Annotated in this window: 51 protein-coding genes (2 of these 51 running past the window's edge); 23 read left to right on the top strand and 28 right to left on the bottom strand. The window is 37.2% G+C overall.

Annotated features, from left to right (window positions below):
• The 4 genes from CHB68_RS01015 to CHB68_RS01000 all read left to right on the top strand — a co-directional run.
• On the top strand, positions 1-157 hold the 3' portion of the coding sequence (locus tag CHB68_RS01015) for a hypothetical protein (RefSeq protein WP_089258698.1). It extends 722 nt beyond the left edge of the window; the window shows 157 of its 879 coding nt (coding positions 723-879); the start codon falls outside the window, past its left edge; its stop codon occupies positions 155-157.
• A gap of 180 nt (positions 158-337) precedes the next feature.
• On the top strand, positions 338-2,122 hold the full coding sequence (locus tag CHB68_RS01010; RefSeq protein WP_089258696.1) for a chloride channel protein: 1,785 nt from the start codon (positions 338-340) through the stop codon (positions 2,120-2,122).
• A 29-nt stretch (positions 2,123-2,151) separates the two neighbouring features.
• Positions 2,152-2,421 carry a hypothetical protein gene (locus CHB68_RS01005; RefSeq protein ID WP_317043794.1) on the top strand — a complete coding sequence of 90 codons (270 nt, stop codon included), beginning with the start codon at positions 2,152-2,154 and terminating at the stop codon, positions 2,419-2,421.
• Between the two features lie 70 nt (positions 2,422-2,491).
• Complete coding sequence (locus tag CHB68_RS01000; RefSeq protein ID WP_089258693.1) at positions 2,492-2,683, top strand: cold-shock protein; 192 nt, start codon at positions 2,492-2,494, stop codon at positions 2,681-2,683.
• A gap of 63 nt (positions 2,684-2,746) precedes the next feature.
• Here the strand turns inward: CHB68_RS01000 and CHB68_RS00995 are convergent, their stop codons facing one another.
• Positions 2,747-3,190, bottom strand: a complete 444-nt coding sequence (locus tag CHB68_RS00995) for a nucleoside deaminase (RefSeq protein WP_089258691.1) — start codon at positions 3,188-3,190, stop codon at positions 2,747-2,749.
• Positions 3,191-3,255: 65 nt separating this feature from the next.
• Here CHB68_RS00995 and CHB68_RS00990 point away from each other — a divergent pair, with 65 nt between their 5' ends.
• Together CHB68_RS00990 and CHB68_RS00985 are read left to right on the top strand one after the other, a co-directional pair.
• On the top strand, positions 3,256-5,022 hold the full coding sequence (locus tag CHB68_RS00990; protein WP_089258689.1) for a 1-deoxy-D-xylulose-5-phosphate synthase: 1,767 nt from the start codon (positions 3,256-3,258) through the stop codon (positions 5,020-5,022).
• The gene (locus CHB68_RS00985; RefSeq protein WP_089258687.1) at positions 5,019-6,146 is read left to right on the top strand and encodes a DUF3078 domain-containing protein; all 1,128 of its coding nucleotides are present in this window, start codon (positions 5,019-5,021) and stop codon (positions 6,144-6,146) included. Before CHB68_RS00990 ends, CHB68_RS00985 begins: the two co-directional genes overlap by 4 nt.
• Here the strand turns inward: CHB68_RS00985 and dgt are convergent.
• Positions 6,143-7,486, bottom strand: coding sequence for a dGTP triphosphohydrolase (dgt, locus tag CHB68_RS00980; RefSeq protein ID WP_089258685.1), 1,344 nt, complete (start codon positions 7,484-7,486; stop codon positions 6,143-6,145). The two genes, CHB68_RS00985 and dgt, sit on opposite strands and share 4 nt — an antisense overlap.
• 178 nt (positions 7,487-7,664) lie before the next feature.
• Between dgt and CHB68_RS00975 the strand changes: the two genes are divergently transcribed.
• The 4 genes from CHB68_RS00975 to CHB68_RS00960 all read left to right on the top strand — a co-directional run bounded on the left by CHB68_RS00975 (position 7,665) and on the right by CHB68_RS00960 (position 12,636).
• Entirely contained in the window at positions 7,665-8,021 is a 357-nt protein-coding gene (locus CHB68_RS00975; RefSeq protein ID WP_089258683.1) for a carboxypeptidase-like regulatory domain-containing protein, read from the top strand.
• A gap of 269 nt (positions 8,022-8,290) precedes the next feature.
• On the top strand, positions 8,291-9,493 hold the full coding sequence (locus CHB68_RS00970; protein WP_089258681.1) for a porin: 1,203 nt from the start codon (positions 8,291-8,293) through the stop codon (positions 9,491-9,493).
• A gap of 74 nt (positions 9,494-9,567) precedes the next feature.
• Positions 9,568-11,868 (top strand): inorganic phosphate transporter, encoded by a 2,301-nt coding sequence (locus tag CHB68_RS00965; RefSeq protein WP_089258679.1) that lies wholly within the window; start codon positions 9,568-9,570, stop codon positions 11,866-11,868.
• Positions 11,869-11,919: 51 nt separating this feature from the next.
• Positions 11,920-12,636 carry a DUF6503 family protein gene (locus CHB68_RS00960; protein WP_317043793.1) on the top strand — a complete coding sequence of 239 codons (717 nt, stop codon included), beginning with the start codon at positions 11,920-11,922 and terminating at the stop codon, positions 12,634-12,636.
• Between the two features lie 2 nt (positions 12,637-12,638).
• On the opposite strand, the gene nadD is transcribed toward CHB68_RS00960, so the two are convergent.
• From nadD to CHB68_RS00930, 6 genes are all read right to left on the bottom strand, one after another.
• On the bottom strand, positions 12,639-13,223 hold the full coding sequence (gene nadD / locus CHB68_RS00955; RefSeq protein ID WP_089258675.1) for a nicotinate (nicotinamide) nucleotide adenylyltransferase: 585 nt from the start codon (positions 13,221-13,223) through the stop codon (positions 12,639-12,641).
• Between the two features lie 10 nt (positions 13,224-13,233).
• Entirely contained in the window at positions 13,234-13,809 is a 576-nt protein-coding gene (gmk, locus tag CHB68_RS00950) for a guanylate kinase (protein ID WP_089258673.1), read from the bottom strand.
• Positions 13,810-14,667, bottom strand: coding sequence for a YicC/YloC family endoribonuclease (locus CHB68_RS00945; protein ID WP_089258671.1), 858 nt, complete (start codon positions 14,665-14,667; stop codon positions 13,810-13,812). It abuts the gene before it with no gap.
• 127 nt (positions 14,668-14,794) lie between these two features.
• Positions 14,795-15,622, bottom strand: a complete 828-nt coding sequence (locus CHB68_RS00940) for a 3-keto-disaccharide hydrolase (protein WP_089258669.1) — start codon at positions 15,620-15,622, stop codon at positions 14,795-14,797.
• 15 nt (positions 15,623-15,637) lie between these two features.
• Positions 15,638-16,375: a 3-keto-disaccharide hydrolase gene (locus CHB68_RS00935; protein WP_089258667.1), complete on the bottom strand. Its 738-nt coding sequence runs from the start codon at positions 16,373-16,375 to the stop codon at positions 15,638-15,640.
• Between the two features lie 12 nt (positions 16,376-16,387).
• Positions 16,388-17,440, bottom strand: a complete 1,053-nt coding sequence (locus CHB68_RS00930; protein WP_089258665.1) for a sugar phosphate isomerase/epimerase family protein — start codon at positions 17,438-17,440, stop codon at positions 16,388-16,390.
• Positions 17,441-17,600: 160 nt separating this feature from the next.
• Here CHB68_RS00930 and CHB68_RS00925 point away from each other — a divergent pair, with 160 nt between their 5' ends.
• Positions 17,601-19,307, top strand: a complete 1,707-nt coding sequence (locus CHB68_RS00925) for a GMC oxidoreductase (RefSeq protein ID WP_089258663.1) — start codon at positions 17,601-17,603, stop codon at positions 19,305-19,307.
• A 60-nt stretch (positions 19,308-19,367) separates the two neighbouring features.
• Positions 19,368-19,826 (top strand): ASCH domain-containing protein, encoded by a 459-nt coding sequence (locus CHB68_RS00920; RefSeq protein ID WP_089258661.1) that lies wholly within the window; start codon positions 19,368-19,370, stop codon positions 19,824-19,826.
• A gap of 48 nt (positions 19,827-19,874) precedes the next feature.
• Here the strand turns inward: CHB68_RS00920 and CHB68_RS00915 are convergent, their stop codons facing one another.
• The 4 genes from CHB68_RS00915 to CHB68_RS00900 all read right to left on the bottom strand — a co-directional run bounded on the left by CHB68_RS00915 (position 19,875) and on the right by CHB68_RS00900 (position 23,832).
• Entirely contained in the window at positions 19,875-21,014 is a 1,140-nt protein-coding gene (locus tag CHB68_RS00915) for a Gfo/Idh/MocA family protein (protein ID WP_089258659.1), read from the bottom strand.
• Positions 21,015-21,148: 134 nt separating this feature from the next.
• Complete coding sequence (locus tag CHB68_RS00910) at positions 21,149-22,378, bottom strand: nucleoside permease (RefSeq protein WP_089258657.1); 1,230 nt, start codon at positions 22,376-22,378, stop codon at positions 21,149-21,151.
• Entirely contained in the window at positions 22,379-22,822 is a 444-nt protein-coding gene (locus CHB68_RS00905) for a DinB family protein (protein ID WP_089258655.1), read from the bottom strand. It abuts the gene before it with no gap.
• Between the two features lie 17 nt (positions 22,823-22,839).
• Complete coding sequence (locus tag CHB68_RS00900) at positions 22,840-23,832, bottom strand: sugar phosphate isomerase/epimerase family protein (protein WP_089259730.1); 993 nt, start codon at positions 23,830-23,832, stop codon at positions 22,840-22,842.
• Positions 23,833-24,005: 173 nt separating this feature from the next.
• On the opposite strand from CHB68_RS00900, the gene CHB68_RS00895 reads away from it, so the two are divergent.
• The 3 genes from CHB68_RS00895 (at position 24,006) to CHB68_RS00885 (ending at position 27,364) form a co-directional block, all read left to right on the top strand.
• Positions 24,006-25,718: a GMC oxidoreductase gene (locus CHB68_RS00895; RefSeq protein WP_089258653.1), complete on the top strand. Its 1,713-nt coding sequence runs from the start codon at positions 24,006-24,008 to the stop codon at positions 25,716-25,718.
• Positions 25,718-26,365 carry a gluconate 2-dehydrogenase subunit 3 family protein gene (locus CHB68_RS00890; protein WP_089258651.1) on the top strand — a complete coding sequence of 216 codons (648 nt, stop codon included), beginning with the start codon at positions 25,718-25,720 and terminating at the stop codon, positions 26,363-26,365. Before CHB68_RS00895 ends, CHB68_RS00890 begins: the two co-directional genes overlap by 1 nt.
• An 81-nt stretch (positions 26,366-26,446) precedes the next feature.
• The gene (locus CHB68_RS00885) at positions 26,447-27,364 is read left to right on the top strand and encodes a hydroxypyruvate isomerase family protein (RefSeq protein WP_089258649.1); all 918 of its coding nucleotides are present in this window, start codon (positions 26,447-26,449) and stop codon (positions 27,362-27,364) included.
• 558 nt (positions 27,365-27,922) lie between these two features.
• On the opposite strand, the gene CHB68_RS00880 is transcribed toward CHB68_RS00885, so the two are convergent.
• From CHB68_RS00880 to CHB68_RS00870, 3 genes are all read right to left on the bottom strand, one after another.
• Positions 27,923-30,391, bottom strand: coding sequence for a ribonucleoside-diphosphate reductase subunit alpha (locus CHB68_RS00880; protein ID WP_089258647.1), 2,469 nt, complete (start codon positions 30,389-30,391; stop codon positions 27,923-27,925).
• Positions 30,392-30,510: 119 nt separating this feature from the next.
• Positions 30,511-31,497, bottom strand: a complete 987-nt coding sequence (locus CHB68_RS00875) for a ribonucleotide-diphosphate reductase subunit beta (RefSeq protein WP_089258645.1) — start codon at positions 31,495-31,497, stop codon at positions 30,511-30,513.
• A 508-nt stretch (positions 31,498-32,005) separates the two neighbouring features.
• Positions 32,006-32,539, bottom strand: a complete 534-nt coding sequence (locus CHB68_RS00870) for a hypothetical protein (RefSeq protein WP_143815147.1) — start codon at positions 32,537-32,539, stop codon at positions 32,006-32,008.
• Between the two features lie 460 nt (positions 32,540-32,999).
• Here CHB68_RS00870 and CHB68_RS00865 point away from each other — a divergent pair, with 460 nt between their 5' ends.
• A complete protein-coding gene (locus CHB68_RS00865; protein ID WP_089258641.1) occupies positions 33,000-33,734 on the top strand; it encodes a LytR/AlgR family response regulator transcription factor in 735 nt (244 codons plus the stop codon).
• A gap of 8 nt (positions 33,735-33,742) precedes the next feature.
• Positions 33,743-35,707 (top strand): tetratricopeptide repeat-containing sensor histidine kinase, encoded by a 1,965-nt coding sequence (locus tag CHB68_RS00860; RefSeq protein WP_089259729.1) that lies wholly within the window; start codon positions 33,743-33,745, stop codon positions 35,705-35,707.
• On the opposite strand, the gene CHB68_RS00855 is transcribed toward CHB68_RS00860, so the two are convergent.
• Positions 35,700-36,269 (bottom strand): DUF3109 family protein, encoded by a 570-nt coding sequence (locus CHB68_RS00855; protein ID WP_089258639.1) that lies wholly within the window; start codon positions 36,267-36,269, stop codon positions 35,700-35,702. The genes CHB68_RS00860 and CHB68_RS00855 overlap by 8 nt on opposite strands.
• A 113-nt stretch (positions 36,270-36,382) precedes the next feature.
• On the opposite strand from CHB68_RS00855, the gene CHB68_RS00850 reads away from it, so the two are divergent.
• Together CHB68_RS00850 and CHB68_RS00845 are read left to right on the top strand one after the other, a co-directional pair.
• Positions 36,383-36,961: a MarC family protein gene (locus CHB68_RS00850; protein WP_089259728.1), complete on the top strand. Its 579-nt coding sequence runs from the start codon at positions 36,383-36,385 to the stop codon at positions 36,959-36,961.
• Between the two features lie 36 nt (positions 36,962-36,997).
• Positions 36,998-37,201 carry a hypothetical protein gene (locus tag CHB68_RS00845; protein ID WP_089258637.1) on the top strand — a complete coding sequence of 68 codons (204 nt, stop codon included), beginning with the start codon at positions 36,998-37,000 and terminating at the stop codon, positions 37,199-37,201.
• Here the strand turns inward: CHB68_RS00845 and CHB68_RS00840 are convergent.
• From CHB68_RS00840 to CHB68_RS00825, 4 genes are all read right to left on the bottom strand, one after another.
• Positions 37,198-38,823 (bottom strand): S41 family peptidase, encoded by a 1,626-nt coding sequence (locus CHB68_RS00840; RefSeq protein WP_089258635.1) that lies wholly within the window; start codon positions 38,821-38,823, stop codon positions 37,198-37,200. The genes CHB68_RS00845 and CHB68_RS00840 overlap by 4 nt on opposite strands.
• A 14-nt stretch (positions 38,824-38,837) precedes the next feature.
• Positions 38,838-39,275, bottom strand: coding sequence for a deoxycytidylate deaminase (locus tag CHB68_RS00835; protein WP_089258633.1), 438 nt, complete (start codon positions 39,273-39,275; stop codon positions 38,838-38,840).
• Between the two features lie 86 nt (positions 39,276-39,361).
• Complete coding sequence (locus CHB68_RS00830; protein WP_089258631.1) at positions 39,362-39,946, bottom strand: HupE/UreJ family protein; 585 nt, start codon at positions 39,944-39,946, stop codon at positions 39,362-39,364.
• 18 nt (positions 39,947-39,964) lie between these two features.
• On the bottom strand, positions 39,965-40,705 hold the full coding sequence (locus CHB68_RS00825) for a TerB family tellurite resistance protein (RefSeq protein ID WP_089258629.1): 741 nt from the start codon (positions 40,703-40,705) through the stop codon (positions 39,965-39,967).
• Between the two features lie 130 nt (positions 40,706-40,835).
• Here CHB68_RS00825 and CHB68_RS00820 point away from each other — a divergent pair, with 130 nt between their 5' ends.
• From CHB68_RS00820 to CHB68_RS00810, 3 genes are all read left to right on the top strand, one after another.
• Positions 40,836-41,246, top strand: coding sequence for a BrxA/BrxB family bacilliredoxin (locus CHB68_RS00820; protein ID WP_089258627.1), 411 nt, complete (start codon positions 40,836-40,838; stop codon positions 41,244-41,246).
• Positions 41,247-41,326: 80 nt separating this feature from the next.
• Positions 41,327-42,064: a lysophospholipid acyltransferase family protein gene (locus tag CHB68_RS00815; RefSeq protein WP_089258625.1), complete on the top strand. Its 738-nt coding sequence runs from the start codon at positions 41,327-41,329 to the stop codon at positions 42,062-42,064.
• On the top strand, positions 42,061-42,732 hold the full coding sequence (locus tag CHB68_RS00810; protein WP_089258623.1) for an HD domain-containing protein: 672 nt from the start codon (positions 42,061-42,063) through the stop codon (positions 42,730-42,732). The genes CHB68_RS00815 and CHB68_RS00810 overlap by 4 nt, the downstream gene beginning before the upstream one ends.
• 85 nt (positions 42,733-42,817) lie before the next feature.
• Here the strand turns inward: CHB68_RS00810 and CHB68_RS00805 are convergent, their stop codons facing one another.
• The 5 genes from CHB68_RS00805 to CHB68_RS00780 all read right to left on the bottom strand — a co-directional run bounded on the left by CHB68_RS00805 (position 42,818) and on the right by CHB68_RS00780 (position 49,603).
• Complete coding sequence (locus tag CHB68_RS00805; RefSeq protein ID WP_089258621.1) at positions 42,818-44,254, bottom strand: glycosyltransferase; 1,437 nt, start codon at positions 44,252-44,254, stop codon at positions 42,818-42,820.
• A gap of 444 nt (positions 44,255-44,698) precedes the next feature.
• Positions 44,699-45,772 carry a PA0069 family radical SAM protein gene (locus CHB68_RS00795; protein WP_089258617.1) on the bottom strand — a complete coding sequence of 358 codons (1,074 nt, stop codon included), beginning with the start codon at positions 45,770-45,772 and terminating at the stop codon, positions 44,699-44,701.
• A gap of 46 nt (positions 45,773-45,818) precedes the next feature.
• Positions 45,819-47,372: a hypothetical protein gene (locus CHB68_RS00790; protein ID WP_089258615.1), complete on the bottom strand. Its 1,554-nt coding sequence runs from the start codon at positions 47,370-47,372 to the stop codon at positions 45,819-45,821.
• Between the two features lie 17 nt (positions 47,373-47,389).
• Entirely contained in the window at positions 47,390-48,172 is a 783-nt protein-coding gene (locus CHB68_RS00785; protein ID WP_089258613.1) for an enoyl-CoA hydratase/isomerase family protein, read from the bottom strand.
• A gap of 18 nt (positions 48,173-48,190) precedes the next feature.
• The gene (locus CHB68_RS00780) at positions 48,191-49,603 is read right to left on the bottom strand and encodes a sensor histidine kinase (protein ID WP_089258611.1); all 1,413 of its coding nucleotides are present in this window, start codon (positions 49,601-49,603) and stop codon (positions 48,191-48,193) included.
• A gap of 326 nt (positions 49,604-49,929) precedes the next feature.
• On the opposite strand from CHB68_RS00780, the gene CHB68_RS00770 reads away from it, so the two are divergent.
• On the top strand, positions 49,930-53,181 hold the full coding sequence (locus tag CHB68_RS00770; protein WP_245838726.1) for a ligand-binding sensor domain-containing protein: 3,252 nt from the start codon (positions 49,930-49,932) through the stop codon (positions 53,179-53,181).
• 38 nt (positions 53,182-53,219) lie between these two features.
• Here the strand turns inward: CHB68_RS00770 and CHB68_RS00765 are convergent, their stop codons facing one another.
• The 3 genes from CHB68_RS00765 to CHB68_RS00755 all read right to left on the bottom strand — a co-directional run.
• Complete coding sequence (locus CHB68_RS00765) at positions 53,220-53,771, bottom strand: CopD family protein (protein WP_089258607.1); 552 nt, start codon at positions 53,769-53,771, stop codon at positions 53,220-53,222.
• Between the two features lie 121 nt (positions 53,772-53,892).
• Positions 53,893-57,018, bottom strand: a complete 3,126-nt coding sequence (locus CHB68_RS00760) for a VPS10 domain-containing protein (protein WP_089258605.1) — start codon at positions 57,016-57,018, stop codon at positions 53,893-53,895.
• 72 nt (positions 57,019-57,090) lie between these two features.
• On the bottom strand, positions 57,091-57,671 hold the 3' end of the coding sequence (locus CHB68_RS00755) for a VPS10 domain-containing protein (protein WP_089258603.1). It continues 2,563 nt past the right edge of the window; the window shows 581 of its 3,144 coding nt (coding positions 2,564-3,144); its start codon lies off the right edge, out of view; it ends in the stop codon at positions 57,091-57,093.

The raw sequence follows: 57,671 nt of genomic DNA, 5'->3' as shown, positions 1-57,671 counted from the left end.
TCACATTTGTGATGCGGAAACAAGTGAAATATATGGTATTACACAGCCCAAAGGTGCTGCAATTCAATTAAATGGTCTAAATATGTCCAAAGCCAATAAAGGATATGTTTCTAAAAAGAATCTTGACCAATATAATGATGTTCTTAATGGTAAGTAAGTAAATCATTAAAATACAAGTAAAATCCTGCCTAGAGCAGGATTTTTTTTGTTTGTACGTTTAACACTTAAACAATAGAAACTTTGTATAAATACACCTTTAAGATTTAGAAGAAATCAAAAACAAAATCATAGCAACTAATTAAATACCTTTGGAGACCATAATCGATTTGGTTTTAGAATGCCCATCCAAAAAAACAAACTTTTAAAACGTATATATAAATGGAGGTATAAACATATCTCACAGAAAACATTTATATATATTCTAAGTGTTGTAGTTGGCCTGTTAGCAGGTTTGGCATCGGTTACCCTAAAAAACATCACCTATTTTATTGAAGCATCCCTTGAAAAAGGAATCATTTTTTCCAGTAACCAATTGTATTTCATACTACCTATTATTGGACTCACATTGGTGTATCTATATGTTAAATATGTGCACAAGGAAAAATTGAATCACGCCGTATCCTCCATTCTTTTTTCTTTGTCCAAAAACAAAGGACTTATAGATGTAAAGCAGGTCTACACCCAACTTATAATAGCTCCTCTTACCGTTGGTTTTGGTGGTTCGGTGGGTTTGTTGGGGCCAGCCGTGGCAACCGGTGCCGCTATAAGCTCCAACCTGGGAAGATTGTTCCATATCAATTCAAAGACAAGGTCCCTATTGATTGCTTGTGCATCTGCAGGAGCTATATCGTCTATTTTTCAATCGCCCATTGCGGCCATCATCTTTGCAGTAGAAGTATTTAGTCTTGATCTTACCATGATATCCATGCTACCACTATTATTGGCATCTATAAGTGGTGTGCTTACCTCCTATTTTTTTATGGGAAATGAAGTGTTGTTCAATTTTACGATCACAGAACCTTTTAAAGTAAAGGATACCCTGTTCTACATTCTATTAGGAGTTGGTACTGCCGTAGCTTCTATCTACTTTACCAAAATGTACTTTGGAATCATTAATTTGTTTAAACCCTTAAAAAGTCCAAAATACCGGCTTTTGGTAGGTGGTCTAACCATTGGTGTAATGCTTTATATGATACCGCCATTGTATGGTGAAGGTTTTGTTTTTATAAACAACTTACTAATTGGTGATCATATTCAGGCTTTGGGTAAAACGCCCTTTGACAATTATATAGATAATATTTGGGTCGTAATAGCCTTGCTTTTTGGCATTACCATTTTTAAAGCCGTAGCCATGACCACAACGTTGGCAGCAGGAGGTGCGGGTGGTATATTCATCCCCACTATGGTAATGGGTAGCGCACTGGGTAATGTTGTGGCAAAATTGATTAATAATTCCGGTTTAGGATTTACCGTTTCCGAAAGTAATTTTACCTTGATAGGTATGGCAGGATTAATTGCCGGGGTACAACATGCTCCACTGACCGCAATTTTCCTAATTGCCGAAATTACAGGTGGCTATGCCCTATTTGTGCCTTTAATGATTACTGCGGCCATCTCTTATATAATTACTAAAAACGCGGTAGATTATACAATATATACCAGGGAATTGGCAGAAAGCGGGGAATTATTGACACATAATAAAGATCAGGCGGTCCTTACGCTAATGGATCTTGATACGGTAATAGAAACCAATTTTAAACATGTATATCCAGAAATGACCTTGGGCCAAATGTTGCACGATTCCGTTGCAAAATCTACAAGGAATATTTTTCCGGTAATAGATGCCAATCACAAATTCCTTGGTATTATTTTGTTGGATGATATACGGGAGTTTATGTTTGATACTAAACTGTATACTACCATCAAGGTTGAAACATTTACTCATAAAGCTCCGGACCAAATAAATTATGGTAAGGATAGTATGCAAACGGTAATGCAGAAATTTCAGGATACCGGTGCATGGAACCTTCCTGTAGTCAATAACGGAATATATATGGGTTTTGTGTCCAAATCTAAATTATTGACCGCCTACAGAAGGGAACTTATTAAGTTTACCAAGTAAGAAATGATAAATAGAAAATTATACCATTAATGATGAAATATATTATAACCGCCGTTGTACTCCTATCCATAGGCCTTATAATTTATGGCTTTAACCTTGAGCCTGAACATGCAGATTTGGCGAACAAATATATTGGGTCCGGAACGTTAGGGCTTTTTTTGATTGCCATGCCCTTATTTTTAATTAAAGAAAGTAAAGGCAAAAAATTTAAGGATTATATGCTGACCGATGAAAATGTACGTAAAATGCAAGGAAAAAAACCTAGAACCACTGATAATCAAGACTCTCCAAAAAAATAATTTTCTTAATTTTTGCTATTCAATTTAAAAAACACTTAAATTAGAGTGTAAATTTCAAAATTGCATTCGTATGACTGGTACTGTAAAATTTTATAATGTTTCTAAAGGATATGGCTTCATAACCAATGATGAAACCGGCAAAGATATTTTTGTTCATGCTACGGCATTGAACGGAACTGAACTTAAGGAAGGAGATAAAGTCAGTTATGAGGAAGAAGAAGGAAGAAAAGGTATTGTCGCAGGCCAAGTTCAAGTACAATAAACATATTCTTTTATACTTAAAATGAACAAACCATGTTTTACATGGTTTTTTTATGGTAAAATGTTACTTTCTTTTTCCGGCAAAGAACCGCTGTAATAACAACGCCGCCTCTTGTTCCATTATACCGCCCTCAATGCTCGTTTTAGGGTGCAGGGTCGTTCCCATGGCCCCACAACCTCGTTGAAGATCTTTGGCAGCATATACGATCCTTCCTATCTGGCTCCAATACAAGGCACCCGCGCACATCTGACAAGGTTCCAATGTAACGTACAATGTACAGTCCTTTAAATATTTGCCTCCTAGAAAATTTGCCGCAGAAGTAATTGCCTGCATTTCTGCATGTGCGGTTACATCGTTCAATTTTTCGGTAAGGTTATGGGATCTTGCAATGATTCTATCTTGTATAACGATGACGGCTCCTACGGGTATTTCTCCGGCATCAAAGGCATAAGTTGCCTCTTGCAACGCTTTTTTCATAAAATAACGATCATCGAACGGTAAAACCATACCAGCAAAAATACAACAGTTTCATTTTTATTAAAGTATTTTTGTAGGTTCATTAGGACCACAAAGTGAAAGCAATTCTAGAACATATAGACTCCCCTAAAGATCTCAGAACCTTAAATCCTGAGGAATTGACTCATTTGGCGTTTGAACTACGGCAATTCATTATAGATATAGTGTCTGCCAAAGAAGGACATTTAGGCGCTAGTCTTGGTGTTGTGGAACTTACCATTGCCTTGCATTACACATTTAATACCCCTACGGACAAATTAATTTGGGATGTGGGTCACCAGGCCTATGGCCATAAGATTCTCACGGGAAGAAAAGCTATTTTTGATACCAATAGACAATTTGGAGGTATTAGTGGATTTCCCAAAATGGAGGAAAGTGAGTATGATGCTTTTGGTACGGGGCATAGCTCTACCTCAATTTCCGCACTTTTGGGCATGGCATTGGCTGCAAGGCTACAGGGCAATTTTACACGCCAGCATATTGCGGTAATCGGAGATGCATCCATTGCCAGCGGCATGGCCTTTGAAGGGTTGAACCATGCGGGGGTGACCAATGCAAATATTTTGGTGGTTTTAAACGATAATGCCATGGGTATAGACCCAAGTGTGGGAGCGTTAAAAAAATACCTTACCAATGTTAAGACCGGAACGGCAAAGGAAGAAAATATATTCGAATGCTTAAACTTTCATTATTCCGGTCCGGTAGACGGCCATAACCTACCCCTATTGATCAGCGAACTGGAGCGATTAAAAAAAATTGAAGGCCCTAAGTTATTGCATGTCATTACCATAAAAGGAAAAGGGCTAAAGAAGGCAGAAGAAAACCAGGTTGTTTACCACGCCCCGGGCAAATTTAACAAACAGACCGGCGAACTTGAAAAAAGTAGCACGAACGCACAACCTCCTAAATTTCAGGATGTGTTTGGCAGGACATTGGTAGAACTAGCACTTAAAAATGATAAAATAGTAGGATTAACACCTGCTATGCCCACAGGGAGTTCTATGAAATTTATGATGGATGCATTGCCTGAACGTGCATATGACGTTGGAATAGCCGAGCAACATGCAGTAACCATTGCGGCCGGTATGGCGGCAGATGGATTAATTCCTTTTTGTAATATATATTCCACATTTTTACAACGTGCCTATGATCAGGTTATCCATGATGTGGCGTTACAAAACCTTCCGGTTATTTTTTGCTTAGATCGGGCAGGTCTAGTAGGTGAGGATGGGCCTACCCATCATGGTGTATATGATATAGCCTATTTAAGGTGTATTCCTCATTTAATGGTATGTTCGCCCTTGAACGAAATTGAACTGCGCAATATCATGTACACGGCGCAACTTGGTTTACATGGACCTATTGCTATTAGATATCCTAGAGGAAGGGGCTCCATAGTAAATTGGCAGCAACCAATGAAAAAAGTGGCCTTAGGCAAGGGTCAACAATTAAGAAAAGGAAACCATATAGCCATTTTGAGCACCGGCCCTATAGGAAATAACGTTATTGAACTCCTAAACGAAATAGATTCCGGATCCAAGATTGCACATTATAATTTTCCATTTATTAAACCCTTGGACAAGGAGTTGCTAAAAGATATTTTTCAAAATTTTGATCATATCATTACATTGGAAGATGGAGCGGCCATTGGCGGTTTTGGCAGTGCGGTGCTAGATTTTGCAAATAATATTGAAATGAATAAAATTATTAAGATATTTGGTATCCCAGATGTCTTTATACCCCATGGGCCTACCCTAGAATTGTATAAAGAGGCAGGGATAGATAAGATGTCCGTAAAAAAATATGTACAACAGTTTCTATGAAAAGAATAATTTCAAGATTTCTTCAAAATTTATTCCCGTTGTTTTTTTTGGTTGCATTGGCAACCCAGGCCCAGGATACCATACCGGCACCAATTATTGTAGATAGTGTATATTTAGATAGTACGGCGGTAGATACAATTGTCATACGCCGGACATTGGATAAGATCTATTCACCCAAGAAGGACGTTAACCTGCAAATACCAAACATAGATTTTAAGAAAACCAAGACCTTACAAAAAGGCTTTCAACGATTTAGGGTACCCTCTTTCTGGGAAACCGAAAATAGTTTTGGTATTAATATAAGTGAGGTTGCTTTTGTCAATTGGAACGCTGGTGGAGATAATGCCGTAAGTGGATTAGGGTTCTTAAAATTTGCAAGAAAGTACAAATTCAATAATTTTCAGTGGGAAAACAACCTAGAGCTTCGCTATGGATTAAATGCACAAGAAGGACGTAAACTAAGAAAGACCGAGGATGTAATACGGTTAAGTTCCAATTTAGGCTTTAAGAAGGATAATACTAGTAGATGGTTTTACTCGGTACAGCTCAATTTTAATACCCAGTTTTCCAACGGTTATAAATATCCCGATAGGGATACCCCAATTTCAAGGTTTATGGCACCAGGTTATCTACTGTTTGGGGCGGGTACCTCTTTTATAACAAAAGACGAAAAGTTTAATCTTTATCTATCTCCCCTAACCCAAAAATCTACTTTTGTTTTAGACCAGGATTTGGCGGACAATGGGTCGTTTGGTGTACAGGAAGCCGTTTTAGACGCAGATGGTAACGTAATAACTCCAGGTGAGAACCATTTGCTGGAAATTGGTATACTTATAACCAACAATTTCAATTATACCCTAGCAGATAACATTGAATTAAAAAGTAGGATAAACCTGTATACGGACTACATCAAAAGCTTTGGTAACATTGACGTAGATTGGGAGCTAAACCTACATATGAAGGTCAACAAATATATAAGCACAAGTCTGGGCACCCAATTAATCTATGATGACGATATTCTATTTGATGTGGTAAAAAACGACAATGGCACAATTGTAGACCCCGGCACTCCTAAAATACAGTTTAAACAAGTATTGGGCGTAGGTATACTTTATGGCTTTTAAAGCTGCTTTCCTTTGATCTTGGTATGAATATGTACGGCAGCACTATCGGAAAGACTTGCCACATAACTACAGGTGTTCAATAAAATTTCATAGATAGAGCCCTCAGTTTGCCTATATGGTCCAGGTAAGGTCCGTAAAATTAATTTATGGTAATTAGACACGTTCCGTTCTTTTTTACCGATTAACGCGGCAATATAAACATCAAGAATATCAGATATAATGGTATACCCCGCAATTTCCTTTTCTACCACTTCTTGAGCTTGGTAAATATTCTGTATGCTTAAATTGATGATATCTTCAATTTGGGCCTTATACTTACTTTTATCCATCAACGAACAGTCAAAAGTACCATTTAGAATACTGTCTTCGTTCGCTATAAAAATAGCAACCGCATCTTGGATCAAGGTATTAATGGCCAATGCACGCAAATAGCTTAACCTATCTTCCATAAATTCCAAAGAATTGTATTTTTTGGTATTAATGGTATCCTTAACAAGTTTTATTAAATATTCAAGTGCATAATCTTCTGAGATAAGTCCAAGGTTTATACCATCTTCAAAATCAATTATGGTATAACAGATATCATCTGCCGCTTCTACCAAGAATGTCAATGGATGCCTACCATAGGATATGGTATCAGTAGAACCCCTAAATGGTAATCCAAGGTCTTCCGCAACATCTTTAAAAATGAGTTTTTCACTTTGAAAAAATCCAAACTTTTTATCGCATATATGATCGGAAGGTTTTTTGGGAAGGGATTCCTTTGGATATTTCATAAACGCCCCAAGAGTAGCGTTACTAAGACGTAATCCACCGGTAACACCTGCCCTATTTTGGGTCAACAATCTAAATCCGTTCGCATTTCCTTCAAAATCAATAATATCTTGATATTCCACGTCAGATAACTGTTGTTTAAACCGAACACCATTACCTGTTTTAAAATATTCACCGATTGCTTTTTCCCCACTATGGCCAAAAGGAGGATTTCCAATATCGTGTGCCAGGGCCGCAGCTGCAACAATGGCGCCTATATCATTGAACTTATATCCGTGTACTTCCTGTAAATAAGGATGTTTCTCTATTATCTTCTTCCCTGCAAGCCTTCCTAGACTACGACCAACTACAGAGACCTCCAGGCTATGGGTAAGTCTTGTGTGCACAAAATCTGTTTTGGACAATGGTATTACTTGTGTTTTATCCTGTAAACTTCTAAAAGCCGAAGAAAATATTATCCTGTCATAATCCACGTCAAAACCCAAACGGGTCTCATCCTGCTCATTGCGCAAGCGTTTATTGTTATCTCCCTGTCTACGTAATGAAAGTAATTGCTCCCAGTTCATTTGGTTTTTGTTTGAAGGCTGCAAGATACATTTTTTGCTTTTTCATAAATGGACCAAGCTTCTTTAAAAATAGAAACCGGAACCAAAATCTTAACCATAAGAACATATATTCATAATTGTGACCTAACCTTAACTTAACCTTACAGTCATTTCTTTGCAGAAGAAATTTAAAGTATACATGAAAAGATTAGTTCTTTTATTCGCAATGTTAATTGGTTCTTTAGTGTCCGCACAAGAGACAAGTGCTATTCAGGGTCAAATATTGGACGCTGAATTATTCAATGAGCCATTACTTATGGCTACGGTAACCATTAAGAATACATCTTTAAGCACCCACACTAATTTTAGGGGAAACTTTGAATTTGATAACCTTACACCCGGTTCATACCAACTTTTAGTTCAATTTTTAGGTTATGAACCAATAGAATTACCTGTAACCGTTGCATCTGGTGAAACCAAGAATATACAGGCAAGTTTAAAGGCCAAAACAATGAGCATGGCAGATTTATCAGCCCAAAAAACCTCATCCAGATAATATATTGATATTAGATACGTCTACTGTTTAGCATATAACGCACATATGATTTCTAGTACTACTAGTTTTTGTCGACTTGGTTTTTTGAAATCATAAAGCTACCTACCCGGTAGCTTTTTTTATGCGTCCTATGAAGAAGTCAATGATTGTTATTCAGTTAAAAATTCATTGTATAGCAGAAGAGAAGCATAAAAATACAGGTTACTTTTAATTAAATATGAACTTAACGTTCATTTCGGTAATTTGCAGTCGACAAAAACTAATAGTAAATGAAGTATAACCTTTTTTGGTTTAGCCTTTTTTTGCTGTACTTCAGTGCAATAAAAGGCCAGGAATCCAATGCTCCTACTTTTGGTAATGGATTGTTCAACCTGGTAGGAAAAGATAGTTCCTGGACAATGAAAGTTGAGGCACGTATGCAGATTCTGGCTACAAATACGTGGAACTCTGAGAATGGAGGCCTTACCGACCCGGAACAAAATTTTCTAGTAAGAAGGGCCAGGTTAAAATTTGATGGTTTTGCATATTCCCCCAAATTGGAATACAAAATAGAATTAGGACTTTCCAATCGTGATATTTCCGGAGCTTCCCAATTTACAGGTAATGCCCCACGCTATATTCTTGATGCGGTGGTAAAATGGAATTTTTACGAAAACTTTGTGCTATGGTTTGGTCAAACAAAACTGCCCGGTAATATAGAGCGCGTAATTTCTTCCGGTAATTTATTGCAAGTAGACCGCTCATTATTGAACGGAAGGTTTACAATTGACAGGGATATGGGCTTCCAGTTAAGGCATAAAACCAATATAGGCCAAAAATTTTTGATTCGGGAGATTTTTGCACTATCGCAAGGAGAAGGAAGAAATATTACGACCGGGAATTTGGGCGGACTGCAATATACATCACGATTAGAATTGTTGCCATTTGGAGAATTTTTAGGAAGAGGGGATTATAAGGGAAGTGATCTAAATAGGGAAAAGACTCCAAAACTGATGATCGCAGCTACTTATGACAGTAATCAGAATGCCGTAAAGTCCAGAAGTAACCAAGGCTCCTATCTATTTAATGATGTAGGTTTTTTTGAGACCAATATCAATACCGTCTTTATAGATGCCATGTTTAAGTATAATGGTTTTTCGTTTATGGGTGAATATGCCAATAGAACGGCCAAAGACCCTATAGCTAAAAATTCTGATGGCTCTGCCACGGGGTCCGTAGTTGAAGTGGGTAGCGGCCTAAATTTGCAATCAGGTTATTTATTTGAAAATAACTGGGAAGTATCTGGCCGTTTTACAACTATTGGTTTAGATCAGGAAATAACAGGTCAAAATACTCAAAATCAATATACTTTAGGACTTTCAAAGTATATTGTGGGTCATAAACTTAAAGTGCAGAGCGATCTTAGCTATCTTTCACAAATAGCAAGCACGGATATTTTGACATATAGATTACAATTAGAAGTTCACTTCTAGTAAAATAATAACATTAACCTAACATTGCAGCCATTGGCGATAATGATATTTGCAAATTGATATCGAACGAAATTATGGATAATATATATTTTTTAATGCTTATTGCACTTGCCGTACTGGCCATAGCAGATCTTGTGGTAGGTGTTAGTAACGATGCGGTAAATTTTTTGAATTCCGCCATTGGTTCCAAAGCTATTTCCTTTAAGACCATAATGATTGTCGCCAGTTTTGGAATTGCTGCCGGCGCTTTGTTTTCAAGTGGTATGATGGAAGTGGCGAGAAAGGGAATTTTTAACCCTGGTGAATTCTATTTTGATGAGATCATGTTCATTTTTATGGCCGTGATGATAACGGATATTCTATTACTTGACTTCTTCAATACCTTGGGCATGCCAACTTCAACTACGGTATCCATAGTTTTTGAACTATTGGGTGCGGCCGTAGCCATGTCATTGATCAAAATTGGTGCGGACAATGGTAGTTTTATAGATGTAATCAACTATATCAATAACGATAAGGCCGTTCAAATTATATTTGGCATATTACTATCTGTAGTTGTCGCCTTTACCATAGGTGCAATGGTACAATGGGTATCAAGATTGCTCCTGTCCTATAATTTTGAAAAAAAACCTACATGGGTAGGCGCCCTTTTTGGAGGCTTTGCATTATCGTCCATGACCTACTTCATATTAATGAAGGGAATTGGCGGAACGGCTTTTGCCGGCGAATCTTACGACCTAATTGGGGGTATAACCATTAAAGAGTTTTTAGAAACCCAATTATTTGCTTTGGTTGGGGCAAACTTCTTGGTTTGGTCTACGTTTTCATTTATCTTAATGAAATTTGCCAATGTAAATATTTATAAATTGATTATTGGCGTTGGTACCTTTGCTTTGGCATTAGCTTTTGCCGGTAATGATCTCGTCAATTTCATAGGGGTTCCAATTGCCGCTTGGCAATCTTATGAGGCATGGTTAGCCTCTGGGGTAGAGGCATCGGAATTCAGTATGGGGATTTTGGCCAAAAAGGTCCCAACACCAACATTACTGTTATTTATAGCAGGTATGGTCATGGTCCTTACCTTGTGGTTTTCCAGTAAAGCCAAAAGTGTTGTCAAGACTTCCATAGACCTTTCCAGTCAAGAAGACACCAAAGAAAGGTTTCAACCTAATTTCTTGTCTAGAGGATTGGTACGTTTAGCCATTTCATTATCAACGGTCTTAACGAACGCAATTCCAAGTTCCCTTCAGGAAAAGATAGATAAGCAGTTTAACAAACCTGTAATTGCCCTATCAAAAAAGAAGGTCCATGAACTTCCGGCATTTGATATGGTACGTGCTGCCGTAAACCTTATGGTAGCCGGCATATTAATCTCTATTGCTACATCTTACAAATTACCGTTATCTACAACCTACGTTACTTTTATGGTTGCAATGGGTACTTCACTTGCCGATAGAGCTTGGGGTGCTGAAAGTGCGGTATACAGGGTTGCCGGGGTACTCAATGTAATAGGTGGATGGTTTGGAACCGCCATTATAGCATTTATAGCCTCTGGAATCATATTAACCTTGATCAGTTTTGGAAAGGGTGCCGCGTTGGCAGTACTATTGTTTGCCGCCATTTTATTATTGGCAAGAAATTATATTTCACATAACAAGAAAGCCAAGGAGTTAAAAGCGGAAGATTCACTTAACAGGGCAGAGAGCAGCTCTATACAAGGGGTAATATTTGAAAGCGCCATGAACATTTCCAATGTTCTTAAAAGAACCAATAAAATTTATACCAACACTATAAATGGTTTGGCCAAACAGGACGTAAACTTGCTTAAAAAGAACAAAAAGCAAGGCGAAAAACTCTCCAATGAAATTGATGACCTAAGAGACCATATTTTCTATTTTATCAAAAACTTAGATGAAAATAGCGTTGGGGCCAGTAATTTTTACATTAATACTTTGGGCTATTTAACAGATATTGCTCAATCTCTTGAATATATTGGAAAAGTTAGCCATAAGCATGTAAACAACAATCACAAAAAATTAAAGTATAACCAGATCAAGGAATTAAAGCAAATAGATTTAAAATTGGAGGAAATATTAAATCAGACACAAGATGCTTTTTCAAATCAATCCTTTGAACAAATTGGGAATGTACTAAGTCAGAAACAGGAACTTTTCCAGATGGTATCCGAAAAGATACAGACACAAGTAGCAAGAACAAGGACGGAAGAATCCAGTCCAAAGAACACCACCCTTTATTTTTCACTCTTATTGGAAACTAAGGATTTAATGACATCCGTAATGAATTTGCTACAGCAATATCATAATGAGCACGATAGCTCCGTAGCACCGGCTACGATAGAATCGCCTAAAAAATAATACCGCTGTAACACATTAAAATAATAAGTACCTTGTCCTCATAAATAGTATATGATGACAAGGTATTTTTATTTGGCTACACTACTACTCCTTTCTTTTTCCACTAAGGGCCAAGAACTAACAGGAGAACAATTACTTGAAAATGCCATTTCCTTTCATGATCCACAGGACAATTGGAACACATTTAAAGGCAAGTTGCTTATTGAAATGGAATCTCCCAAAGCCACTTTGCGCAGCACACTAATTGAACTGGACCTTCCCGCAACCTATTTTAAATCTACCGTAAAAAGGGATGATTACACCATAGAATCAGAACTACAAAAAGAGCATTGCGTTTTAAAATACAATGGCAAAACCAATATTGCCCAACAGGTTAGGGATAGTTTAAGAATTACCTGCGATCGCGCTAAACTAATGAAGGATTATTATACGTATTTATATGGCCTGCCAATGAAATTAAAAGATCCTGGTACCCTTATTGACCCCAAGGTGGTTAAACGCACATTTAAAGGAAAAGATTACTTAGTATTGAAGGTCATGTATGAAAAGGAAGTGGGGCAAGATACTTGGTATTTTTATTTTGATCCAAACACCTATGCCATGGAAATCTATCAATTTTATCATGATGAAAGTAAGAACGATGGGGAATATATTCTTTTGACCGATTTATTAACGATGAATGATATAAAATTTCCAAAAACCAGGGCATGGTATTACAATAAGGACAATACCTATCTTGCCACAGATAAGTTACGAATACCACAATAGAACTAACGATAAAAATTCATTTCATCCATATATTTCCAGACTTCCGGTGGTAACATGGGTTTTATATTCTTACCATTTTTATGTGCTTTTCTAATAAAGGTCGATGAAATTTCCATTATTGGTGCGTTGACCCTGTGTATTTTTTCATGTGTTTTAAACCGGTGTTCCACAACACCTTCTGATACTCTTGGGTAAACATAAATAGCGTGGTTTTCCAAAATAGTTTCATAATTTTTCCATTTATGAAATCCTTTTAGATTGTCCTCACCCATAATTAACGAAAAAGTGTATTGGGCAGGATGTTTGTCCATTAAATGTGCAAGTGTATTTACGGTATAATTGGGTTGTGGTAAATCAAACTCAATTTTACTGGGCCTTAATTTTGGATAATCAACGGTAGCCTCATAAACCATTTCATACCGGTGATGGTTGTCCAAAAGTGTTTTTTTGGTCTTAAACGGACTTTGCGGAGTTACCACGAACCAAACCTCATCCAAATCTGAAAACTCCGCCATATGGTTCGCAATGACCAAATGACCTATATGTATAGGGTTAAACGTTCCAAAGTATAAACCAATATTCTTCATTGAAACTATATTAATCCTCTCTTACGAAATCCGCCACAAGGTCAACGGCCTCTTTTAAGGCAACATCTAGATCATAATTCTTGATAATCTTATCAAATTGTGGAGCAGTTGCCAATTCTACGGATGCTTTTGCAATACGCATATTAATTTTATCCTCACTCTCTGTACTTCGTTTCTTAAGTCTGATCTTAAGTTCATCAACACTGGGAGGCTTCACGAACACGGCCAAGGTAATATCTGGAAATTTTTTCTTGATTCTTAGTCCGCCTACCACATCAATATCAAAAATAACGTTCTTACCCTCGGCCCATAGGCGCTCTACTTCACTCTTAAGTGTACCGTAAAAATTATCCCTGTATACTTCTTCCCACTCTAAAAAATCATCGTTTTTTATATGGTTCTTGAACTCGGATACGGACATGAAATAATAATGTTCCTTATTCTTTTCCTTTCCTCTTCTAGGTCTTGAGGTTGCAGAAACAGAAAAGGCCAAGTTCAATTCCGGTTGGGCCAATAGGTGACGTACAATGGTAGTTTTTCCACTTCCTGAGGGTGCAGAAAAAATAATTAATTTTCCCCCTTTCATCTATAATACATTTAACATTTGTTCCTTAATCTTTTCCAGCTCATCTTTCATTTGAACTACTAATTGTTGCATAGGTGCGTAATTGGCCTTAGAACCAATTGTATTGATCTCACGGCCGATCTCTTGAGAAATAAAGCCCAATTTTTTACCGTTACTATCACTTGAACGCAAGGTTTTACCAAAATAATCAAGATGGTTGGCCAGTCTTACCTTTTCTTCGGTGATATCATATTTTTCCAAATAATAGATGAGTTCCTGTTCAAATCTGTTCTCGTCCAAATCGGTCTTTAGGTCTTGAACGGCTTTCTCCAATCTTTCTCTTATCGTTGCTTGACGTTCTGGATCAATGGCCACCACATCTTTTAACAATTGTTGTAAAATGGCAATACGGTCCAAAAAATCCTTTTCTAGCACACCGCCTTCTTCTGACCTAAAGTTATTGATTTCAACCAAAGCCCCTTCCAGTGCCTTTTTAATTGCTATATACTCTTCCTCGTCAATATCTTCCTTTGCGGTTTTCATGGCATCTGGGAATCTAAGCGCCATTTCCAATAATCTTAGGTCATCACCGGTTGCAATATTTTTTAACTGTCCCATATATTGTTTTACAGCGACCTCATTTACTTGAGAAGTAGTTTCATCACCGGTAAGTTCAACATATAGACTAAAATCTACCTTGCCGCGCACCAAGGAGTTGGCTATTATCTTTCTTAGCTCCAATTCCTTTTCCCTATAATTTGAGGGCATACGTGCATTTAAATCGATACTCTTACTATTGAGCGATTTAATTTCTACCGTAATTTTTTTATTGGGCAATTGTATTACATGCTTACCGAAACCGGTCATGGATTGAATCATATACGCATTTTAAATTTTAACAAAGGTAAGGTAAATGTAAAATTCAGGTTTTACAGTAACCTTGTAATAAAAAAAAGGAGCAAACAGCCTATGGGTCGTTTACTCCGTTAAAGCATTTTTTAATAGATTATAGTTCCCTAACCCATATATTCCTAAAGCTCACACGACTATCGTCCCCATGATCTTGCAACAATAAGGGGCCCTTGCCGTGAGGGGGATTTTTGGGCCAACCTATATAAGGAGTGGTACCTTTTAGCTCTACGTGATCTTGTACAAGAACTCCGTTATGAATAACGGTTATATCACCGGATTTTATCTTACCTCCTTCGTCGTTAAACTCAGGGGCATGATAGATAATATCATAAGTATTCCATTCACCAGTGGGTACAGAAGCCATGGCCAATGGCACATGTTGTTTGTAGATTGAAGCCACTTGGCCGTTTACATAGGTCGGGTTGTCGTTTTGGTCCAATATCTGAACTTCATAAATGCCATTAAGAAATACACCGCTATTTCCCCTGTTTTGACCTTTGCTTTGCACAGGCAAAGGAGATTTCCATTCAATATGCAATTGAACGTCACCAAAATTTTGCTTGGTCTGTATATTACCCGTTTTATCATTAACGGTCATACTGCCATCATCATTTAAATGCCATTTTGCGGCAGTACTATCATTGGCACTGATCCAGTTTTCCAAACCTGTACCATTAAAGAGTACAATAGCATCACTTGGTGGTGCCCCATTTACACTTGGTTTTACCACAGGAACCTTTGGTTCATAAAATTCCGTTTCCTCTGGTGTGGTAGGCTCTTCGCCCATATATTCCTCATGTACAATAACGTTGTCCCCCGCTTCGCCCTCTATGGCGTCTACCTGCTCTACCTGAACTTTTTCTTTACAGGATGTAACCCCTAACATCAGGGCGATTATACTAAATAAATAGAAATTTTTCATGAACGTATGCTTAGGTTATAGTTGTTTTATTTTGATGTTTCTAAAGGAAACAATATTACCATGATCCTGTAGACCGATTTTACCCGTTTTAAATGTTCCAAACCCATCCCAACCTGCAAATTTAGAATTGGCGACCATAGTATTCCATTCCTCATTCGCTATGGGAAAAGTCACCATTTCCGTACCGTTCAACATTACTTTTCCACGGTTGTTCTTATGGTCTACGGTCAATTCCATGGTATTCCATTCCCCAACAGGTTTCGTAACATCTTTTGCCGGTGGCACCATATCATATAAAGCACCCGCCTGGTGGGTGGTACCAGCTTTGGCATCTGGGTGTTTGTCATTGTCCAAAATTTGTATTTCAGGTCCGGTTTGGTATCCGGTCTTAAATTTTTCATCTTCATTTACCCCCCAAAACACACCACTGTTTCCACCTTCGGATATTTTCCATTCCAAGGAGAGGACAAAATCGGTAAATTCCTCTTTGGTAACCAAATCGTGATTTACTCTTTTCTCTCCTTCACTAGGCGGCGTATACACCAAGGCATCGCCCTGTATGGTCCATGCACCGCTTACGGAATCACTTTGAAATTCTTTCCATTTATCCAAGGAAGAACCGTCAAACAAAATTTCCCAATCATTTTTAGGCATTTCCACTTCAGCCACATTTGCTTCTGTAGTCTCTTTTTTTTCCTGCTTACATGAAGCAATTAACAACAATACCGCAACACCTAATACTACTTTTTTCATTCTTGCTTTAATTTATAGTCCTAACATTTTTTTCAACATCTCCTTGTCAATTTCCGCGCCTGCAAAATCATCAAAGGTCTTCTCAGTAGCCTCAATGATGTGGTCAGAAATAAATTTGGCCCCTTCACGAGCACCTTGCTCAGGACTTTTAATACAACACTCCCATTCCATTACCGCCCAAACATCACAACCATATTGGGTCAACTTGGAGAATATGGTCTTAAAATCAATTTGTCCATCGCCCAAGGAACGATATCTGCCCGCTCTGTCTCCCCAATCATTATAACCACCAAACGCACCTTTTTTCCCTGTAGGATTAAATTCCGAGTCCTTTACGTGAAAGGATTTTATAAATTCATGATAGTGGTCTATATAGGCAATATAATCTAATTGTTGTAAGACAAAATGGCTTGGATCGTAAAGAATATTTACTCTTTTATGGTTACCCGTAGCTTCCAAAAAACGCTCAAAAGTATCTCCATCATGTAAATCTTCCCCTGGGTGAATTTCGTAACAAACATCTACCCCTTCCTTATCAAAATGATTTAATATCGGCATCCATCTTTTTGCCAGTTCTTCAAAACCCATTTCTACGAGACCGGCAGGTCTTTGGGGCCAAGGGTGCATGGTATGCCACAATAATGATCCGGAAAACGTAGCATGTGCCTTTAACCCTAGCCTTCTACTTGCCGTGGCCGCTTTTTTTACGGTTTCAACGGCCCATGCCGTCCTTGCTTTAGGGTTGCCATGAACATTTTTTGGGGCAAAGGAATCGAACATTAAATCATATGCCGGGTGAACGGCAACTAATTGGCCCTGTAAGTGTGTAGAGAGTTCGGTAATCTCCAACCCGTACGAATTAACCTTCCCTTTCAACTCGTCACAATACGTTTGGCTTTCTGCTGCTTTATCCAAATCGATCAAAAAACTTTCCCAAGTGGGTATTTGTATTCCTTTATATCCCAAATCGGCCGCCCATTTACACATACCATCCAAGGTATTGAATGGAGCTTTACTATCTACGAATTGAGCCAAAAATACCGCTGGACCTTTAATTGTTTTCATAAAATTTTATACTATCGGTTATTTTAATTAGTTCGTTGTACCAATTCCTCAAATATGTCAATTTATCTTATATTTAAGAATTCTATAACACAATTCTGAACACCTTGAAGAATTGCTATAAATATAGGGATTACCAAAAGAAAAAGATAAAAATTAAGGCATGAATCAAGATGAAGTTTACGATGCAATTGTAGTTGGAACTGGAATAAGTGGTGGTTGGGCCGCAAAGGAATTAACAGAGAACGGTTTAAGAACATTGGTTCTTGAACGCGGTAGAATGGTAAAACATATAGAAGATTACCCCACCATGCATGATGACCCATGGGATTATCCTTTAAAAGGGGAACTATCCAAGGAAGAAAAGAAAAATTTTCCTGTACAATCTAGGGTAAACTGGGCGCCAAAACAGGATGTAAAGCATTTTTTTGTCAATGATCTTGACCACCCCTATGTAGAGACCAAACGTTTTGATTGGATCAGGGGCTATCAAGTTGGGGGCAGGTCCTTAACATGGGGACGGCAGAGTTATCGTTGGAGCAATATAGATTTTGAAGCGAACAAAAAGGAAAATATTGGTGTTGATTGGCCCGTTAGATACAAGGATATTTCACCTTGGTATGATAAGGTTGAAGAATATATAGGAGTCAGTGGTGAAAATTTAGGCTTGGAGGTATTGCCCGATGGTAAATTTCAGCCGGCCATGAAACTGAATTGTGTGGAAGATGATTTTAAGAAACTGACTTCTGAAAAATTTGATGACGGACGGTTAATTACCATTGGCCGTACTGCGCACATCACCGACCCAAATGCCAATTTTGAAGGCAGGGGCACCTGTCAAAATAGGGACCGATGTTGGAGGGGCTGTCCTTTTGGAGGTTATTTTAGCAGTAATTCATCTACCCTACCGGCAGCGGAACGTACAGGTAATATGACCTTACGGCCAAACTCCATCGTCTACGAAATCATATATGACGATGCTACAAAAAAAGCTACCGGCGTTAAGGTCATAGATGCGGAAACCAATGAACAATTGGTATTCAAGGCTAAAGTGATTTTTCTGTGCGCATCTGCCATGGCATCCGTAGGTATCTTATTACAATCTAAATCTGAACGTTTTCCCAACGGGCTTGGCAATGATTCTGATGCCTTGGGACGTGGTATCATGGACCATCATTATAAATTGGGCGCATCTGCCAAGGTTGACGGCTATTTAGATAAATATTACAAGGGTAGACAGCCTACCGGATTTTACATTCCACGTTTTGTCAATTTAAACGATAAGACCAAAAAGGACAATTATGTACGTGGGTTTGGTTATCAAGGAAGGGCAAGTAGGGGCGACTGGAGCGAAACCATAGCCGAAATGAGCTATGGCAAAGATTTAAAAGACCACATTCTTAAACCTGGCCATTGGACCATAGGGGTAACAGGATTTGGGGAATTTTTACCCTATGACGACAACCGTGTAACACTAAGCCCTACGGAAAAGGATAAATGGGGACTTCCACAATTAGCTTTTGATGTGGAGTTCAAGGAAAACGAATACAACATGCGGGAAGACATTAAAAAAGAAATTGTAAAAATGTTCAAAAGCGCCGGATTTAAGGATATAAGCGCCTATGACCAAGAAACCGGTCCTGGATTGGGCATTCATGAAATGGGTGGCGCACGTATGGGACATTCTCACAAAACTTCCATTGTCAATAAACACAACCAAGTACATCTTGTTCCTAATGTATACGTCACAGATGGGGCGTTTATGTCTTCCTCAAGCTGTGTAAATCCTTCTTTAACCTATATGGCATTTACCGCTAGGGCGGCAAACCACGCAGCAGAACAATTAAAGTTGGGCAAATTCTCATCATAAGGTAAATTTGAACATCGCATTCATTTAATTAATATCAATTTAAAAAGATAATTTATAGCTATGGAAAATGCTTCGGCAAGAAATATGTGGGGAGATTATTTAGACTCCCATTTGGAACATGCTTTTAACGAAAGTCCAAAAACCCTTTATTTTGGGGATAATGAAAAAGACGCAGATGAATTGGCGGCATTGGCTAAAAATGGCAGCAAAAAAGCTACGTCCCATTCCTTGTTAGGTTTACAACATAGAAATGAAGCACTTCCTAAAATAGGTGAATTTATAGTCGTTACAAATTGGAAAGGCGAGGCACAATGTATTGTGCGTACAACGGCCGTAACCCTAAAACCCTATTTTAGTATAGATGCATCTTACGCTCAATTGGAAGGTGAAGGCGACAAGTCCTTGGATTACTGGAAAAAAGTACACTGGGACTATTATACAAGGGAATTAAGTGCCTTTGACAGGGAACCAAAGGAAAGTATGATTATTGTTTGTCAAGAATTTGAAAAAGTATTTTAAAACAAAGAGCCGCTAATAGCGGCTCTATTTAATTGTAGGTCTTTCCTATTAATCTTCTAAACTTACCCAAACATTTCCATTCTTATTGGAATCTACCGTCGCTTCAATAAAGTTCATTCCGCGCACGCCATCTGTCATAGTAGGGAATTCACCGTCATTATATGCTTGCCCCCTAATAGCTTTTGCGACTCCTTTATAAATATTGGCCATAGAATCAAATATTCCTTCTGGATGGCCTGCCGGTAATTTAGTACCGTCCAAAGACAATTCAGAGTTATAGGCATGCCCCGGTTTATAGACCTGGGTAGGTTCCGTATCACTTAATTTATATAAGAAGTTAGGTCGTTCCTGCTCCCATCTAAAAGCTCCTTTTTCTCCATAAATGGCTATGGCCAATCCGTTTTCTTCCCCAGTAGCTACTTGACTACCTCTAATAACCCCTTTTACATGGTCTCCCATACGGATCAGTACCGTTCCATCTACATCCATCTTATTGTCTTCATATAGGTAGTTAAAATCGCAAAGCAATTTGTTGACTTTAAGTCCCGTAGTATATTCCACCATGTTAAAGGCATGTACCCCAATATCTGCCATACATGAACTAATACCAGCTTTAGTGGGGTCTAACCTCCAAACGGAAGATCTTTTCTCCTTATCATGGATTATGGTATTGATCCAACCTTGATAGTAGACCGCATCTACTTTATGAATTTTGCCCAAAGCACCCGCTTTGATCATCTCACGCATTTGACGAACCATAGGATACCCTGTATATGTATGGGTCAATGCGAAGACCGTACCTGCTTTTTCATGTGACTTTTGCAAATCCTTTGCTTCTTCAAGAGAAGTGGTCATTGGTTTTTCGCATATAACGTGAAATCCATTGTCCAATAATTTCTTGGCCATTGGATAGTGTAAGAAATTAGGGGTTAGTACTGAGCAGACCTGTATACGTTGATCCTCAGGTAATTTCAACTCCTCCTCAATTAGAGTATCAAAGTCCTTATAAATTCTATTCAATGGAACATCAATTTCCTCGGCAAAGGCCTTGTTGGCCTCAAAATCAGGATTGAAAACTGCTCCTGTAATTTCATAATTATCATTGATTTGTGAGGCTACCCTATGTAGCACACCTATTAGGGAATCGCCTCCCCCTCCTAATATTCCTAATCGTATTTTCTTTGGCATTTTAGTTGTTGTTTAAATTGAAAAATTTATAAATAGTATCCTAACGGATGGTTTATCTTTTTTGGTTCTTGGTTTTTACTAGTATATCTAGTGGACAGAAATCAATTTTCAGGCGTTTAAATTAAAGAATTTATCTAAGACTGATAATCTATTTTCTCGGTTTTAAAGAAAATTGCGAACAATACAAATACAACAAAGGCAAATCCTGCGGGATACATCCAAATGGTCTTCCAAATATGTGTTCCGTCCTCTAAGAGATACCATGTAGAAATTTTTCCCGCTATCCAAAAACCGATCAACATACCTATACCATAAGTTGCAAGGGTAATCAGCCCTTGTGCAGAACTTTTATATGCCTCCCCGGCCTTACTGTCCGTATAGATTTGGCCGCTCACAAAGAAAAAATCATAGCATATACCATGCAAGGCAATGCCAATAATCAACATAAAACCAAGTTCGTTAACATTGCCATAAGCAAATAACATATAGCGCAATACCCATGCACCCATGGCCACCAATATTGTTTTCTTAAAACCGAACTTTGTAAAAAAGTAAGGCAGAAGTAACATAAAGGCAATTTCAGAAATTTGGCCAATAGTCATTTTACCGGTTGCATTATCCATACCAATTTCAACAAGAAACGGGTTAGCATTTTGATAGTAAAATGCCAATGGAATACATATTAAGACCGATGACAAAAAGAACACCAAAAAATTTCTATCCTTAAATAAGCCTAAAGAATCCAACCCTAAAATTTCCTTGATCGTAACATTTTTGGAACGTATTACCTTGGGCGGTGTTTTAGGTAATGTAAAGCTGAACAATCCTAACAGTAATGAGGCTAAAGCGGTCATTAAAAAAGTGTTTTTTAAAAAGCCCTGTTCTATGGATTCTCCCTTATCCCAATGAAATATAAAGCTAATGGAAAGTCCTGCAACAATCCAGCCCAAGGTTCCAAAAACCCTCACCAATGAAAATTCCTTTGCAGGATTTTTCATTTGATTAAAAGAAACGGAATTTACAAGGGCCAACGTAGGCATATAAACAATCATATATGCCAAGACCAAAATATAGAATCCTTCAAAAGCGGAACTTTCATACATTAAATACATGAGAACCGCCCCTAGTAGATGTAATACTCCCAAAATCCTTTCCGCATTAAAATAACGGTCTGCAATAATACCTATAACAAATGGTGCAATAATGGCTCCCCAAGATTGCGTTGAAAAGGCCAAGGCAATTTCCCCGTCCGTAGCCTGTAAATTATTTCCTAAAAAAGTTCCTAGGGTTACGAACCACGCCCCCCAAATAAAAAACTCCAGGAACATCATTGAGCAGAGTTGTGCCCTTACCGCATTTTTCATTTATCTTTTATAATGAATGTAATCCATGCCAATAGGATGTTCTCCTTGAACTCTAAAATCTACCGCTATTTGTCCACGATGGTTCGTAGAATGATTTATGATATGAAAAAGCATATCCTGTAAGGTATTGGTAAATAGCCTCCCTTCACTATTTTCATAGTCTATTCGCCTATCAAAATTATCGGCGTTGGAAATGATCTCAAATGAACTTCGTTGATTTTCATAGTGAATATCTGCCCAATCTTTTAGATCATGCTCTTGCCAAACTTGAAAATCACTGGGTTTTTGCAAAATTCTTGCATTCCAGATATGGTGTGCATTTAAAATGTGACAGAACAACCTACTAATATTTGGCGGAACGGTGTTCAAGGCCAGACATTTTTCTATCAGCTTTTTGTTACAGTGAAAATTGTAATCGAATAATTCATTGAAAAATGGTTCCATACACTAGTTCATGTAGATTATTCTATTTCGTTGGCGGCCTTCAGAAGCAAATTCCTTGTTGCAATTATTCCATCTTCCTCACTAATTTCCGACCCTTCATATTCCACGCCTATGTAACCGGTATATCCTGCATCTTTAACAATTTTCAACATTTTTACATAGTCTATCCCAGTATCATAACCATCGGCATCAAAATTGTTGGATTTTGCACTCACCGCCTTCGCATAGGGCATTAATTCCTTTACCCCCTTGTATTTATCGTACTCCTTAACACAATCCCAACTATTTGGCTTGCGCTCAATACAGAAATTACCAAAATCCGGTAAGCTTCCACAGTTGTCCATATTTACGGTTTCCATAACTTTAGCATGAAGTTCTCCGTTAGAGGATAGACCTCCATGATTCTCCACCAAAACGTTAATATTCTTCGTTTTGGCATAAGTAGCCAATTTAGTAAGTCCGTCCACAGAATTTTTGATCCATTCCTCCGGTTCATTACTTCCATTTAAATTGACCCTAATTGCATGACAACCCATAGCAGCGGCAGCATCTACCCATTTTTTATGTTTTTCAACGGTCTCATTTCTTTCCGCTTCATCGGATACCGCTAAATTACCTTGGCCATCTATCATGATCAGCACATTGGTCATTCCATGTTTTTTGGCTTCCGCATTGGACTTTGCAACAAAATTGGCCATGGCCTCTTCAGAATAATTTGCACTTTCTAACTCTGGGTTATATAATTGGCTTACATATTCCAAACCGGTAAAGCCCCAGTTTTTAGCCTTTTCCGCAAAGGTATAAGGGTCTACACCGTCTTCTCTGATCATTTTATGCATAGACCATTGGGCCAATGAAAGCTCAAAGAAAGGTTCAACAGTGCTGGCCGTGGAAGTTATTTCTGAATTTTCTACATTTTCTTTTTTCGTTTCCTTACAAGCGTAAGTACCTAGTAACGAGATGCCAATACCTACTAAGGAGGCAATTTTTACAAATCTTTTTCTTTTCATTTTTGGTTGTTTGTTGTTGTTTGAAAATATAATTATTGCAATGAACGTTAAAATTCCCAGTAAGTTCATTAAACTGACTACATGCTAGTTTTAGCGAATTTCGCAATAAGAATGGACATTAAATGTATAGAATTAATTTTATATTTAATAAATTTAGAGGATAAACAACTTTTATGAGCAAATTTTATTACAATGAAGAGCAAGAGTCCTATGACGCTATAGTTGTAGGAACCGGAATTAGTGGTGGCTGGGCCGCTAAAGAGCTGTGTGAAGCAGGGTTAAAAACATTGGTATTGGAACGCGGTCGTATGGTAAAACATATAGATGATTATGTGACCGCAAATAAAGATCCATGGGATTTTCCAAATGCAGGGGCACCTACCAAAGAAATTTTAGAGCAGCAACCAAAGCAGAACAGAACCGGCTATACTACCAATCAGGCCAGTAATATGTGGTTTGTAAATGACAAGCAACATCCATATAACGAAACTAAACGTTTTGATTGGATGAGAGGGTATCATCTAGGTGGGCGCTCCCTACAATGGGGCCGTCATAGTTACCGCTGGAGCGATATTGATTTTACCGCCAATAAAAATGAAAAAATAGCAGTGGATTGGCCCGTTCGTTATAAGGATATAGCACCTTGGTACGATAAGGTCGAAACATATATAGGAGTAAGTGGGGAAAATCTAGGACTGGAGCAATTGCCAGACGGTCAGTTTCTTCCTATGATGGACCTGAACTGTGTAGAACAGGAATTTAGGGAAAAGGTAGCGGAAAATTTTAACGGCCGTGTAGTAACTGCCGGTAGAGTAGCTCACCTAACAGGCACCAAACAGTTTGATGGCAGAAGTAAATGTCAATTTAGAAATAGATGTATTCGCGGATGTCCTTTTGGAGCGTACTTTAGTAGTTTATCATCTACCCTACCTGCTGCGGAAGCTACAGGTAACATGACGTTAAGACCAGACTCTATCGTTCATGAGGTAATGTACGACCCGGATACGAAGAGGGCAACCGGGGTAAAGGTAATTGACCGTGTTACCAAAGAAACCTATGAATTTAAGGCTAAGGTTATATTCCTTTGTGCATCTGCCATAGCATCCACGTCAATATTAATGCAATCTAAATCAGATACGTTCCCTAACGGCATGGGTAACTCATCCGATCAATTGGGACGTAACATTATGGACCATCATTTAGGCGTTGGTGCCCGTGGAAAATTTGATGGTTTTGAAGACAAATTTTACAAAGGAAGAAAACCGAACGGTATCTATATTCCGCGTTTTAGAAATTTAGGTGGAGATTCCAATAGATCGGATTATAAGCGTGGTTTTGGTTACCAAGGTGGTGCTTCTAGAGGAAATTGGGAGGACAGTGTTGCCGAATTGGCCTATGGTGCCGATTTAAAGGATGCTATATTGAAACCGGGCGGTTGGCAATTTGGCATGACCGGATTTGGTGAGGTTCTTCCCTACGAAGAAAATAGATTTACCCTTGACTATGATAAATTAGATGATTGGGGACTACCAACTGTAACCTTTGATGCAGAATTCAAGGAAAACGAATGGAAAATGCGAGAGGACATGAAACAGTCTGCCGTGGATATGTTGACCAAGGCAGGATTAAAGGATGTAACCCCGTATGACAATCCAGGTGCATTAGGATTAGGTATCCATGAAATGGGCACCGCACGTATGGGACGGGACAGAAAAACCTCTGTACTGAACGGAAACAATCAATTGCATGACGTGCCTAATGTATATGTAACTGACGGTTCATTTATGACCTCGGCCAGTTGTGTAAACCCATCATTGACCTATATGGCATTTTCAGCAAGAGCGGCAAACCATGCTGCACAAGAACTTAAAAAAGGAAATATATAATGGATAGAAGACGCGTATTAAAAAATATGGGGCTGTCACTTGGATATATGGTGGCCACTCCAACCTTACTAGGTCTTGTACAAAGTTGTAAGAGTGAACCAGCAATAACCTGGACGCCAGAATTCCTATCACAGGACCAAGGTGCCATACTTACCAAATTGGTAGACCTTATTTTACCAAAAACGGATACACCGGCCGCTTCTGAAGTACAGGTAGATGTTTTCATAGATAAATTTGCCAATGAAGTAATGGAAAAAGAGCAACAAGAGCTCTTTACGATGTCCATGAACAAATTTGTGGAAAAGGCGTTGGCGGATTCAGGTAAAGAAAATATAACGGATTTGACATCGGACGACTTGGAGCCTGTTTTAGCGAGTTCATTGAAGTATTCCAAAGAGGACCAGACAAAAATGCAAGATGCCATTACCAGTTATTCTGAAGCCTTGGCAGAAGGTAAAACCTCTACGTTAGATGATGAAACTACAAGATTTGCTTTTGCGAACAATCTTCGTGGTCTTACTATTTGGGGCTATAAAGCCTCTGAATATGTTGGCGAAGAAGTATTGGCCTATTTGCCCGTACCAGGTGAGTATATTGCCTGTGGTGATGCCCAGGAGCTCACTGGAGGCAAAGATTGGTCGCTATAAATAACATTGATCAACCATTAACAAGAGCCAAGAGATAGATACTTCTACCACTTGGCTTTTTTAGTTTAACACCTTTTTGAAATGAAGCGAAGAAATTTTATGCAAAAAACGGCACTGGGTACTAGTGCTCTTACAATAATGAGTCCTTTGGCGTTTGCAAATTCCAACAAAGAAACCATGCCTAGGTATAACTTTAATTTAAAATATGCCCCTCATCTTGGTATGTTCAACAATCATGCTGGAGACGATCCCATAGATCAAATACAATTTATGTCCGATCAAGGTTTTACAGCGTTTGAGGATAACAATATGATGAAGAGAGATGTGGCCATGCAAGAAAAAATAGGTGCTGCCTTGGCAAAGAGAGGTATGACTATGGGCGTCTTTGTAATAGACAAGGGCGGTAACATGGCAAACTCGCTCGCCGCTGGTAAAGAGGATTTTATCAATATTTTTTTAGACGGATGCCGAAAGGCCGTTGAAACGGCCAAACGGGTCAATGCAAAATGGATGACCGTAGTTCCCGGCGGCTATGAAAGATCATTACCTATTGGAGTACAAAATGCAAATGTAATAGAAGCGTTACGCCGTGGAGCAGAAATATTGGAACCGCATGGCCTTACAATGGTCCTTGAACCCCTTTCTGATTCACCGGATCTTTATTTACAAACTTCAGAACAAACATATCTTATATGCAAAGGGGTCAATAGTCCATCCTGTAAAATTCTTTATGATATCTACCACATGCAAAAAAATGAAGGGAACTTAATTCATAATATGGATTTGACATGGGAAGAAATAGCATATATCCAAATAGGTGATAATCCTGGTAGAAAAGAGCCCACCACTGGGGAAATCAATTACAAAAATGTATTTAAATGGATTCACCAAAAAGGATTTAAAGGAGTATTGGGAATGGAGCATGGCAATTCTATTTCAGGAAAAGAAGGAGAGACTGCGTTAATAAATGCATATAAAGAGGTAGATAATTTTATTTGAATTTTTCGGTATTAAAATAGTAACAACCTGACTTTTTTCAAAGTCTGGTTGCATTTCAACGAAAAATAATCAACTATTCGTTGAAATACATAACTTACATGTAAGAAATAACTTACTTTTTCGTTATTTTGTATATGTCCCAATACCTACATACCCTCGCAATATACGTCATACTACTAATGGCGTCTAAAGTATCTTATATCGTGTATAAAAAGATACGTTCAAAAGAATTTGCAACCCAGCGTTTGCTTCTTGTACAACATTGGAAAAATTTTACGTCTATACTAAAGTTGTTTATTAACAGTTTATTTAACGATTTAATCAAGTTTCCATAATCCAAACTTACGTTTTTACCGTATATAATTTAATACTAAACACTTAGGCTATGGACCCTTACATCACCATTTTGATCATTTATGTAGTGGCGTTGTTCTTTACAACGGCAATCAAACCCTATATAAAGAACGATAATTAAAATTCCCTTACTTAACCTAGGCTTTAGCCGCTATTAAAAAAGACCCCTTATCAGGGGTCTTTTTTATTGATTAAATGTTTGTTTTAGGACCCGCACATTAGGCAATCATCATCTGCTTGTCCTTCTTTAGCTTTAGCAATCATTTCTTTCATTTCTTGTGGCGTTAGTGGTTGAATGTCAATTTCTGCCTGTGGCGACACCATCTTAACTGCATTATCTGTCACTACTGGCTCATTGACCACGGAAGTAACCACTTCTGCTTCAACCGGGCTTTCTTTTTTCTTAGAATTGTCCAACGTAAATTTTATGGCATCTACAGCAGCTTTGGTACGCAAATAGTACATCCCAGTTTTAAGTCCGCTCTTCCAAGCATAAAAATGCATAGATGTCAATTTAGAATAATTGGCATTTTCCATAAAAAGGTTCAAGGACTGGCTTTGATCAATAAAGTATCCTCTTTGTCTGGACATATCTATTATATCCTTCATACTTAGTTCCCATACAGTTTTATAGAGATCTCTAATATCTTGTGGAATAGTCTCTATATGTTGTATTGACCCATTGGCGCGCATTAATTCCTGCTTCATGTTCTCGTTCCACATTCCCAATTCAACAAGATCTTCCAATAAATGTTTATTGACCACTATAAATTCCCCAGACAGTACACGTCTGGTATAAATATTGGATGTATAAGGCTCAAAGCACTCATTGTTACCTAATATTTGTGACGTTGAAGCCGTGGGCATTGGCGCCACTAGCAAGGAATTACGAACGCCATGTTGCAGCACCTCTTTTCGTAATTTTTCCCAATCCCATCTACCGGACAATTCCTCGTCCTTTATGCCCCACAAATTATATTGAAATTTTCCTTGGGATATCGGTGAGCCTTCATAGCTGGAATAAGGACCCTCTTCCTTGGACATTTCCATTGAAGCGGTTACAGCGGCAAAATATAACGTTTCAAATATTTCCTCATTTAGTTTTTTGGCATCATCACTGGTAAATGGCATACGAAGTTTAATAAACACATCGGCTAGGCCCTGTACTCCCAAACCAACAGGTCTGTGACGCATATTTGAATTTTCCGCTTCTTTTACCGGGTAATAATTACGGTCTATTACCTTGTTCAAATTCTTGGTAACACGTTTTGTTACCTTAAAGAGCTCTTTATGATCAAAGGCTCCGTTCTTAATGAACATGGGCAAAGCTATGGAAGCTAAATTACAAACCGCTACCTCATCTGACGAGGTATATTCCATAATTTCAGTACATAGATTCGAGGAACGGATCGTTCCCAAATTTTTCTGGTTGCTTTTACGGTTTGCGGCATCCTTATAAAGCATATATGGCGTGCCAGTCTCTATTTGGGATTCCAATATTTTCTCCCAAAGCTCCCTAGCCTTTACCGTTTTACGACCTTTGCCCTCTTCCTCATATTGCGTGTATAATCTTTCAAACTCCTCACTGTGTTTATTATACAGATCAGGGCACTCATTAGGACACATTAAGGTCCAATCTTCATTAGCCTCTACCCTTTTCATGAACAGGTCAGAAATCCACATAGCATAGAATAAGTCCCTTGCTCTCATTTCTTCCTTTCCATGGTTCTTCTTTAAATCTAAAAAGTCAAAAATATCGGCATGCCAAGGTTCCAAATAAATTGCAAAACTACCTTTGCGCTTTCCTCCACCCTGGTCTACGTAACGGGCTGTATCATTAAACACTTGTAACATGGGCACAATACCGTTAGATGTACCGTTAGTACCAGCTATATAGGAACCCGTTGCCCTAATATTATGAATGGATAAGCCTATACCCCCGGCAGATTGGGAAATTTTAGCCGTTTGTTTCAAGGTGTCATATATACCCTCTATACTATCATCTTTCATTGCCAATAGAAAACAAGAAGACATTTGAGGTTTTGGCGTACCGGAATTGAACAATGTTGGCGTAGCATGGGTAAAATATTTTTTGGACATCAACTCATAGGTTTCTATGGCAGCATCCAAATCATTTAAATGAATTCCTACAGACACACGCATAAGCATGTGCTGGGGACGTTCCGCTATTTTACCGTTTAATTTCAACAAATAAGACCGTTCCAATGTTTTAAAACCAAAATAATCGTAGCCAAAATCTCGGTTGTAAATTATAGTAGAGTCCAAACGTTCCGCATTATCGGCAATTACTTGGTATACTTCATCGGATAACAAAGGGGCCTTTTTTCCTGTTCTGGGATTTACATAAACATATAGATCCTTCATGGTTTCGGAAAAGGATTTTTTTGTGTTTTTATGTAAATTGGATACAGATATCCTTGCTGCCAATTTAGCGTAATCCGGATGCGTAGTGGTCATAGTTGCTGCAATTTCAGCGGCCAGGTTGTCCAGCTCTGAAGTTGTTACACCATCATACAGTCCCTCAATGACCCGCATAGCTACTTTTAAAGGATCTACCAGTCCGCTAAGACCATAACAGAGTTTTCGTACTCTTGCGGTAATCTTATCAAACATTACCACTTCTTTTCTACCATCTCTTTTAATTACAAACATTGGCTACAAATATTTTAGGTTACTATTACTTTATTCAATATGTTAATAATTTTAACATATAAAGACTAGGGCATAAAAACCTCTTTACCGATAAGCAAAGAGGTTGTAAATACTATATATTAAAAATCAGCGTCGAAACTAATTTTTTGCGAATCTTCATCTTTGTCCTTGTTCAGAACACCGGCTTTTTGATATTCAGACACTCGTTTTTCAAAGAAATTGGTTTTACCCTGCAACGAAATCATGTCCATAAAATCAAACGGATTGGTTGCATTATACACTTTATCACATTCCAATTCTACCAGTAGGCGATCGGTAACAAATTCTAAATACTGGGTCATTAATTTAGAATTCATGCCTATTAAGCTAACGGGCAATGATTCTGTAATGAATTCTCGCTCAATATTAAGTGCATTGGTAAGGATTTCGGTAATCCGTTCTTTGGGCACTTTGTTCATTAAGTGTTTGTTGTGTAAATGAACAGCATAATCACAATGCATACCTTCATCCCTTGAGATTAATTCGTTAGAAAAGGTAAGTCCGGGCATTAGACCCCTTTTCTTTAACCAAAATATGGAACAAAACGCACCGGAAAAGAATATCCCCTCTACCGCGGCAAAAGCGATCAAGCGCTCGGCAAAACTAGGAGACTCAATCCAATTTAAGGCCCAATCCGCTTTTTTCTTAATTGCCGGAAAATTCTCAATGGCCTTGAAAAGAATGTTTTTTTCCTTTTCGTCCTTTACATAGGTATCTATTAAAAGGGAATAGGTTTCTGAGTGGATGTTTTCCATCATAATTTGAAAACCATAAAAGAATTTAGCTTCTGCATACTGCACTTCGCTCACAAAATTTTCAGCTAAATTTTCATTTACAATACCGTCAGAAGCGGCAAAGAAAGCCAAGATGTGTTTTATGAAAAAACGCTCATCTTCGTTTAACTTATTGTTCCAGTCATTTAAATCCTCATGAAGATCAATTTCCTCTGCGGTCCAAAAACAAGCCTCACATTTTTTATACCATTCCCACAGGTCATTGTGTTTTATAGGAAAAATAACAAAGCGGTCATCATTTGCTTCCAAAATAGGCTCAAAGGCTGTGGACATATCATTTATGGTTTAAAAGTTAGTAGTAAAGAAGTTGAAAAATACCTTCTCATTGGGAGTATCAAAGATTCAAAAATGCTTTGAATTTTTAAAGTCCGTTTAGCCATTTAAAGGACAAAGTTTTTAACACAAAATGTTGAAATCTAGGCTCGCAAGTGATGTTTATTGCATTTAGGCCAAAAGGAAATTGCGGGTAACTTTTAAGCAAATTGAACAAATATTTTATAAACCAAAAAGTATATAAAATCATACTAAATGGTTTAAATAATGTACTTGATTTAAAAAGGAATTTTAAGATAGGTAATACCAAATTGTACGGTCCCTCCAATGCTCATATTATGAAAAATGCCCACCAAATCTAATCAAGGTAGTTCCCCCGAAACCTTTTCTTAGATTGTAATTCTACGTACAGAACACGTAAACCTCACATATTTTGGCGCTCAAAACATTAGATATAAAATAACATACACTATTTTATTAAGAACCGTACTTTCCTTGGTATTAAAATTTAATTTGCATTAAAAAAACCTTTGATGGTCAAAGGTTCTCTTTCAGCATTTTCATAAGTAACTTCTATATTTCCAAAAACCGTTTTTTTGCGGTTGGTATGTATTGCTATTGTACCGTCCTTTGCAAAAAAAGGCAGTTCACTCAATTCATTGATATCGGCAAAACCATAAACCCCAGAAAATTGACGTATTAATCTATCAAGATTTTTTATTTCATACGTACCATTAATTCTATTGAGATTGTCATTAGAGGCTATAATAAACGAAATCAAATCAGCCTTGCAACCATTGGCCGGAACAAATCTTAATTCAATGTTTTTCGTTACTCTGCCAAATTCATCTACATCGTTCTTTAATTGAAACGATGCTTTGCCTACTATTGATTCATCTTTGATGCCGGAAAATTGAAAATGAAACGCACCCTGTTCAACACTTGAATTGTTCACTGGATTTTCAGAACCTCCCGCTATCAGTAGCAATGGAGTTATTCCAAATACGAACATTTTTAAAGATTTAATGACTACTTGAATCATTTGGAGGATTTTGCTATTTGTTAAGGCCGCTTTATTGGCGTTTCTACCGCCACGGTTAAATTTTCATTGAATTTTTCTTCTGATTGTTTAATCTTAGACGCAATTATCAAAACGATAATAAACAACCCAAACATTAAACCACATTTTCTCATTGTTCAATAAAATTTAAAACATTACATCTTAGTCGCTAAGGTAGATGAACATAAAAGGTCTTTTCTTGGTATTGTATAACCTGTTGCTTTTTTTGTGTATTTGGATTTAAACAATTTCAACAACCAAAAGGATGTTTATTATTTGTAATATTTTTCTTTCAAATTAATTGATTTGTATACGTAATAGATAATGAAAAGCATTCTAATACCGATTACACTAAAATTGCATCCATTGACACAAAATTTTAATTTAGAACGATTGATGCCCCTAATTTTTCCTAACTTTCTAATTTCATAGCCATACTAATATGTTACAAGCCGTCATAGTCGATGATGAAATAAAGGCTCTACAAAGCTTAACCTGGGAACTCACAAACTTTAGTGATGAGATAAAGGTGGTGGCCTCTTTTACCAATCCACATGATGCTCTTATCTATCTTGAAAAACATACACCAGACTGTCTTTTTTTAGATATTGAAATGCCCACTATGGATGGTTTTCAATTCATTAAAAAACTTACCAATAAAAATTTTCCGGTCGTGATTACCACGGCCTATAACCAATATGCCCTAAAGGCGATAAAAAGCGAAGCACTGGATTATCTATTAAAACCAATAGATACGGATGACCTTGAAGAAACAATTACCAAAATTAAAAAGTTTAACAACAAAAATTTTTCAATGGAAAAATTAGAGATGGCATTGTTAAATTTTAATTCCAAAGCCTCTCATAATAGGATTACCTTAAATACGGATGGAAAATTATTGTTTCTAGAAAGCGATGAAATACTTTATGCAGAATCTGATGGAAACTATAGTACCATATTCTTAAGTGACGGTCAAAAAATAGTGCTTACTAAAAAACTAAAGGAGGTCAATGAAATCTTACCGGATGATTCCTTTTTTAGAATTCACAATTCTTACATTGTGAACCTAAATAAAATAAAGGAATTTTTGAAGACCGATGGTTATGTTGTTTTAAAATCGAATCATAAAATACCGGTATCAAGGCAGAAAAAATCCGATTTTTTAGACATGCTATAACTATGTTCATGGCCCCCTTAAAAAGTACCTTTCCCCTTAAAAGTTTTAAGCGCACCTTTATTTTAGGTATCATCTCATGTCTTATTTTTCCATTTCTACTATCTGCACAGAACATCCCAACCCCGTTCAAAAAAGACGTTGATAGTTTAATTGCGGCATCCCCCAAAACCTACAGGGAAATAGACAATGTATTGCGGCAGTACAGAAAGGACAGTGTTTTATTACATTATGTCAACAATATTTCAAAATCAAATAATTATTTGTACGGCCAGGCCTATGCCTACAATCAATTGGGTAGAATTTACAGGGATATATCTCTTTACCCCAAAGCACTGGAATATTTTCAGGAAGCGTTGAAAATCTCTATTGAGGCTGAAAGTATAGAATTTAGGGTATATAGTCTTAATATGATCAGTGTAGTCCACAGGAGAACAGATGCCGTTAAATCTGCCTTGGATTATAGCCAAGAAGCATTGGAACTGGCCGAAACCGTAGCGGAACCCAGTATTGGGTTAAAACGAAGTATAAATGTATCACTGAACAGTATAGGGAATATTTATCAAATGCTGGAACAATATGAACTGGCCATTGAGAAATTTGAACGTTCCATGATATTGGAGCAGGAGTTGGACAATAAACTGGGCTTGGCGATCAATCATCAAAATCTTGGGGAATGTTATGAAGCCCAAGCTAAACTAGAACCTGCACTACAACATTTTAGAAAATCTTTGGTCTATAATGAAATCATAGATTCTGAAAAAGGCAAGGTAATATGTAATTACAGTATTGCACATGTGTATGTTCATTTGAGCAGAATAACAGAAGCCATTGACCTTTTGGAAAAAAACCTACAACGGGCCATTAGGTTGGGGGACAAACAGATCGTTGCCACAATTTATATCAACCTTGGTTGGGCCTTTATTCGAAAGGGCGACTATGATGCCGCACAGGTAAATTTAGAAAAAGGGCTGGACCTGGGAAAAGCCTATAACCTAGATTCTGAAATTGCGGAAGCAAACAAATTTCTTTCCGAGCTGTGGATAAAACGCGATGATTATGAAAAGGGGATGGAATATTTTAAGGAATTCAAGAATTATGAAGACCGTATAGCAAATTCCCTAAATCTTAGATATGTAAACGATATGATTTTGCGGTATGAATCGCAAATACGTGAGAACCAATACGAACGCCTTGCCGCAGAAAACGAAAATGTTCGTCTAAAATTGAGGAAGAACAGAACCATGCTGATCATTATTGGTATCTTTTTAATTTTACTCATAGGTATTTTATATATCCTTTACAGACAAAGTCAGTTAAATGCTGAAAAAAAACTGCTGACCTTGGAACAAAGTATGTTGAGAAGCCAAATGAACCCCCATTTTCTGTTCAACTCCTTAAATTCCATCAAATTATATATTATCAATAATGAAAAAAAGAATGCGGTTCATTACCTGAACAAATTCTCCAAATTGGTAAGAAAAATACTTGAAGCATCTTCACAGCGGGAAATAACTTTGGCAGAAGAATTGGAAACCGTAGAGCTTTATATGAATATAGAGAACATACGCTTTTCCAATGAAATTAACTTTAAGGTACATGTTAAGGATGATATAGATACCCATAACATTAAAATTCCCTCTTTGATCTTACAGCCTTTCTTGGAAAATGCACTATGGCACGGACTCTCTTCTAAAGATGGCGCCAAAAACATAGATTTGGAAATTAAAAAAGGTAAAAACGGATTTATTGAGATTATCATTTCAGATAACGGTGTTGGTAGGGATGCCGCTGAAAAAATAAAAAACAGTAAAGTGTTAAAAAGAAAATCCGTAGGTATAGATATTACCAAAGAGCGGTTGGCCAATTTTTCTCGAGATTATGAAAATTATTTTCATGTTGAGATTATAGATAAATACAATGAGGACAACATACCCACCGGAACTCAAATAATTATCTACATACCAACTATTTAAGGTAGTCTGCGGCCACTTCCTCCAGCTCACTGTACCAAGCTTCTCCAAACTTACGGATTAGGGCCTCTTTTACAAACTTATATATGGGCACTTTAAGTTCTTCCCCAAGGGCACATGCAGGGTCACAGATATGCCATTTATGATAATTGACCGCGGTAAGTTCCGTATACTCTTTTACCCTTATAGGATAAAGGTGGCAGGAAACAGGTTTTTTCCATTTGATCTTGCCTTGGTTATACGCTTCTTCAATACCGCATTTTGCAATTTTATGTTGATCAAATATCACATATGCACATTCACTGCCATTGACCAACGGGGTTTCCCATTCGCCATCCTCTCCTTTTACAAAAGCACCTTGTTCTTCTATTACCTTTATACCTTCTGGCCGTAGAAACGGTTTAACTTTAGCAAAGATATCCACCATGATTTCAGTTTCGCTATCCTCTACGGGAGCACCTGCCTCACCATCAACACAACACCCCCCTTTGCAAGCATTAAGATTACATACAAAATCATTTTCTATAATTTCCTCGGATACTATGGTCTTTCCTAATTGAAACATGGTCTAATTTAAAGGCCGCAAGATACATTATTTGAAAAGTATTGCCTTTACATTATTTTATGAATAAACATCTAAATGGCTTTTATAAACGTAAATTTGCAAAAATTTTCATTATGGAATTTCATTTTAACTTTAGGGAAATCATTACAGCCAGTATGGTTTTGTTTGCCGTTATCGATATTTTAGGAAGTATTCCTATCATAATTGGCCTAAGAAAAAAGGTTGGCCATATCCAATCTGAAAAAGCTTCTATAGTTGCGGCAATCATCATGGTAGCCTTTCTTTTTTTAGGAGAGGAAATCTTGAACCTAATAGGTATTGATGTAAATTCCTTTGCGGTTGCCGGTTCCTTCATCATTTTTTTCCTTGCCATTGAAATGATTTTGGGGATAACGTTATATAGGGATGATGAACCGGAAAGTGCTTCTATAGTTCCCATTGCGTTTCCTTTAATTGCCGGTGCAGGTACATTGACTTCATTATTGTCCCTAAGGGCAGAATACTATGTGGAAAACATTATTGTGGCCATTGTGGTCAACATTATTTTTGTGTTTGTGGTACTAAAATCTTCCGTAAAAATTGAAAAAATGTTGGGGTCTGGTGGTGTCAATGTTATTAGAAAGGTATTTGGTGTAATTTTGATGGCCATTGCCGTAAAATTATTTGCGGCCAATATCAATGAACTTTTCTAGCCGAATATTAGGTCGTATTTTTATAAAAAATTAATTATGAGCAAGACATTATCCATAATCTTCATTGTTGTGGCGGTAGGTTTAATAGCCTACAATGTAACCTTGGTAAATTTTGCCGATCCCTTTGAGAAAAATAGTACCATAGCATTAATTGGTATTATGGCCTCATTGTGTGCCATTGTATTGCTATTGGTCTTTGTTACCAGTAAAAAAATACAGGATAAAATTAACAAGGATTAATTACTTGCTTTAATCTGTGCGGTTTTATTCTGCCATTTTCTAGCATTGTCCAATTCTAAAACTTTTTGCAACATTGCATCTTCGTCTGCCTTAATTTTGGCATGAATGTTCGTATTGAACAATTGCTCTGCAATACTGGCCTTTAAAAAACGCTTTATACTGGATTCATAATCGTAAAAATTCATCCGTAGATTTCTGTCTATGGAATATTCTACGAATCTTTCAAAAAGAATATCATCCACATTAAAATCGTTTACAAAGGATTCTTGGTTGTATTGGGCGTATCTGTCCCGATCCTCCTCTAGGTGTTCAAATACAAAAAAAGATAAAAATCCTAGGCTATCCATACTCTCAACCGCTTCTTCCTCATTACTCCCAATAGGCACAAATACATCTGGTATAATTCCACCACCGCCGTATACGACCTTTCCTTTGGGGGTAACGAACTTTAACGAATCCGCTACTTTTATACTGTCTACGGAAATCATTTCACCACTATGGTAACGGTCCGTAAATTTTTGGTAATAATCCTTGGTGCCGTTGGCATATGTTTTTTGAATGCTACGGCCTGTTGGGGTATAATACCTTGAAACGGTCAATCTTACCGCAGAACCGTCTCCTAAAGCCATTTCTCGCTGCACAAGACCTTTTCCAAAAGATCTTCTTCCTACTATGGTACCTATATCATTATCCTGCAGGGCGCCCGCTACAATTTCACTTGCAGAAGCAGATCGCTCATTGATCAGGACATATACGGGCTTGTCCTCAAAAGATCCATCATCCGTAGCAAAACTTTTATTGATTTTACCTTTTTTATTTTTTGTAAACAATATTAATTTACCGTCTTCCAAGAATTCATCGGCCATTTCTTCTGCCATACCAAGATAACCCCCAGGATTGTCCCTTAAGTCCAAAACTAATTGTTCCGCACCTCGGTCCTGCAATTCCATCAAAGCGGTCTTAAACTCCTTATAAGTAGATTCTGCAAATCTATTGACCTTTATATATCCTATATCGTTGGTAAGCATATAGAAAGACTCCACACTTTTTAATGGAACCACTCCTCTTTTTACCTTAACATTAAAAATTTTGTCTTCCGCTTTTCTATAAATGGTAAGATTGACCATGGTCCCTTCTTGACCCTTTAATTTATCCACTATAATTTCACTTGGATATTCTTTTCCGAACAAGGTATCATTATCTGCCATTAAGATACGATCACCAGGTAAAATTCCTTTTTTATAGCTTGGCCCGTCCTTTACGGTTTTTATAACCGTAATTGTATCATGGTACGCATAAAAATTTACGCCAATACCAACAAAATCGCCCTTCATGTTTTCCGCGACACGGTCCATTTCCTTTTCAGAAATATATACGGAGTGCGGGTCTAATTTCTCTAGAATACTATTAACGGTAACATCTACGATACTATCTGTATTGACATCATCAACGTATTCGTAGTCTATATAATCTATTAATCTGTTAAGCTTGTCTTTTTTGGAGTTGGTAGAAAAAAGGCGTTCCGGTGAATCGTTGAAATTTAACTTTCCACCCAAAAATACCCCCAAGGCCACAGCTGCGGAAATAATTAATGGTAATAGAAAATTAAATTTTTTATTCATCTTTAACTTAAACGTTATATAGTAACATTTATTTCTGGCATATGTTCAACTTCTACTTTGGCCTTTTCCAAAAATCGTATTCCGGAATCATCTTTATAACCAATTTGATAGACAACACGTTTTATACCGGCTTGATGTATAAGTTTACTGCACTCCCTGCAAGGAGATAAGGTAATATACAACGTAGCGCCTTGACATGATTGAGTAGAACTGGCTACTTTAAGAATTGCATTGGCCTCGGCATGTAAAACATACCATTTTGTGTATCCATTCTCATCCTCACAATAATTTTCAAAACCTGTTGGCGTACCGTTATACCCATCGGATATAATCATTCTATCCTTTACAATGATAGCACCAACCTGTTTTCTCTTACATGAGGACAATTTACCCCATTCCTTGGCCATTCTTAAATAGGCCCTATCATACTTTAACTGTTTTTCTTTATTCATCTTGATCAAGCTTTAAAAAAGCTGAATACACTAAGGTACCTGCTTTATTTGGCAAGAACCACGTCATAAGGTCAAATTTAACAATCTTAAAAGGGAAAAGTTGTATAAAGCAACGGCAGAGTAATAAAAATTATAAGCATACTACCAACAGCAATGAACAAACGTTGCTTTACGTTGAGTATGGACTGTAAAACAAATGCCAATACCAATACCAACATGACTATTAGCACTTGAGATAATTCTATACCTCCTGCAAAACCCAACAATGGTATCAATTTTTCATCTTCTCCCATTACCATCATTTTAAAATAATTTGAAAATCCAAAACCATGAATCAACCCAAATATACCGGTAGAAAGCAAGTGAAACCATATGGTTTTCCCATCATTATCGTCCTTAAGAATGAATAGGTTATAGAGGGCCGTTGCCAATATGGTTACCGGAATTAAAAATTCTATATATCCTGCATTGACCACAATTAGCTCAAACACGGAAAGCACTAAGGCCAAACAGTGGGTTATGGTAAAAACGGTTGCCAGTAATAGAACTTTTTTCCAACTTTTAAACGTAAATGGAAGCGCCAGGGCGGATAAGAATAAAATATGATCATATGCATTGATATCCAAAACATGTTGTAAACCCAATTGTATATAAAACCAAAAATCTTGCATAGCATGTGTTTTAGTTAATTAATTTATGCCTCGTTCTTTTTGAATGGTTTCGTAAGCCTCCTGTACCTGTTTAAATTTCTCTTCCGCTCCTTTTTTAATGGCTTCATCTTGGGTGTTTACCCGATCGGGATGATATTTTTTGGCCATGGTCCTATATGCCTTTTTAATTTCTGCATCTGTAGCGGTTTTTGGCACATCCAATATTTTATAGGCATTATTGGCAGATTTTACGAACATCGCCTTTATGCTATCAAATTCATTAATGGAAACCCTAAGGTAACCCGCTATTTCCCTAATTTTTTGTATTTCCGGATTACTAATACTACCATCTGCCTGTGCAATACCAAATAAGAAATGAAGAAGTTGTAAACGCACTTCATAACGCGTGCGTTGTGCTAAAAACGTACCTATCCTTTGTGCTGAGATTTGCCCTTTCTTATTGATATCATTAAATGTCCTAAAAATGGCATTGGCCTTTTCTTTACCATAAGTACTTACAAAATATTGTCTAACATAATCCATTTCAGATTGGCTCACTTGTCCATCTGCCTTAATAACGATAGAACACAGGGAAAGTAAGTTAAGTTCAAAATCCGCAGGGGTCACATTTGGCCTGGTATAATCTTGGAATACACTTTTGGCACTGCCGGTACTTGGCCCAAAAAAATTATCTATAATGCTACCTGCAAAAAAACCTAGTATTGCCCCAGATAACCCTCTCAAAAAAAAGCCGACTACGGCTCCCAACCATTTGATCATTTCGTAATATGAATTTTGCCAAAGATAAAATATTACCAATAGAAAGTTGGGCCAATGAAAAGTTAAGGTCTTCTCCTCCTGTACGACTAATTGGTTATCTTTGTATTAGTTTAATTTAAACAATAAGAATATGTACCCTGCGGAATTAGTAAAACCAATGAGAGATGATCTGGCTTCTGCCGGATTTGAAGAATTATATACTGCGGAAGCAGTGACAAATGCCATCAATAAAGAAGGAACAACTTTAGTGGTTGTAAATTCTGTATGTGGTTGTGCGGCCGCCAATGCAAGACCTGCAGCCAAAATGAGTTTGCAGAACGATAAAAAACCGGACCATGCAGTTACGGTATTTGCCGGTGTGGATAAGGAAGCGGTAGATGCGGCCAGAAATTTAATGGTCCCTTTCCCCCCATCTTCGCCATCTATGGCATTGTTCAAAAATGGTGAGTTGGTTCATATGATCGAGCGCCATCATATAGAAGGAAGACCTGCGGAAATGATCGCACAAAATCTTGTACAAGCTTATGACGAGTTTTGTTAAGGTTTGCAAGAATCGTATTTTACCCTAAAATAATAAGTTTAAAAAACCGCTCTAATTGAGCGGTTTTTTATTTTTGTAGCATGCAAAAAATGCTCTCCTATATTGTTACCCCCTTCTTTTTTGTGGCATTTGGCCTATGCCTGCTTGTTTTTCATCCAATGCAATGGATCGCTTTTAAACTGTTTGGGTATAACGGATTAAAGCCAGTAGTAAGCAAGTTGAACTTTTTCTTGATGCGCAGTACCAATATACTGGGCACAACATATCGATACACCAACACCTATGACCTGCCTTCAGATAGGCCCTTGATCATTGTCACCAATCATCAAAGCATGTATGACATACCCCCATTGATTTGGTATCTAAGAAAGCACCATCCAAAATTTGTGAGCAAAAAAGAATTAGGGAAAGGCATTCCCAGTGTTTCGTTCAATCTTGTTCATGGAGGTTCCGTACTTATTGATAGAAATGATGGCAAATCCGCCCTCATGGAAATAGGAAAATTAGGAACCTATATAGAACAGTACAATAGAAGTGCGGTAATTTTTCCGGAAGGCACTCGAAGTAGGGATGGACATCCAAAACCTTTTAAGCCTATGGGGCTAAAAATGTTATTAAAAAAAGCACCCTCAGCATTGGTCGTACCAATTAGTATCAACAATTCATGGAAATTGGTGCGCTATGGTCAATTTCCTATGGGATTAGGCGCAAAGGTCCGCATAGATGTTCAAAAACCACTGGAGAACAATGGTAACCTAGATGACCTAATCCGTAAAATTGAAGCATCCGTAGTTAGCGGAATAAACTCCTTTAAATGACCGACACAGAAATAGTAGAAGAGACCATCACTTTTGTGAAAGAAACATTACAAAATGCGGAAGGAGGCCATGATTGGTTTCATATACAACGCGTTTTTAAAAATACCATGCTCATTGCCAAGGACGAAAACGTTAATATTTTGGTCGTTAGCTTGGGGGCTCTTTTACATGATATTGCCGATGCAAAGTTCAATAATGGGGACGAGAGCTTAGGCCCTAAAATGGCGGAAAATTTTCTACTTAGCCTAAAAGTTCCAAAAAGGACGATAAATCACGTTATAAAAATTATAAAATACAGCTCTTTTAAAGCCGGTATTGTTGATGGAAAATTGAAGAAAAAACTGTTTACATCCAAAGAACTACAGGTTGTACAAGATGCCGATCGTCTAGATGCCATAGGCGCAATAGGAATTGCCCGAGCATTTAATTATGGAGGGTTTAAAAATAGGGCCATGTACGATCCTGAAATTTCCCCTAATTTAGGAATGACCAAGGAAGAATATAAAAAATCTACCGCACCTACCATTAATCATTTCTACGAAAAATTATTGTTGCTCAAGGATAAAATGAATACGGACACCGGTAAGCGATTAGCGGAAGAACGACACCAATATATGATCGATTTCCTAGAGCAATTTTATAGGGAATGGAATCCATTAAAAATCTAAATCCAAACCACAAATCATTACTTTTTTGAAATGAAAAAAGGGCTTCAACTATTGAAGCCCTTTTATATTATTTAAAATTTTACTCTTATTTCTGTGGTAATTCCCTAGTCAACCAACCTCTTCTACTTGCCGTAGCTATTGCATAAGGTGTAATCCAGAATAGACCAAATGTATATAGCACGCTATATGAGTATGCCCAAAATGATTCTATTAACGTATAACGCTTAGCATAAAATATTACAGGGAAAGTAGATAATACCAATATACTTAAGAACGTAGAGCTTAAAAATAACAGTGGGTGTGTAAATACGAATACCAACATGAACAATACAAAAGGATAGCAAAGTACAATTCTTGAAAACTGGCTGAAAAACAACAACCTTGTACCTGCCTTAGGTCCTTTTCTGAAATTTGTAAAGACGTATTTGGACATTTGTATATTTTCACGGACATTACTTCTACCCCATCTAATGAACATCTTATACAACCCTTTATATTTTTCCGGAACATTGGTATAAGCAAACGCGTTCCTTTGGAACAATACATGATAACCTTGCTTCAAAATCATATTTGTCATGGCCCTATCTTCCCCAATATCGGAAGGTTGCCCCATAAACGTTTGATTGATCCACTCCTCCAAACAACCAAAAACTGCTGTTGCCCTGTATGCTGCCAATGCACCTGGGGTACATAGTACAGAATTCAATGTACTTTCAGAAGACCGTACAAATTCAAAACTAAGCGCAAAACTTACATCTAGCATCTTAGGTAAAATTTCTTTCTTATTGTTAAGCACACGAATATTACCTGCTACTGCACCACAATTCTCATCAACGATAAACGGACTTACCAAATTTCTCAAGGTATCCTTATCCACAATGGAATCACTATCTACGGTAACAAAAATTTCACCTGTACCTTCCTTAAAACCTCTGTAAAGTGCATGACGTTTACCCATGTTCTTGGGTTGCTGACAAATAGATACCCTGTCTCCCAACTCTTTTTTGGCCTCTAGCATCCAATTCCATGTATCATCCTTACTACCGTCATCAATTGCCAATAATTGAACTTTATGTGCAGGGAAATCACTTTCCGCTAAACTTTTTAATGTGGCCCATACCTGCTTGCCTTCATTATAGGCTGGTACAATTACTGTAACAGATGGCAATTCCTCATCTGAAACCGATGGGATAGCCTTATACTTTAAAAACCTAATAAAGGTGTAGATAAAGAAACTTAATTTAAAAACAAAAAAAGCAGCTGCAACGACCATAAAAATAAGTCCGATCAACGTGCTTCTTCTTTCAAGATGCAATTGTGTAAAATCATTCTGTAGGATATATGCTAAATAAGCACTCCCAAACATTAAAACAAATGTACTTCCCATTACAAAAACACCCCATGCATTGGCATTTTCAATGATATGTTTTAATCTGGAAAAAATAGATTTTTTTGTATTTGCCGACTTATTTTGTGGGCTCTGGATATTTAAATCTTTCTTGGTAGTATTCTTGGCTTTCATAAATGGCTCTAGTATTTATTACATTCCCCCTATCTACGCTTATATATGTCTTTTGGATGTTATTTTAACAAAAGTTTTTAAAGAATTTTTTTTAGGTGTAAAACCGCATATTATTTACGTAGCAAATACTGCTGTAAAAACATATTTTTTTAATTCATTTAAATTAATTCTTTCATTTTCATGGATTTATCTCTCAAATTATACAATTCAACTTTTTAAAAAAATTCATATAAACTATAATTATTATACCGTGTAATAAATGTTATTTAGAGTTGTTTAAACCAACTATGATAGCTGTTCCAATTAACCAAAAATTAATTATTCCTGACTTAATACATGTTTACCTCTTATTGAATAAAATATTAGCTGCAAATGGAAGGTAATCACCTATAATTTTTCAAAATATATCCCCTTTGAAAAAGTTTCCTTCTTATTGATTATTAATTAAAATAGTTTTAACTGACCATCTCTATAAGTCTCATACAAACCGGTATTTAATGTTGGAAATTTTTTATCCTTGAAATACATACGTTTGGCCAGATCAAACATATCATGAATTTGAGAAGCTATTTTGCCCTGACCTTTTTTTCGTATTCCAAACCTACTATCGTTTAGCGATCCCCCGTGGCATTCACTTATTTGATGTAACACTTTGTCCGCCTTGTCTGGCAAGGCTTTCCTAATCCAATCCGTAAAAATTTCTCCTATAGCTCCGTTTAATCGTACCAACGTAAATGCCATAGAAACCGCTCCTTGATCAGATACCGCTTTTGCCAATTTTAAAATTTCATGACTATTTATTCCAGGAATTATGGGGGCCAACATGGCATTTACGGGAATACCTGCTGCAGATAATACCCCAATTGCTTCCAATCTTTTTTTAATAGTGGTAGTCCTAGGTTCCACCATACGTCTAGTTTCTTCGGATAGAGAGGTGACGGAAATATTAACACCAATTAAACCATGCGCACTTAATTCTTTCAGAATATCCAAATCTCGCAATATCAATGCATTTTTGGTGATGATACCCACTGGATGCCTATATTTTAAAAAGACTTCCAAACATTTCCTGGTGAGTTTAAATTTACGTTCAGCGGGTTGATAACAATCCGTGTTACCAGACATGACAATGGTCTCGGCTTTCCAACTTTTGCTTTTTAATTTGGCCTCTAACAATACGGGGGCATCTTGCTTTACCAGAATTTTTCGTTCAAAATCCAAACCTGCACTGTAACCCCAAAATTCATGAGCATTTCTAGCATAACAATAAATACAGCCGTGTTCACAGCCTTGATACATGTTCATGCTATAGTTCATGCCCACATCTGGACTCTTGACCTTATTTACAATAGTTTTAGGGAATATGGGTATATATTGTGTCTTATTGTCGTCCGCTATTTCACCTTCTAGGTGACAGAATTCCAAAAAATCGTCCCGAAATTCATTACTATAAGCCGAGAATTTATTGTTTGTATTCCGCTGCGCACCCCTACCCTTGAGATAAGAATCATCATTCATTAATTGGATTTATTCCAAAAATATGGAAAATATCCTAACAATGATTTTATTTAACAGCGACTTGTACCAATTGTTTTTTAGTACCACGCTTAGCATAAAATTTCAAGGCATCGTTTTGCCTATCAATAAAAGGTACGGAAACCATTAAAGGCAAGCGCGCCTCCGTATCATCAATGACCTTGTTGTATTTCATATGTCCGTCTTCATTTAATAGGATTAAAAAGACGTTTCTATTCCTGCTAAAACCTTGTTTGAACATGATGCGGTCATCACTTAACTGTTGTGGATTTTCTGCAGATGTACTAATAAAAAAATAGGTGTCGTCATCTTTGGTATAAGCACTATAGGAAGCATATGCACCATCACCCTGTGTTACTTCTGTCTTATTGATGTTCCTGGCCCATATTAAATCCCCTTGGTCGCTTAATTTCGCACTGATGATATCATTGTGGTGGTAGCGTGTAATTTTGACCCTGCCACCACTAGAATTGGATTGTACACTGTTACTCGTAAAATATTCCTCTGCATTAAATAATATATTACCCTCTTTGGTGATATCCATTCCTTTAAAGACCAAATTTTTAACGGCCTTATCTTCTTCCCTTCCAAACTTATCTATCATGAATTGCTCAGAAAACGGATTGAACTTACTTTTTTCCAACTCCAATGAAAGCGGATTCAATTTAAAAAATGATATTCCGTTATAACGATTGTCCTTTCTATCCGCATAAAAACCTATACAAAGCAGGTCGCTACCTTTGAATATGGGTTTTAAGGCTTCTGGAAATTTACCTGGGGTATAAAAAGATTGCACACTACGCCCGGTCTTTGAAATACGTACCATTTCATATTGAAACTTACGCTCTGTAGCATTAAACCTTTTTTTCTTAAAATAAGCTTTTCCTACTAAATATACATGTTGCAAATCTTTGGAAAACACTAAATTTTCAAAAGCATAGTTCTTTTCCTCTACCTCATCAGAAAAATCATGCTCCATTATTTTGCTCAAATTGGCATTGAACACGTGAATAAAATGCTGATCTACTTTTCTTTTCTTGTAATGCGTTGTAATCGCAAATGCAGATTTGTCATCATTGAACAGAACAGAGGTCGTAAAACCAGAAGTAAAATTTCTATTATAGTAATTACGATCCAACGGCTGTACTACTGGTTCTGAAGCTATGGATAGAATAGTTTCTTTTGTAAACTGAAATTGGGTAAACGGACTACGATGCACTTCATAAACATAACTGCTGCTTTTAAAGCTATACTCAAGAAACAATAGGTAAACCTGGCCGTTTCGCACATAGGCATCAATAAAATTAGCGTCCTTCAGCTTATAATTGAACTCCGAAATCAATTCCAGATCTTTATTATAATGTTCAATAAAATAGCCCTTTGGTTTTAGGATAATGCCCGTATAATATGCTCTAACGACAACCGTACCCCCGTTACCATCATCTGCAATGGCCAACATATTTGAATACCTGTACTTATCATTGAACTTTTCTCCAATGGTATAGGTTACCAACTCTTCTTGGGCAAGAGCCGTAAAAACATTGATACATAGAAAAAATAAGAAAATGCTACGTTTTAACATAACCCCTTTGGTTTATGTCATGAACCTGGAAATTCCGCTTTTCTTTTTTCCAAAAATGCTGATGTACCTTCGGTAAAATCATCTGTTCCAAAGCAAGCGCCAAAAGCTTCAATTTCCTGCTCATAACCATTTACAGTATTCTTAAAACCAGCATTTACCGCTTTTATTGCATAAGCAATGGCTACAGGCGAGTTATTGGTAATCTTTCCTATAATTTTATGGCAGAGGGGCAATAATTCTTCTGGTGAAGTTACATGGTTGACCAGACCATAAGCCAATGCTTGGTCTGCCGTAATCATACCTGCAGTCATAATCATTTCCATTGCACGGCCCTTACCTACCAGTTGTGGTAGACGTTGGGTACCGCCGTAACCCGGTATAACCCCTAATGAAACCTCTGGCAGACCCATTTTAGCATTGTTACTTGCAACCCTAAAATGGCACGCCATGGCCAATTCCAGTCCGCCGCCCAATGCAAAACCATTGATTGCGGCTATAACCGGGGTAGAACTATTTTCTATAAAATTGAACAGTTGCTTTTGTCCTTTGGCAGCCAGTTTCTTGCCTTCTTTCTCACTAAAATCCGAAAATTCAGAAATATCGGCACCTGCTACAAAGGCTTTTTCTCCACTACCCGTTAGTACAATGGCTTTTACATCCTTGTCTTTCTGCAAGTCCTTAAATGCATTGTGCAGTTCACCAATAGTGTCCTTGTTCAAGGCATTTAATTTATTGGGCCGATTGATGGTTACTATAGCTGTTGGTAATTGTTTTTGGACTAAAATATTATTGTATGACATGATTTAAGTATTGTCTGATTAAACGTTTTCTTTTGGGAATTTTACACAAAATACGGTACCCTTACCGGGTTGGGAAGTAAAATTAATAGTTCCCTTATAAGTTTCCACAATATTTTTGACCATTCCCAGGCCAAGTCCCATTCCACTTGTTTTGGTGGTAAACTTTGGTTCAAAAATTTTCTCCTCATGGTCTTTTTCAATTCCGTGGCCATTATCCGCTACGGATATTTTCACCATGTTCCCTTCAGAAGCAACACTTACCAATACCCTTGGGGATTTTACATCAGGAACGGCCTGTATGGCATTCTTTACCAAATTTGTGACCACACGTATTAATTGTGTACGGTCTAACTTGGCGATTATTTCTTCCTCATCTGCAATGAAATGGATATAATCCTCATTAAAGATGTCCAAAGCTAGTTTTACGATCTTGACCACGTTTAAGGTTTCATTCTGCTGTGCCGGCATTTCCGCAAAATTTGAAAATGCAGAGGCAATACTGCTCATGGTATCTATCTGTTGAATAAGTGTATTGGAATATTCCTTTACTTTTTCGTGAATGTTGGGGTCATTGGGGTCAAATTTACGTTCAAAACTTTGTACGCTTAAGCGCATGGGCGTCAAGGGATTTTTAATTTCATGCGCTACTTGCTTGGCCATCTCGCGCCATGCTTGTTCACGCTCACTTTTTGCCAATTTAACCGCACTATGCCCCAATTCATCTATCATGCCATTGTATGCGCCAATTAATTTTTCAATTTCCTCTCCGGGATTTTCTATAAATATCTTTTTGTTCTGCTTGCTAAGGTCCGTCCGTTCCATCATATCGGAAATGGTCTCCAACGACCGGGTAATATATTTTGAAATGAAAAAGGCGAATAAAATAGCCATAAGAAGCATGAGCAAGTACACCCCGGACAAGCGCATTAAGAATTCCTTTAGCTCATAATCGTTAAATGAGTTGTCCTCAAAATAGGGAAGATTTAGAATACCAATAGGTTTAAACTTTTGGTCTGCGATATAGGTGAACGATGCTTTATATTTATCCCCTGCCAAAGCATTTTCACGTACATAACGTTTATTAGGACTAATTTCCAATTGATTTAGAACCTCGGCATCCAGGCACATGGAGATAGAATCATTTGCAAACTTTGGACGTGAACTTTTTATAAGCTCCCCATCTAGGCTATAGATATTGAAGTTCATGTTCTGCACAACGGCAATCTCATAAATTTCATTTTTAAATATGAGGCCCAGGTTTTCTGTAGTAACGGGATAGGTAGTTTTCTGAATGGCTAGATCAATACTCTGCCTAATCTGTTCTTCCTTACGTTCCATTCTGTTTTCATGGTAATCCTTGGATTGCTCCCGGTATTGGTATACCGTTACACCAGCAATCAAAACCGATGCAATGAGCACCAAAAATATCATGGATAAGAAAATACGCGACCGTAAAGATACCTTCGTTAACAAGATTCTGCTATTTCGTCTAAAGTTAGCAAATATCGCACCAAAACATATTAAATATAAAGTTCAAGCAAAAAATCTAAACCTGAGGTTATTAACATGTGACTACCAAGCAGACTATAATCGGTATTAATAAACCGCACATTATTATGCGAACAATTTCAGCATAAAAAAATATAACGCATTTATAATCAAACTCATGTAAAAATTATTTTAATCAAAAAACCATTTTGAAAGTAATTTCTTACAATTATTTGCGTTAGTATAAAGTACATCTTTAAAATTGTGGTATGCCATTAAAATTTGGATTCAAGTTTATCACCCTTTTTATAGCTATTCTTTCTTTTTACAACGCTCATTCTCAATACACAGAGCCTCTTACCTTTCAACATATACAAGAAGGAATGTCGCAAAGTAGCGCTACTGTTCTAATGGAAGATAGTTTTGGTTTTATCTGGATCGGTACCCGAAATGGTCTTAACCGTTATGACGGAAAAGATTTTGAAATATATAATAAAAGTACAGATGGCAAAACTGGGCTTAATCATGAATACATTGTTGCTTTATATGAGGATGGTCAAAATATTATTATAGGAACCAATGAAGGTCTTAACGTATATAATCGTGATTTAAATATTATAACGCCCTACCCATTCAAGAACGAAGGTGAAACAATTAAAAATATAGTTTTTGAAACTATAGTTAAAAAAGATAATACACTTTGGTTAGGCGCAGAATCTGAGGGTCTTTATAAATACGAAATAGAAACAGGAAAAATAAAACATTTTCCACCCCCTAATAATCACTTAAAACTTGATAACCATAGAACAAATAAAGTTATACAAATAGAACTATTAGGCCCAGATCTAATACTTGCTGTTTTTACATATGATACGCTGATATTAAATTCTGAACTTGAAATAATTAGTACAATACCACAGAAAGATGAAATTATTTCTAGTATAAAGCTACCGGAAAATACTTTTCTAATGGGTTCTAGTAGCGGTTCATTATTTAAGTTAAAAGTCCAAGATACATCACTCATTATTTCCAAAGAAAAAGAGGTCAGTCCAGGTTTTGCTATTCTCTCTTTAGAAAAAAATTTAGTTGGTGAGCTCTGGATAGGTACAGAAAATAATGGTTTATACATTTATTCAAGCAACCTAGATTTTATAAGACATATTCAATACAGTGTCACAAGACCCAGTTCCCTTTCTGGTGATTCTATTTGGTCCTTGTTATGTACACGAGACGGTACTATGTGGATAGCCCCTTATAAAAGCGGACTTAGTTTTTATGATAAAGATTTCTTTAAATTTCAGCATGTAAAGCCAGACCCGTTCAACCCTAAGTCTTTAAGTCACAAATTGGTCAACTGCTTTGTAGAGGACAGAAAAGGAAATTTATGGATTGGTACTGATGGCGGCGGCTTGGATTACTGGGACAGATCTTTGGATACTTTTGACAACTATTCCTTAAAGAACAAAACATTTAACAGCAATGTTGTACTTTCAATTTTAATGACAGATGAAAATGAACTCTGGGCAGGAACATGGACTCATGGAATAGCTGTTTTTAATACAAACACTAAAAAATATAGCGTATTAACCGCAGAAAATTCATTTTTAAAATCAAATATAATAATTGACCTGTTAAAAGATAAAAAGGGGCGTATTTGGATTTTAAATTACTTTGCAGGAGTACAAGTATATAATCCTACTACCAATACACACCAGGATATACCTTTAAAATCGGATATAGATGGTTCAGACGTTAATGCATTATATAAGATATTTGAAGATCAACAAAGCAATATCTGGGTTGGAACATTAAACTCTGGTTTATTTAAATTGACCGAAAAGGATAACTCATGGTCAAGTACTCATTATCACACACAAAAAACCTTAAGTAATAGATTTGTTAATTCAATCATTCAAGATACCGAGAATACCATTTGGGTAGGCACACAAGGGGGACTTAACAAATATATTCCTGAAACCGATTCTTTTCAGTCTATCACAAAATTAAACGGCCTTAAAAATGATGCAGTTAAGGGTATTATAGATGATAAGAATAACCACTTATGGTTAAGTACTGAAGATGGCATCATTAGATATAATACCAATACAGATGAAACAATTAATTACGATGTAGGTGATGGCCTCCAATCTAATGAATTTATAGCAAGCTCATCAATAACTACCAGTAAAGGAGAGTATATTTTTGGGGGCATTAACGGATATAATGTATTTACCGCCAACGAAGTTGAAAAAAGAAAAGACGCACTTACGTTATTTATTTCAGGACTTAAGATTTTTAATAAACCAGTATTACCTAACGATGATTTTGGCGTTTTAAAAAAGGATATATCTCTGGTAGATTCATTGACCTTTAATTACGACCAATCTGTAATTAATTTTGATTTTAAAGCCCTTACTTTTAGGCATCCAGAAAATGTAAACTACGCTTTTTACCTGGAGGGTTTTGAAAAAGACTGGAATTATGTAGGCAATAAACCTACTGCTACCTACACAAACTTAAACCCTGGAAATTATACTTTAAAAATTAAATCTACCAATTCTGACGGAGTCTGGATTGATAATGAAAAAAAATTATTTATTACCATTACACCTCCGTATTGGCAAACGTGGTGGTTTATAACGTTGCTTATTGCTTTCGTTATTCTTCTAATCTACCTTGCATATCACCTTAAACTAAGGTCAATTAAAAAATATCAAAGAAAATTAGAATTAAATGTAGCACAACGAACAAAAGAACTACAGCATCAAAAAAACAAACTCATTGTAGCTGCAAATGAATTAGAATCAAAAAATGAAGAAATACAGCGATTTGCATTTGCGGTTTCCCACGATTTAAAAAGTCCCTTAGGCAATATTAAAGGTCTAGCCAGTCTTATACCCACAGAAATGTCCATAGAAGATCATCCGGGAGTATTGGAGTATTTGAACCTAATAGATGTTTCTTGTACTAATATGAACGAATTAATTTCTGATATTACGGAAATTGCCAGGCTAGGAAAAATCGAGAATAAAAATGAGTTATTGAAAACCAATGAAATACTGAATGTATCAAGTAACCTTATTAAAAGCAAATTGAATACACAGAATATTGACCTTACCATAACCGAAAACTTACCAGATATTTTTGGCGACCGTAACAGGATAATTCAAGTTTTTGGTAACTTTTTAGATAATGCCATCAAGTATATGGGAGACCAACCAAATCCGAAAATACGTGTAGAATTTGAAAATAATGGTGACACCAATAGCTTTTTAGTGCATGATAATGGCTCAGGCATGAATGAGCATGCGCTAGAAAAACTTTTTACACCTTTTGAACGTTTTCATAATAATGTACAGGGAACAGGGTTGGGTCTTTACATGGTGAAAAAAATAGCCACATCACATGGAGGAACCATCACTGCTGCATCTGCAGGTGAAGGAAAAGGAAGCACGTTTAAATTAACTTTACCCAAAGCTAAAATTGCTGCACAGGAGGCCAAGACGTCAATGATATTTTAAGATAAGGAAAAAAAACCGGTATTTAATTTTTGGTCAATTTAAGCTTCGGGATTCTTGTTTCTAATTTGCTTGTAAAGCTTAATCCCCAGCATTAACAACACACCCAATACAATAATTCCTATAACTCCAAAAATCCAATTGAAGGAATGTTTAAGAATGACCAAGAAAACAATGGCAAAGAGTATTAAAGTTGCCCCTTCGTTCCATATTCTCATGTAGTTAGATGTATATCTAATATCATCTTTCTGAAACCTTTTAAAAGTTTGATGATTCTTTAAATGGTACAAAATCAATAATAGCACAAAACCAAGTTTTACATGCATCCAAGGTTGTGTTAGCCAGCCTGGATAAATAACTAATAGCCACACCGCAAAAAAAGTGGCCAATATAGCTGACGGCCAAGTAATGATATACCACAAGCGTTTGGTCATCAACTTCAATTGTTTTGATAGAATTTCCTTATCAGGAGAAGGTTTAGAATTCGCCTCAATATGATAAATAAACAACCTAGGTATATAAAAAAGCCCTGCAAACCATGTGATCACAAAGATGAGATGCAAGGACTTTATATAATTGTAATATTCTGACATAGGATTATAAAAACAAACTCAAGTTCTAAAACAAGTTTAAGAGCAAAAAACAAGTTCAAGCTCAATTCTCATTTCTTATTATAATGAAATTCAAAGTTAGCAAAAGCGCATAAAACTCATATTATAATCTTATTGCCCCAATTCCTGCATCCCACAGGGTTTTATTATAAGCAGGTATTACTGTATTCTTTAATTGAGTTCCCCTAGCTTTTAGACCTGTCCATTGCGCGTCTAATTCAGTCTTTCTGTCTGTACTAGACTTATTCAATCTTGGGATACTGCTATTGGTCTGGTTGATCATGAACAGGTATTCAGCCGTAAACTTATTAGGAAAGTTCTCTACATCATCATAAGCTTGGGATTTACGTTGCACCATTTCAGCATCCCAGGCCTTCATATCGGCCAATAGTTTTTCACCTACAGATTTCACCGTTGGATCCGTTACTTTCTTTAAAATCGTTGTCAACTCTTTTTGAGCTGCATATAATTGATTGACCATATTGTGCATTGCGGTCAATTCTGCTTCGGCAGCGGTCATAAATACATCGAACTCTTGGTACTGTCCAGGTTTTGTTTCATAGGTAGGCAATTCTTTTATAATACCCGTAGTAGTCACTTTTTGATCATCAACCTTTAACGTAAAAGTGTAGTTACCAGGAGAAACTTTATGACCTGTAAAACCAGCTTCAATATAGACATCTGGTATTCCTGGCATAATAGGATGTTTCATATCCCAAACAAAACGGTTTAAACCTTCATTTTTACTTAAAACCGGTGCCGGCGGAGCACCACCACCATTATGAGGTTTGTAAGAAGGATCTTTTTCGGAACTTATAGTTCTGATTACTTTTCCTTTAGCATCTGTAATTTCTAAAGTTATAGCCGTACTATCTTTTAATTTTGGAAGTTCATAATACAATACCACACCATTTGCAGGGTTGACACCTTCAAAAGGATCACTGCCCGTAAATTTTGAAGAATCACCATTTAAAGGACTGCCCCAAGAACCGTTATAGGCTTCTTTTGGCTTCAGCATCTGAAGTCCTTTTTTAGAAGGCTGATATTGACCTAAGGCAACGACATCATCCAAAATCCAAAACGAGCGTCCAGAAGTAGCCACTACTAAGTCACCTTTATGAACTTTTAAATCGGTAATAGGGGTTTTTGGCAAATTTAATTGAAAAGGCTCCCAAGATTTACCTCCGTTCCATGATGCATACATTCCTTTTTCGGTACCTGCATATAACAGGTCTTTCTTAAACTCATCTTCACGAACTACGCGGGTAAATGCGCCATACGGAATCCCTGAGTTAATTGCCGTCCATGTTTTGCCATAATCGGTTGTTTTATAAAAGCCAGGTGTGTAGTCATTAAACTTATACCTTGTGGTAGCAATATAAGCCGTAGCAGGATCATGCGGAGAAACTTCAATGGCATTGATCAAACATTCCTTTAACCCTTTAGGGGTAACATTCTCCCAAGTTTCTCCACCGTTTTTGGTCAAATGCACCAAGCCATCATCACTTCCGGTCCAGATATATCCTTTTTCGTGTGGAGATTCCAAGATATATGCCAACGTACCGTAATTTTCCGCACCAACAGCTTCATTGGTATACGGACCTCCACCATTTCCTTGTTTTGCATCGATATCACGTGTAAGGTCTGGCGAAATAATCTCCCACGTTTTACCCATATCCGTAGTTTTAAAAACATATTGGGCACCATGGTAAAAAGTTCCGGGTTCATGTACCGAAGCTATAATTGGGGCGTTCCAATTGAACAAGTATTTCATATCCCTAGCCTCGCGACCTAAATACTGAATAGGCGCTTGCATAATTTGGGTAGCCGATTTTGACACCATATCCATTACCTCAACAGTACCTAAATATTGACCGCCCATAACATACCTTGGGTTATCTGGGTCAAATGCCAAAAAAGCACTTTCACCACCGGCAGAATCGGTCCAATCCCTTGTTGTAATACTACCGCTACCTGTAGACAAACTTGCAATTTTTACAGAAGTATTATCCTGTTGACCACCATAAATATTATACGGAAATAGATTGTCTACACTAATTCTATAAAACTGTGCTGTTGGCATATTATTCTGTGTAGACCACGTTTTAGCATAATCAAAAGAAACGGATGCGCCACCGTCATCTGCCAAGATCATATTTTTAGAGTTATTAGGGTTAATCCATAAATCGTGCGTATCGCCATGTGCAACATCTAGATCCTCCCAGGTTTTACCACCATCTTCTGATCGTAAAGCAGGAGCACTCAACACATAAACGGTATCTTCATCATTAGGGTCTACAAAAACCTCTATGTAATACCATGCCCGTTGTACCAAACGATTATCGCCACTGACCATACTCCAAGATTCCCCAGCATCATTTGAAACGAACAGACCACCTTTGTCCGCATTGGAATCACTTTCAATTAATGCATATACCTTATCGGAATTAGACGGACTAACGGCAATAGCCATTTTTCCTTTTTCCTCAGGTAACCCTTTGTGTATTTTATGCCATGTTTCACCTGCATCGGTAGATTTATAAAGTCCACTACCGGGACCGCCACTTACCACCATATTGGGCATACGTTGATGTTCCCACATGGCAGCATACATAATTTCTGGATAATTGGCATCCATAGACAGTTCAGAGGCACCGGTTAAGTTGTTTACGAACAACGTATTTTTCCACGTTTTGCCTCCATCCGTAGATTTATAGATACCACGCTCCGCATTGCCTTCAAAAAGAGCTCCTTGCGCGGCAACATAAACAATATCTGGATTTGTAGGGTGGATGATTATTCGCGAAATATGCTGGGTTTTATCAAGTCCCAATTTCTTCCATGTTTTTCCGGCATCCGTAGATTTAAATACACCATCTCCGTAAGAGGTCATTACACCTCGTGGCGCATGTTCACCCATACCAACATACACAATATTAGGGTTAGATCCCGATACCGAAACAGCACCAACGGAACCCATTTCAAAATATCCATCAGAAATATTTTCCCACCGTTGCCCTGCAGATTCGGTTTTCCAAACTCCGCCACCTGTCGTACCCATATAGTACGTCATGGGGTCACCAATAACGCCCGTAGCGGTTACCGACCGCCCACCCCTGAACGGACCAATATTTCTAAATTTTAAAGGTTCAAAATAATCATTGGCAGTTTGTGCAAAAGTTATGGTGGTTGCCAGTACCGTTACAAAGTAGAGTAATTGTTTTTTCATGTGTGGCTGTTAGGTTTTATCTGAAAAGTAAAAACCTCCCTAAAAAATAGAGAGGTTTCTGTTGATGGATTTTTACTTTCCGTCTTCAATAAACAAATAGTTCAAGTTCAATTCATTAAACTCTTTGTTGAATTCTTTGAGTTCTGATGATATTACTTCATTAAAAATCTGAAGTTCTTTATTGATTTTGGCTGTCAGTTCATTCTTTACGGCGATGTCTTGCTCTGTGGGCGGGAAATCATCTATTGAGACCAAACTGTTTAAATGACCTAATTTGTTAGTGAGCTTGATAGGGAAGTTTAAGGGATCTTGACGACTTCTATTTTTGGTCTGATACAGCGCCTTCTCTACTTCACCGAGTTTTTCTTTCATCACTTTTGCCTTTTCAATCAAATCTTTGGTTCTGGCGTCATCTTTATACTGCTCCGTAAATGAATTCAGTTGCTTGGTGACATCTCTAATCTTCTTTATAGATTGATGCGCATTTTCGATGGTAGTGTTGATATCGGTAATAAAATCGAATTGCTGTTGCATTTCTGCCACAGAACTCTCCGCTCTTGGGTCTGGCAAAATGGTAAACGTTTCGCTACTATTGCTGCCGTTTACGTTCAAATGCACTTTATAATTACCGGGCACTGCTTTTGCCCCGTCAA

The sequence above is a fragment of the Maribacter sedimenticola genome (assembly GCF_900188415.1).
GTDB classification, from domain to species: Bacteria; Bacteroidota; Bacteroidia; order Flavobacteriales; family Flavobacteriaceae; genus Maribacter; species Maribacter sedimenticola.
Note: the sequence above shows the minus strand (reverse complement) of the source record. Positions and strands in the feature narration are given on the sequence as shown.

Coding starts and splice junctions, on each gene's coding strand:
- CHB68_RS01010 (WP_089258696.1), top strand. CDS start 338: ATGCCCATCCAAAAAAACAAACTTTTAAAACGTATATATAAATGGAGG.
- CHB68_RS01005 (WP_317043794.1), top strand. CDS start 2,152: ATGATGAAATATATTATAACCGCCGTTGTACTCCTATCCATAGGCCTT.
- CHB68_RS01000 (WP_089258693.1), top strand. CDS start 2,492: ATGACTGGTACTGTAAAATTTTATAATGTTTCTAAAGGATATGGCTTC.
- CHB68_RS00995 (WP_089258691.1), bottom strand. CDS start 3,190: ATGGTTTTACCGTTCGATGATCGTTATTTTATGAAAAAAGCGTTGCAA.
- CHB68_RS00985 (WP_089258687.1), top strand. CDS start 5,019: ATGAAAAGAATAATTTCAAGATTTCTTCAAAATTTATTCCCGTTGTTT.
- dgt (WP_089258685.1), bottom strand. CDS start 7,486: ATGAACTGGGAGCAATTACTTTCATTACGTAGACAGGGAGATAACAAT.
- CHB68_RS00975 (WP_089258683.1), top strand. CDS start 7,665: ATGAAAAGATTAGTTCTTTTATTCGCAATGTTAATTGGTTCTTTAGTG.
- CHB68_RS00970 (WP_089258681.1), top strand. CDS start 8,291: ATGAAGTATAACCTTTTTTGGTTTAGCCTTTTTTTGCTGTACTTCAGT.
- CHB68_RS00965 (WP_089258679.1), top strand. CDS start 9,568: ATGGATAATATATATTTTTTAATGCTTATTGCACTTGCCGTACTGGCC.
- CHB68_RS00960 (WP_317043793.1), top strand. CDS start 11,920: ATGATGACAAGGTATTTTTATTTGGCTACACTACTACTCCTTTCTTTT.
- nadD (WP_089258675.1), bottom strand. CDS start 13,223: ATGAAGAATATTGGTTTATACTTTGGAACGTTTAACCCTATACATATA.
- gmk (WP_089258673.1), bottom strand. CDS start 13,809: ATGAAAGGGGGAAAATTAATTATTTTTTCTGCACCCTCAGGAAGTGGA.
- CHB68_RS00945 (WP_089258671.1), bottom strand. CDS start 14,667: ATGATTCAATCCATGACCGGTTTCGGTAAGCATGTAATACAATTGCCC.
- CHB68_RS00940 (WP_089258669.1), bottom strand. CDS start 15,622: ATGAAAAATTTCTATTTATTTAGTATAATCGCCCTGATGTTAGGGGTT.
- CHB68_RS00935 (WP_089258667.1), bottom strand. CDS start 16,375: ATGAAAAAAGTAGTATTAGGTGTTGCGGTATTGTTGTTAATTGCTTCA.
- CHB68_RS00930 (WP_089258665.1), bottom strand. CDS start 17,440: ATGAAAACAATTAAAGGTCCAGCGGTATTTTTGGCTCAATTCGTAGAT.
- CHB68_RS00925 (WP_089258663.1), top strand. CDS start 17,601: ATGAATCAAGATGAAGTTTACGATGCAATTGTAGTTGGAACTGGAATA.
- CHB68_RS00920 (WP_089258661.1), top strand. CDS start 19,368: ATGGAAAATGCTTCGGCAAGAAATATGTGGGGAGATTATTTAGACTCC.
- CHB68_RS00915 (WP_089258659.1), bottom strand. CDS start 21,014: ATGCCAAAGAAAATACGATTAGGAATATTAGGAGGGGGAGGCGATTCC.
- CHB68_RS00910 (WP_089258657.1), bottom strand. CDS start 22,378: ATGAAAAATGCGGTAAGGGCACAACTCTGCTCAATGATGTTCCTGGAG.
- CHB68_RS00905 (WP_089258655.1), bottom strand. CDS start 22,822: ATGGAACCATTTTTCAATGAATTATTCGATTACAATTTTCACTGTAAC.
- CHB68_RS00900 (WP_089259730.1), bottom strand. CDS start 23,832: ATGAAAAGAAAAAGATTTGTAAAAATTGCCTCCTTAGTAGGTATTGGC.
- CHB68_RS00895 (WP_089258653.1), top strand. CDS start 24,006: ATGAGCAAATTTTATTACAATGAAGAGCAAGAGTCCTATGACGCTATA.
- CHB68_RS00890 (WP_089258651.1), top strand. CDS start 25,718: ATGGATAGAAGACGCGTATTAAAAAATATGGGGCTGTCACTTGGATAT.
- CHB68_RS00885 (WP_089258649.1), top strand. CDS start 26,447: ATGAAGCGAAGAAATTTTATGCAAAAAACGGCACTGGGTACTAGTGCT.
- CHB68_RS00880 (WP_089258647.1), bottom strand. CDS start 30,391: ATGTTTGTAATTAAAAGAGATGGTAGAAAAGAAGTGGTAATGTTTGAT.
- CHB68_RS00875 (WP_089258645.1), bottom strand. CDS start 31,497: ATGTCCACAGCCTTTGAGCCTATTTTGGAAGCAAATGATGACCGCTTT.
- CHB68_RS00870 (WP_143815147.1), bottom strand. CDS start 32,539: ATGATTCAAGTAGTCATTAAATCTTTAAAAATGTTCGTATTTGGAATA.
- CHB68_RS00865 (WP_089258641.1), top strand. CDS start 33,000: ATGTTACAAGCCGTCATAGTCGATGATGAAATAAAGGCTCTACAAAGC.
- CHB68_RS00860 (WP_089259729.1), top strand. CDS start 33,743: ATGGCCCCCTTAAAAAGTACCTTTCCCCTTAAAAGTTTTAAGCGCACC.
- CHB68_RS00855 (WP_089258639.1), bottom strand. CDS start 36,269: ATGTTTCAATTAGGAAAGACCATAGTATCCGAGGAAATTATAGAAAAT.
- CHB68_RS00850 (WP_089259728.1), top strand. CDS start 36,383: ATGGAATTTCATTTTAACTTTAGGGAAATCATTACAGCCAGTATGGTT.
- CHB68_RS00845 (WP_089258637.1), top strand. CDS start 36,998: ATGAGCAAGACATTATCCATAATCTTCATTGTTGTGGCGGTAGGTTTA.
- CHB68_RS00840 (WP_089258635.1), bottom strand. CDS start 38,823: ATGAATAAAAAATTTAATTTTCTATTACCATTAATTATTTCCGCAGCT.
- CHB68_RS00835 (WP_089258633.1), bottom strand. CDS start 39,275: ATGAATAAAGAAAAACAGTTAAAGTATGATAGGGCCTATTTAAGAATG.
- CHB68_RS00830 (WP_089258631.1), bottom strand. CDS start 39,946: ATGCAAGATTTTTGGTTTTATATACAATTGGGTTTACAACATGTTTTG.
- CHB68_RS00825 (WP_089258629.1), bottom strand. CDS start 40,705: ATGATCAAATGGTTGGGAGCCGTAGTCGGCTTTTTTTTGAGAGGGTTA.
- CHB68_RS00820 (WP_089258627.1), top strand. CDS start 40,836: ATGTACCCTGCGGAATTAGTAAAACCAATGAGAGATGATCTGGCTTCT.
- CHB68_RS00815 (WP_089258625.1), top strand. CDS start 41,327: ATGCAAAAAATGCTCTCCTATATTGTTACCCCCTTCTTTTTTGTGGCA.
- CHB68_RS00810 (WP_089258623.1), top strand. CDS start 42,061: ATGACCGACACAGAAATAGTAGAAGAGACCATCACTTTTGTGAAAGAA.
- CHB68_RS00805 (WP_089258621.1), bottom strand. CDS start 44,254: ATGAAAGCCAAGAATACTACCAAGAAAGATTTAAATATCCAGAGCCCA.
- CHB68_RS00795 (WP_089258617.1), bottom strand. CDS start 45,772: ATGAATGATGATTCTTATCTCAAGGGTAGGGGTGCGCAGCGGAATACA.
- CHB68_RS00790 (WP_089258615.1), bottom strand. CDS start 47,372: ATGTTAAAACGTAGCATTTTCTTATTTTTTCTATGTATCAATGTTTTT.
- CHB68_RS00785 (WP_089258613.1), bottom strand. CDS start 48,172: ATGTCATACAATAATATTTTAGTCCAAAAACAATTACCAACAGCTATA.
- CHB68_RS00780 (WP_089258611.1), bottom strand. CDS start 49,603: ATGATATTTTTGGTGCTCATTGCATCGGTTTTGATTGCTGGTGTAACG.
- CHB68_RS00770 (WP_245838726.1), top strand. CDS start 49,930: ATGCCATTAAAATTTGGATTCAAGTTTATCACCCTTTTTATAGCTATT.
- CHB68_RS00765 (WP_089258607.1), bottom strand. CDS start 53,771: ATGTCAGAATATTACAATTATATAAAGTCCTTGCATCTCATCTTTGTG.
- CHB68_RS00760 (WP_089258605.1), bottom strand. CDS start 57,018: ATGAAAAAACAATTACTCTACTTTGTAACGGTACTGGCAACCACCATA.